Source organism: Thermosyntropha tengcongensis (genome assembly GCF_055381335.1).
The window spans coordinates 2252501-2310171 of record NZ_AP042437.1 but is presented as its reverse complement, the minus strand read 5'-3'; the positions used below and the strand labels follow the sequence as shown (position 1 = coordinate 2310171).

Below are 57671 nucleotides of genomic sequence, written 5' to 3'. Positions count from 1 at the left end.
AAACCCCCGCACCCTAAAACTTCAAAAGTGCGCATACTCATCATGGTAAGGGAATTATCCACCGAATGCAGCCCTACCACGATTTTAGCGCTGGCATAAGCAGAAGGGAGTTCTTCATACGGCATCATTCCCCCATAATATTGGGGAGGTATATAATAGGGCCGGCTGGTATCCAGCCACCACTCATTGCCGTATATCTTTATATCATAGTTGTTGTCTACCAGGGCCCTTATAATATCATTTATTCCCTTTAATCGGGCAGGATGGTAATCATAGTTGTTGCCCACAAAAATAATGTCGTGGCTGAATCTCTCTTTTTTCTCACCCCGGTAGTGAAAGCGGGGATGGCAGCCAAACATCAGGAGATAGGCGTTTATGCCTTTTTTTCTGTATTCTTCTATGCTTTCCAGACAGGGGGTAAAAACATGAGAAGACCTTTTAGCATAAGGCAGGGATAAGTGGTCAAAAGCTACCGGATCTTCGATAGCCCAGTACATATGGGGAATTTTCATCTCTTCCAGGAGGGGAAAAATTTTGGACATGCGGTTAATCCCACCGTCATTAAAAACATAGTCAGGCTTGAATTCTTTAAGATAGGGATAAAGAGAGTCTTCTCCATCTAAAAAAATCCACTTCACTTCATGTCCCAGATCCGAAAAAGCAGCCCCTATTCCATATTTAATAATAGGGGCGGTATTAACAAAAAGTATACGCAAAAAAATTCCCTCGCCCAAAAATATTTATCCTACTATATGCAAAATGCGGATGAAGATTTCTACAAATAATTCATTCACCTCTAAACATCTTTTTTATTCTGCGTCCTAAAGCAATTTCTCCCGGCATCATAGAAGCCTTTTTAGCAGGCCAAAAAATATCTCTGTTTTCCATTCGGCCATTATCCTGTTTTTCGGTCATCTTTTTATAATTATTTAGCTGTTCCTTAAGCTCGATATTACGCCGTTCCGCTTTTTTTATCCCCTGTTTAAGGCTTTTTATATCCTGTTCATACATAAAAAGCCTTTGTTTTAAATGATAGTTTTCCGCGCTCAGACGCTCTATTTTCCCCGCCATATCAGGATAAAAACACTCTTCCTGCCAATCATCCCCGTTTTCTTCCCCTGCTTCTGCAATCCTAACCTCCCGATAGGAAGTTATAAAAACAGTATATATAATGTGAATCCCGACATGGATTTCACCGCTTATTTCCTCACCCCGCACGGAAAAATCCAATATCTTTATATGAGCCTGTATCTCTTCTTCTTTTTTGCCCTCATAAGCGAAAGCACCCAAAGCTATATTATCATTGATAACCTCCTGCCAGGTTTTAAGCTGAATTCCATTTCCTCTTTCTACCAGGCATAAAATATCGGCTTTCATTTTTACCGCTATACTGGTACCATAAACACCTGCTTCATATTCCCTGAGCTTTATTTTTAAATCTTCTATCCTGTTTAATCCTTCTCCCAGCGGATAGGATTTGTCCAGGTTTATAACCCGGGGTTCATAAAGTTTTCCCATAATAACCGGAGCCCATATATACAGTTCTCCCTTCATCGTCATCCCTCAAAAACAGATTTTGCTACCATATTTATATTTAAAAACCTGCAGGCCTATGATTGCCAATAAAAAAGGCTGCCTTACAAAGCAGCCATTATTATATTTCCCGGTTATTCTATTTATTCATTCACCGCCGCTATCTTTATTTCCTCATTCTGCTTGCCGTAAACAAAAAGTTCAACAGTGGAAGTAAGGACATCTGCATAGCTGTACGATACCCTTCTTTCCACTTTTCGTTCACTGATTTTTACTACAAATATATTAGGGTATATGGATTCTAAAACTCCCTCTCGTTCTACAATGCGGTTTCTTCCCTTATTGGCCTTTAACTTCACCCTGCTTCCCACAAAAGACTCCAGGTCTTTCCTTATATCTGCCAAAGCCCTGGGAGAACTCACATTATCACCTTCTTTTATTTTTTTAATCGTAATAATTGTACCCTAAACCCCATTTAAAGTCAAGTTTTAAACTAAATAGTATATTAAAATTTTTCATATATGTCAACAACGTTTAATTACAAAAATAAAACAATTTTTTAACATGGGCTTAACATTTCGATAAAAAATCTCATATTACTTCGTATATTTATCGGCTACCTTGCTTGCAGCACAGGCATCCGGCTTTATCCTGGCAGCAAAGCCGCTGCCGATAATCATGCCAGTAATTTCCTTGACCAGTTCGCGAGTATCCCCTTCAGTTCCCACATCCAGGTGAATTTCCACCGGCAGGTTATCTTTTCCCTTTTCTTTTAAAAGGCGGGAAAGTTCATCAGCCAGGGACAGGCTTAAAGAAGCTTCATAAAAAATGCGCTGGCGCATACTCCTTATTCTCGGTTCCACTTCCTTATAATAGTAGTAGCGGGCTCCTTTTCCTATGCGGTGTACGATTACCGCACTTACAAAACAGGTTTCCCTTCCCCAGGCCTTGGAATCACTGCCCACTATTATCTTGTAAGAACGTTTGGTGTCCTCGCTTATGTAGCCAACAATATCTTCGACTACCTCATCAATAGTCATTTCTCCCCGTGAGGGACTTCTAAATTTCACAATTATTTGCCTCCTGTTCTCCCAAAAGATCCGCAATAAGCGCAAATTGTTCAATAGTCAAATCTTCCGGCCTGCTGTCAGGCATAACTCCTGCCTGTTCCAGCTTTCTTCTTATATCCTGTTTATCCAGACGGTAAAAAGCGCTGCAGACATTAAGAATAGTCTTGCGCCTCATCTGAAATGCTTTCTTCACCAGGTTTTTAAACCTTGTTTCATCTTTTACCTGTACCCTCTTTTCCTTTAAAGGGGTTATCCTGATTACTCTGGAATCAACTTCCGGTTTGGGATAAAAACAGTTGCGGGAAACATCAAGCAAAAAATCTGTTTGCGCATTATATGCTGTCATAACTGTTAAAAGACCATAATCTTTATTTCCAGGAAGTGCCAGAATCCTTTCGGCCACTTCTTTCTGCATCATAAGAGTAGCACTTGTAAGGTTAGGACACTCTTCCAGGAGTTTAAAAATTATAGGGGTGGTTATATTATAGGGAATATTGGCACATACTTTATACTCCGGAACCTTCTCCAGATTAAAAACTTCCTTAAGTTTTTCTTCTATGTCTAATTCCATAATATCGGCAAAAATTATCCTTGTATTGTCAAATCCCTCCAATATTTTTTTAAGAGGTTCCTTAAGGCTGGTATCTATGTCAACGGCCATAACCCCCCGGCTGTTTAAAGCTAATTCCCTGGTCAAGGCTCCCAGGCCTGGCCCTATTTCCACTATATAATCATCTTTTTCAATTGGAGACAGCTTTACAATTTTTCTTACTATATTGGCATCAACCAGGAAATTTTGCCCCCACTTTTTGCGGGGCATAAGGTTATATTCCTTCATTAATCTGTTTACTACCGCTATAGAAGTCGTATTCTCCATCTTTACTCCTCTTCTTGCCAATTCTTTATTTATTACCCTACAAAAATAAAATTCCCAACTCAATAGGGACATTTTCTTTTTATTATAATAATGTACCTTATAAATTTTGTTTATATTATATGAATATATTGTAAATCATTTTATTTTGCAATCCATAATAAAAATTAAAACCTATTTCTAACGCAATAAACTTTTCTACAACAACTGGTCAATTTGTTTTCCTTCAAGTTTCACCTAATTTAAAGCCAAAATATACCGTAAAAAATTGAGCACTTCTGACAAAATTCAGTCACTATATAAAAACATATAAAAATACAGCAGTTTTTTTATGCCTGAAAAAATAATAATTTATTCCTTTTTATTTAAATCGCTATTAAAAGGAATAGTTCTTGCATTACAATTATTTTGTGACAAGTAAAAATTTCTTTCTTGAGAAGCTGAACATCTAAATGCTTCCCGGAAATAAAACTTTAAAAAGGAGAGCCAGAAGATGAAAAAAGAAGAGCTTAAAGCTGATTTTCTCTTGTTGCTTACCGCTGCCATATGGGGATTCGCGTTTGTAGCTCAAAGAATGGGGGCACAGTATATAGGGGCTTTTACTTTTAACGGTATCAGATTCGCACTAGGTGCTTTCTCGCTACTTCCCTTAATCGCTATATTCGCGCGCCAAAGAAACAATAACCATATCCCTGCATCAAAAAGTCAAGACAAAAAAGCTGTTATATATGGCGGCCTTTTAGCTGGAATCATTCTTTTCAGCGGTGCCTCCCTTCAGCAGATTGGCATCGCAAGCACTGAAGCTGGCAAAACTGCTTTTATAACCGGCTTATATATAGTGCTTGTACCTCTATTCGCAAGCTTCATCGGCCACCGCATCCAGTTCAACCACTGGCTGGGTGCTTTTTTAGCCATAATAGGATTATTCCTTTTAAGCGTAAACAGCGATTTTTCTATCGCCCGCGGAGATTTCCTCATATTGATAGGCGCCTTCTTTTGGAGTACCCATATTCTAGTCATCGATTATTTAACTAAAAAAACTGACCCTCTGCAGCTCTCTGTAGCGCAGTTTTTAACGTGTTCAGCACTAAGTTTGATATGTGCTCTGATATTTGAAGATATCCAATGGGCAGCCATAAAAATGGCGCTTATACCTATATTGTATGGAGGCTTGTGCTCAGTAGGCATTGCCTATACCCTGCAAGTGGTAGGCCAAAAACACGCACATCCAACTCATGCCGCTATTATTTTAAGCTTAGAAGCAGTTTTCGGAGCTATAGGGGGGATATGGGTATTAGGAGAAGTGATAACCTCCAGGGGCTATATAGGCTGTGCCCTGATGTTAGCGGGAATGGTAATATCTCAGTTTAAATCCAGTTAAAAATACCTCACTCTAAAACCCCTGACACCAAGCGGAAGGCTAAAACTGTTAAAGCTATAATTATTCTGCTTAGCCTGATAATTTAAAATTCTAAGCTTGATCTAAAAAATGCTCAACTTTAAATTTTTCCTATATCTGTAACCAGCCCTTGCGCTAATTTTTGGGCAAAAAATATAAAAACACTAATCAATTTAATATAAAGAAATTTGCCAAAAATCCGAATACAATCTCAAAATACTATTTTTAGGCATAAAAATTGCATTATCTAAAAAACAAAATCTCCTTTTACTCTGATGGGAGGTAAGGTTTAAATGAAATTGCGAACAAAGCTGATGGTGGCTATTTTAGGGGTAACAATTTTTTCTCTTTTCGTAATATCTGGATTAGGCTATAACAATGCTAAAAAACAGCTGGATGAAAACTTGCGACGCCAAGCGGGAATAGCAGTAAAAAAAGAGGTAACCCGCATCGATGGGTGGTTAAACGCCAAGGTGCGACTGCTGGAAGGAACGGAAGAAATAATAAAACATTCTACTGATGTGGATAAAGTGCCTGAAACGCTGTTAGCCTCTTACAAAACTGATCCCGAAATAACAGATATATATATCGCTTTTACTGATGGCAGAGTAGTTGCTGGAAGCGGATGGAAGCCCGAACCAGGTTATGATCCCCGCAAACGCGACTGGTATCAAATAGGGATTAATTCTTCCAAGATAACATTCACCAGCCCCTATATAGATCTGGATACTAAAAAATGGATACTGTCCGCTGTAAAAAGCCTGCGCGATAGAAATGGGAACCTTAAAGGAGTAATCGCTGAAGATATACTCCTGGGAGCGGTGGTAGATCAGGTAAAGCACATGAACATAAACGGCATTGGTGAAGGATGGATACTAAGCAATGATGGCACTATTTTGGCTCAAAATAACTCCGACCTTATAGGGAAAAATCTTTTTGAGTTGAAAAAGTTTAGTCAACTAGCAAAATATATATTTTCCAAAAAAGAAGGGATTTATAAATACAAAGACAGCGATTCAGACAAAAAAATAGTATTTTTTGCGCAAGTCCCTTCCACCGGCTGGATTATAATGTTTTCAGCTGATGAAAAAGAAATTTATGCGCCATTAATAAAACTAAAGTACCGTTATCTATTCTTAAACCTGATGGGTATACTCCTTACATCAATCATAGTGATTCGCCTCAGTAAATGGCTTATAGATCCACTAAGCAACCTGGCTGAACAGATGGAAGCCGTTAAAAATGGCGATCTTAGTTCTTCAGCAACTATAAAATACAAAAACGCAAATGATGAAATAGGTGAAATTGCCCTCAGTTTTGAGCATATGCGCACAGTCCTAAAAGACATGATTAAAAAAATAACTGAAAAGGCCTCTTTGCTCTACTCCTCCAGTGAAGAAATGAAAAACCTGACCAGCAAACTAGACAAATTCGGGACAGAAGTAGCTTCTTCAGTTGATGATATAGCTAAAGATATAGAAAGTTTAGCTGGCGTGGCTGAAGAAACCGCCGCTTCTGAAGAAGGCATCGAAAAATTATTGCAAGAAATACAGTTAAAGGCTTATGAAGGCTCAAAATTAGCAGAAGGCATACGAAACGAAGCCTTCAAAGTAAAAAAAGAAACAGCTAAAGCTAAGAGCCGAAATGAAGAAATTTACGATCAGATAAAAGGAGAGCTTACGAAAGCCGTATCTGAGACTAAAGTAGCTGAAGAAATACGCGAATTATCCACTCTTATCGAAGGCATTGCCAGACAAACAAGCTTATTAGCATTAAACGCCGCTATCGAAGCAGCCAGAGCTGGCGAAGTGGGGAAAGGCTTTGCAGTAGTAGCAGATGAAGTCAAGAAATTAGCTGAAGATTCCTCACGCGCTGTGTCCCGCATAAAAGAATTAACACAAAAAATGGAATCTGCTGTCAAAAAGGTCGCAGAAGCTACTCAAAATGTTTTCGATTTTCTCGGGCAAGATCTAGCCAAAGACTATTCCTATATGATGTCTACAGCAGAACATTATTACAACGATGCGGAAGAAATGTTTAACCTGATCAAAGAGACCAGCGAATTGGCGAATCTAATATCTTCCGCGGTACATGACATGAGCAAAACCATAGCTACCGTAACTTCTAATGTAATAGAAAGCTCTACGCGCATAGGCGATATACATCAACAAGTTTACAATACTGCGGATGGGGTAACGCAAATAAATCTTCATGCTCACAGCATCCATGAAATCGCCAGTCATCTAGATGAACTGGTAAAACAATTTAAATGCTAATCTTATGCTTTCAATTTTTGCCTTTTTGCAAAAACTAAATCTAAATATAAGTATTAAAAAACATAAAAAAGATAATTTTTTTAAAATACTTCTATAAACTTACATTATCCATTATCAGTCGTTGGTTTCAGTTTCACATGAACAAATAAAAATTTTCTTCATCCTAAATAAAATCTATAAGGAGGGTTTTATTATGTCCAAAGAAGTAGTGCTGGTAGGGGCTTGTCGTACACCGATAGGAACATTTGGGGGTAGGCTTAAAGATGTAAGCGCAGTTGAATTAGGGGCTTTAGTGATGAGAGAAGCATTAAACCGGGCAGGATTAAAAGGGGAACAGCTGGATGAGGTTATTTTTGGCTGTGTCCTGCAGGGAGGGCAGGGGCAGAATGTAGCAAGACAGGCAGCAATAAAAGCAGGCATACCTGAGACAGTAACTTCTTTTACCATAAACAAGGTATGCGGTTCAGGCCTCAGATCCGTAAGCCTGGCAGCCCAGATTATAAAAGCAGGGGATGCGGATATTATTCTGGCGGGTGGAACTGAGAACATGTCAGCAGCTCCCTATCTTCTGGAAAAGGCCCGTTTTGGCTACCGCATGAACAGCGGTGTGCTGGTGGATATGATGATTAAAGATGGCCTCTGGGACGCTTTTAATGACTATCATATGGGAATAACCGCCGAAAACATCGTGGAACAGTGGGGAATAAGCAGGGAAGAACAGGATGATTTTGGGTATCGGAGCCAGGAACTGGCCAAGAAAGCCATAGAAGAAGGAAGGTTCAAAGATGAGATTGTACCGGTAGTAATTAAAGACAAAAAAGGCGATATAGTTTTTGATACCGATGAACATCCAAGGCTTACTACCCGTGAAAAAATGGCTGAGCTTAAGCCAGCTTTCAAAAAGGATGGTACCGTCACAGCTGGCAACGCTTCCGGCATAAATGACGGAGCAGCGGCTGTAATAGTCATGAGTGCGGAAAAAGCCGAAGAATTAGGGATAAAACCGATGGCCAAGATCGTAAGCTATGCTTCCGGAGGGGTTGATCCCAAAATTATGGGCATAGGGCCGGTTCCAGCGACCCGCAAAGCTTTAGAAAAAGCAGGGCTTACCCTGGATGACATAGACCTGATTGAGGCAAATGAGGCTTTTGCTGCCCAATCCATTGCGGTAGCCAGGGAATTAGGCTTTGACAAATGTATGGAAAAAGTAAATGTAAACGGGGGAGCTATTGCTTTAGGGCATCCTATTGGTGCTTCCGGTGCCAGGATTCTGGTTACCCTGCTTTATGAAATGCAGAGGCGCGATGCCAGGAGAGGACTTGCCACCCTCTGTATAGGAGGAGGACAAGGAGTAGCCATGATAGTTGAAAGATAAAAAACGCTTAAGGAGTGATAAAAGTGAACTTCAAACTTAGTGAAGAACATGAGATGTTTAGAAAAACCTTTCGCGATTTTGCCGAAAAAGAAGTAGCGCCTACCGCTGCGGAGCGGGATGAGGAAGAAAGGTTTGATATGGAACTGTTTTACAAGATGGGGGAACTGGGCATGTGCGGCCTTCCCTGGGAAGAAAAATATGGCGGGGTAGGTGCTGACTTTTTAGCGTATGTTATTGCCGTAGAAGAGCTTTCCCGGGTTTGCGCATCAACTGGGGTAACCTTATCCGCTCATGTTTCCTTATGTTCCTGGCCGATATGGAAATTCGGGACCGAAGAGCAGAAGATGAAATATCTGGTACCTTTGGCAGAAGGCAAAAAATTAGGGGCTTTTGCTATTACCGAGCCAGGAGCGGGGAGTGATGCAGGAGCTACCAGGACTACTGCTGTTTTAGATGGTGATGAATATGTGCTAAATGGGACCAAGGTATTCATAACCAATGCCTATTATGCTGACATTTATGTGGTTATAGCCCGTACCGGGCCTAAAGAACTGAAGCATAAGAGCATAAGCGCGTTTATTGTAGAAAAAGGAACCCCTGGTTTTAGTTTTGGCAAGAAGGAAAAGAAACTGGGCATTCGCTCTTCCGCCACCTATGAACTGATATTTGAAAACTGCCGCATACCGAAAGAAAACCTTTTAGGCAAAGAAGGAGACGGCTTTAAGATAGCCATGATGATACTGGATGGCGGGCGCAATGGCATAGCAGCCCAAGCGGTAGGCATAGCCCAGGGAGCTTATGAATTTGCCTTAAATTATGCCAAAGAAAGGATTCAGTTTGGCAAACCTATTGCGGAACAGCAGGCTATTCAGTTTAAGCTGGCTGATATGGCTACCAGGATAGAAGCGGCCAGGCTTTTGACCTATCAGGCGGCCTGGCTGGAAAGCCATGGTTATCCTTATGGCAAACAGAGTGCTATGGCCAAAGTTTTTGCGGGTGATACAGCCATGTGGGTTACTACCGAAGCAGTGCAGATTTTGGGAGGTTATGGCTATACCAGGGAATATCCGGTAGAGCGTATGATGAGAGATGCGAAAATAACCCAGATTTATGAAGGGACAAACGAAATCCAGAGGATAGTAATAGCCAACCATATTCTAAAATAGCTAAAAGGCGGCAGATGCCGCCTTTTAGCTATTTCACCACTATAAAAATTACAAACACTTCTGGCTTACCCCTGCCTCCTCAAAAGTAGCCATCTCATCTATTATCCTCAAAGCAGCATCTATTATATGCATCATAAGTACCCCACCAGTACCTTCTCCCAGTCTCATATCCATAAAAAGAGCAGGCTTTAACCCTAAGTGCTCAAGCACTATACGATGTCCTGGTTCCATAGAACAATGAGAAGGGAACATGTAATTTACGCTTAAAGGTGCTATCCTAGAAGCAACTAATGCCGCAACGCCTGAAATAAAGCCATCTATGACTACCGGCTTCTTTTGGGCACCTGCGCCTAATATACACCCTGCCATCCCCGCAATCTCTAAGCCTCCGACCTTAGCTAACACATCAATAGGATCATCTGGATCTATAACATTAACTTCCAGGGCTTTCTTTATCACTTCTACTTTCCTTTTCCATGCCTGGTCATCAAGTCCACTTCCCATGCCCGTTACATCTTCAACAGAACACCCTGTCAGTGCTGCTAGCAAAGCAGAACTGGCAGTGGTATTCGCTATCCCCATCTCACCAATTCCAATCAAATCAGCCCCTTTTTGTATTTCATCCCCAGCTATTTCTATACCTACCTCAATCGCCTTGATCGCTTCTTCTCTAGACATAGCAGGCCCTTTAATAAAATTATCAGTTCCTTTTTTTATCTTCCTATCTATAACTCCCGGTGGGACTATATCAGAATTTACCCCTATGTCAACAACTACTACCTTAGCTCCTATATGGCGGCTTAGCACATTGATGGCTGCACCCCCATTTACAAAATTATGTACCATCTGCACAGTAACTTCCTGGGGATAGGCACTCACTTTTTCAGCTGCCACCCCATGGTCTGCTGCCATAACAATGACTACTTTATTCGGCAGCCTTCCTCGCACTATCCCTGTAATTCCTGCCATCTTGGCAGCAATCTCCTCCAGCATGCCTAGGCTTCCGGTAGGTTTAGTAAGATTGTCAAGCCTCTTTTTAGCTTCCAAAACAGCTGCGCGATCTACCTCCTCGATGCTGTTTACTGTCCTTTTCAAAAGTTCCATCGCCAATCCATCCTTTCCCTCTAGTTTTTAAATTTTTATTTTATAATTTGCTTCCCCTGTCTTTAAAATCCTAGATACTAATTTTTCCTCCCACTCCACCACTATCATTTTCCCATTGCCAGGTATACATCTGGAAACTTTTTCCCACTCCATTTTTAATGTCTTCATCAAAATCAGCCCGATTATTCCACCATGAGTAACTACCACATAATTTCTAAAGAACATAGAATCTTCTATTTCTTTTAAAAAATGTTCTACACGCCTATAAACTGACGCTAGATTTTCCCCTCCAGGAGGAGCGACTTTAAAGGGATTGTCAAGCCATGCCTGGTAAGAAGTGCCATCTTTCTGCATAATTTCCTCATAGGTTTTTCCTTCCCAATGACCAAAGTTAATCTCCCTTAGCTGTTTCCTTATTTCTACTTCCAGGCCAACTTTGTCCCCTATTATCAGGGCAGTCTGCAAAGCCCTTTTAAGGTCGCTGGAATAAATTTTGTCAATATTTTCTCCTTCCAGTATAGAAGCTAAAATATTAGCCTCTTTTATCCCATTGTAATTAAGCGGTATATTGCTGTGTCCCTGATAGCGTCTCATCTTGTTCCAGTCAGTTTGTCCATGTCTTACCAAATATAATCTAGCCATAATAAACCTCCATAAAATCCCTTATAAGCTCTAATAAAAAAATATTCTCTTCCTCCCGTTTTACAGCTAGACGCATATATGTGTCATCTAAACCATAAAAATCAGCGCAATTTCTAACTAAAACCCCTTTAGAAGCCAACTGCTTCGACAGGGCAAATATGGCAAATGGCAGTTTTACTAACAAATAGTTGGTATGAGAAGTGAACACTCTTAAGCCTAATTCCGTTAGTTTTTCTTCCATATACTTTCTCTGCTCTTCTATAAACTCCACACTAGCCAACTGGTATTTTTTATCCTTAACAGAAGCAATAGCCGCCGCTTCAGCCATGACATTCACATTCCAGGGAGGCAAAATCTTTTTTACAGAATAACTTAAACACTCATCCGCCACCATAAAACCAATGCGCAACCCTGGCAAAGCGTAAAACTTCGTAAGCGACTTTATGACAATCAAATTTTTGACTTCTCCCGCTTTATCAATGACCGAAATCTCCTGGTTCATGCCAGTAAAATCAGCAAAAGACTCATCCACAATAAGCGTCGCTCCCATTTCTTTTAAATAGTAGGCAAGGTTTAATACCTCCCTTTTTAAAACTACTTTGCCTGTAGGGTTGTTGGGATTGCACAGAAAAACTGCTTTTACCTTTCTATCAATCATATTGGAGCGCAAATAAAGCATTAATTCTTCCACATCCAAACTGAAATCCCCAGCTTCAGAAAGCACATAGTAAAACACGTTTCTGTCAGGGCAAACTCTCACCGCCCTTTCATACTCTGTAAAAGTAGGGCAAATAATAAGGGCAGAAGGATATTTCAAAGCTTTAGAAACTGCATATATCAGCTCAGTAGCCCCATTGCCAACTGATATCAGCTTTTCCTCTATGCCATTAACTTCAGCAATAACTTTAATCAGTTCCCGGTAAAAAATATCCGGATACCAGGTTATTTTTTCAATAGCCCTAATAATAGCTTCTTTAGCCCCTTCAGGAGGCCCTAAGGGATTTATATTTACACTAAAATCAATTACCTTTTCCGGCTTTATACCAAATTCATCCATGAGATACCATCTATTTCCCCCGTGTAAAAAGGCAAAATCACCTTGATGTTTATAAATACCTTGTGTTTTCACAAAAATTTCACCACCACAATAAACAGCACAAGAAATCCCGCAAAAATTATCTCGTTCGTCGCTCCATAACAATCACCTGTAAGCCCCCCCAGCTTATTTTTTAAAAATAAACCCAATCCATAAGCTAACCCTAGCGCCCCAGCTGCTGCCAAAATCGCCTTCCAGGAACCTAAAACAAAAAGCGATATAATTGCGATAACCGTTGCTATTACAAATTCATGCCAGCCCGTATAATCGCTAAACGGCTTCCCTGTTCCCGGTTCTTTCCTGGCATAAGGATAAGCAAATATATTTAAAACCATACTCCACCTTGAGGCTACAGCAGCCATTACAATAGCTGACACTCCTTCCCTATAAGGTATCGCTGCCAGTAAAGCCATTTTCAAAAAAGCAGCGCCTATTCCCGCCATCACCCCCATAGCCCCTACCCGGCTATCTTTCATGATCATAAGCGCCTCTTCAGGCTGCCGGTTGCTGAAAACGCCATCCGCAGTATCCATGAGCCCATCAAAGTGCATGCCCCTGGTAATAAAAAAGTCGGATAATATGACCATAACAGCTGCTATAAGTGGATTTTCAAATATATTCCATGCAATAAGCCAAACCACAGCCATAATAAAACCTATTAGCAAGCCAACCAGGGGGAAAAACATCGTTGCTTTCCCTATTTCTCCTGCTTTAAGGTCTGCTGGCAATTTTACAGGTATACATGTAAGCAGCCCTAGGGTAACTAAAAACCTTGTAATCACAATATATCACTTCTCCAAATGAAAATTATTATTGCGACAGCCACAGATAACAGAGAAGCAAAATGCATAAGACTTACTGCTTTCTTTATATCCTCCACCACAATAGGACGATTCATCTCCCCTATATAAGGCCTAAAGGAAATTTTTCCTCCATAGAAATTATTCCCACCCAGTCTTATTTTTAAGGTTCCCGCCACCGCTGCCTCAGGGAAGCCGCTGTTAGGGCTGGGATGAGCACGAGCGAATTTGCGCACGATTTTCAAAGCATACCAGGCGTCATACCTTAAAAACCAAGCTGCCAAGAGCAAAAACACCGCTGACAAGCGAGCAGGTATAAAATTGGCCAAATCGTCAAGTTTAGCGGAAGCCCAACCAAAATAAAGATATCTCTCGTTCTTGTAGCCTACCATAGAGTCAAGCGTATTTATCGCCTTATAGGCCAGTGCCAAAGGAACTCCTCCTATGGCTGCATAAAATATAGGTGCCACAATTCCATCACAAACATTTTCCGCTACTGTTTCGATGGCTCCTCTTGCTACCTCTGCAGCTGGAAGGTCATAGGTATCACGTCCTACTATTTCAGACAAAGCTTCCCTTGCCCTCACTAAATCCCCTTTATTCAGCTCATAAAAAACCTTCATCCCCGCATTCGCTAACTCCCGCGTACAGATAGCTGTATAAAGAAAGTACACGGATAAAAACCAATTTAGCCATCCATATATCTTATCAGCTATATATAACAATAACCAAACTAAAACATAAGTGCCCCCCGGCAACAATACCGCCAAAACAATGCCTGCATAAATCTGGCGTTTCTTGTTTAAATAAGGCTTATACAAAAAACGCTCCAGCAGTGTGATACATCTGCCCATAAGCCTGACCGGGTGAGGAATAAAATGAGGATCACCAGCAAACAGGTCAAGTATATAAGCCACAAAGATTTTTACTGCCATAGCGTTATTCCCTCATGAAAAAAGAATTTTGTAAATTAATTCCACATTCAAATGTTGTCTAAAAAAAGCTGCCAGTTTCCCATATCTATCTAAATCTAAACAAAAACTTTCTTTCTCTTCCTCAATCCCGCTATAAATATCCGCCTTGCCTCTTTTTCTAACATAGGCCAGCCACTTTTTGCGGATTCCAGCCTCATCAAAAAAGCCGTGCATATAAGTTCCCATAACATTTCCTTGTTCATTAATAGCCCCTTCCACATCCTGCACCTCTTTGCCCATTCTTCTTTCCACCCTCATAAGTGGCATGCCATCCTGCCCCAAGGTAGTCATTCCCATATGTATTTCATATCCTTTGACTTTTTCCCCTCCTAACAAAGGTATATAATCCATAATTTTCCCTTCTGTCTGCACAGTTACCTTATCAGCCCCAAAAGTAGTCTCTACATCTAGCAGGCCTAAACCAGGCAGCAGCTTATATGTTGATTCCTTTTCATCCGGATCATATAGCCAGTTACCTAACATCTGGTATCCACCGCATATTCCCATCACTACCGTTCCTGTTTTCGCTAGCTCTCTTATCCGCTCAGCTAATCCTGATTTCTTTAGATACAATAAATCCTGCATAGAGTTTTTACTCCCAGGAATAATGACAGCATCTGGATTTCCTAACTGTCCTGGATGATTTACCCACCTTATTCTTACACCATCCTCCCTTTTTAAGGGATCAAAATCAGTAAAATTAGATATCCTTGGCAAAACTATTATGCCTATCTCAAGTTTCCCATCATTTTCAGCTTCATAAGCCTTTCTCTTAAGCTCCTGTAGAGCAACAGAATCTTCCTCCCCAATATCTATCTCAGTAAAAGGAATCACTCCTAGCACAGGTTTATTCGTTCTCCGCTCAAGCCACTCAATACCTGGTTTTAAAAGGTTAAAGTCTCCTCGGAATTTATTAATAACAAACCCCGCAATAAGCTTTTTATCTTCAGGTGGCAACAATTCCAACGTGCCAACCAAAGACGCAAAGGCTCCTCCTCTATCTATGTCTGTTACCAAAATCACAGGCGCTTTTGCCATTCTGGCAACCTTCATATTGGCTATGTCAGTTTCCATGAGATTGATTTCCGCTGGGCTGCCTGCCCCTTCTATAACGACTATCTCATATCGGCATGCCAGCTCATGATAACACTCCTTTACAACCTCCCATGCCTTTGGTAAAAACAGCTGCCTATAATCTACCGCTGACATATCGCCTACAGGCTTTCCCTTTACTATAACTTGCGATAAATTATCTCCCTTAGGCTTAAGAAGAATAGGATTCATCAACACACTAGGCTCTACTCCAGCTGCTAATGCTTGACTCCACTGCGCCCATCCCATTTCTCCCCCTTCATGAGTTACCCGTGCATTTAAAGCCATATTCTGGGATTTAAAAGGAGCCACTTTATACCCATCTTCCCTGAAAATACGGCACAAAGCTGTGGTCAAAACACTTTTTCCCACATGGGAAGAAGTCCCCTGTATCATAATCGCCCGGGCTTTATCAGTTCTCATAAGCCTTTTTCCCATTTTCCAGCACTCCTATACTTTTCAGCTCTACAGGTATACCTGCCACTACCAGATAAACCTCATCAGCATAAACTGCTACTCTCTGGTTTACCCGTCCCAATATATCGCGATAACTCCTTCCCAAAGGATACTCAGGAACTATTCCCCATCCCACCTCATTAGTGACAAATATAACCTGTGCTGGCAACTTAACAGCAGTATCTATAACTTCATCTGTTTCTTTCAATATATCTTCTTCTATCCCTGATAAATCACAGCTGTATAACCCGCCTTCCATATTTTCCAAGCTCGTTTTTTCCAAAAGTATGTTGGCTACCCAAAGAGAAAGGCAGTCTACCAAAACTACCTGGGTTAACTTCCCGGCCTCTTTTAGCGCCCAGGCCAATTTATATGGCTCTTCAATGGTAATCCAATGCTTTGGCCGCCTTTCTTTATGCCTTTTTATGCGTTCCTCCATCTCTTCGTCACAAGGCACACCAGTAGCTACATAAGCTACCTTTTCTTTCCTGGCTTTAGCCAGCTTTTCTGCCCATAAACTTTTGCCACTCCTGCTCCCCCCTGTCACCAAGATTAACTCAGCCATCAGCTATTTCCCCCTTCACCACACCTATAATCGCCGCCAGATTTGCAATGCGACAAAAAAACATCCATCACATTCGGGTAAGCGGCTAAATCAACATGCAAATAAGTAGCCAGCAGATTACCTTCCGCAAAACCTTCCTGCCCTTGAAATCTGTTGTCAGCAGACCACAGTTCATAAGCGAAAGAAGTTTTATGGTACTCAGTATAAGAATAATGGAATTCATGCCCTTTTATGACTTGCCCAGGCCCGCCAAAGACACAAGGCCTTAACAGCCTTCCATACCTATAGCCCATGCCTGCCAGTCGCCCTGTCATATAACAGTCAGCTGGCACAATCCCCACACCAGGATAGGAGCCCCCATCAGTTTTGACAATCTTTTCACATAAATACATCAAGCCACCGCACTCCGCATAAATCAATCCTCCACTCTGTCTTAACCTCCTAATCTCTTCACGCAAAGAATGATTCTGAGCAAGAACATCAACATACTCTTCCGGATAACCTCCACCCAAATAAAGCCCATCTACTGGGCTAGGCAAATATTGGTCGCGAAGCGGGCTAAAAAACTTAAGTTTTACCCCTTTTTTTCTCAAAATATCAAACGTGCTTGTATAGTAAAAACAAAAGGCCTCATCATACGCTACCGCCAATGTTACATCATGGAAATCTTTTTCTGGATTAAAAACTCTTGCATTATCCGTTTCCAACATCCCCGCATCAAGGGCAATATTAATCAACTGGTCTATATCAACAGAATCTAAAACTATTTTCTCCACCTGTTCTATATATCTTTTCACATAAGAAACAGCATCCCCGTAATTAATATTGATTACAGGGATTAACCCCAGATGCCGCGCTGGCAGCTCATTCCCCGCCAGCTCCTGAATCACGCCTAACACCTTAATCCCGCTTTCTTCTTCAATTGCCCTCCTAGCCTCTTCGCCACGGCGAGCTCGGTTTATTATCACTCCTGCCAGCTTTATGTCCTTTTCAAAATTGGCAAAGCCATATACGACCGCTGCCAGGCTTCTAGCAGACATGCGACCATCCACAACTAGCACAACTGGCATCCCTAAAATTCTAGCGATATCAGCTGAGCTTCCCAGACCCCTGGTTCCTCTTATACCGTCAAATAATCCCATAGCTCCTTCCACAACTGCCACATCCGCACCTTCACTAGCCATCAAAAAAGTTTCTACCAGCTTTTTCTTGTCAACCATCCATACATCGAGATTCCAGGAAGGTCGTCCGGTAACTAAAACATGGTAGGTAGGATCTATATAATCAGGGCCTACTTTAAATCCCTGCACCTGCCATCCTTTGCGCTTTAATGCCATCATAAGGGCAGCAGACAAGCTAGTTTTCCCTACTCCACTTGCCGTTCCTCCAATCAATACCCGTGGAATTATTTTCATAGCTTTTTATCCCTCTTGCCTATAAAATATTCTGTGGGAAAGATACCAACCCAATTAGCCATTGTCAGCTATATAGAGCAAAGCATTTACAATCGCTGCAGCTATATTGCTCCCTCCCCGTGTCCCCGTCAAAGTTATAAAGGGTACCCCAGCCTCCTTAACCATATCTTTAACTTCAGCTGCTCCCACAAAGCCCACAGGAACCCCTATGATGAACCTTGGGACTACGCCTTTTTTTATCAAACACAAAACTTCGTACATAGCGGTAGGTGAATTTCCTATTGCGACAATATTGCCATCAATCCAGCCGCTAAAAAGCCTCATCGCCAGCATAGCCCTTGTCTGGTGCAGATAAGAAGACATCCTTTCCACAATCTTTTCATCCACAAAACATTTAACAGTTCCTCCCCATTGGGAAAGCTTTTTGCTGTTAATTCCCACCATAACCATTTTTACATCCGTGATTATAGAACAGCCTTCCCGTATAGCCCTAACTGCTTCTTCAGCAGCATTTTCACTCCAGCAAATCATATCAGCTAAGGAAAGGTCACCTGCAGCGTGCACCACCCTTTTTACTATCTCCCGTTCATACAAAGGAAATGGCCGTTCCCCCAAAAGCTCGTCTATCATCTTTAAGCTTTTATTCGCTATACTTTGCGGATCAGTAATTATTTCCGGGTGATTCATCTATTCAGCCTCCATAGCTTCCTTAATTCTATCCCAGGCAATCTTGGCCAATTCTATATCCGCCCCCAAAGGCCTAGCCAATTTAACGCTCATTTCAGGCAGATCGCTTTTTATCTTCGCTATCATTTCAGGTATATCCCTAGTAACGTGTACGCCGCTAAAGAGAAACAGAGGCATTATTATCACATCACTTACTTTTTTATCCCTTAGTTTCGTTAAAACTTCCTCCAGGCTGGGATCGCTAAAACCCATAAAAGCGGTTTCCACTGTATCAAAACCTGAAATATCCTTTATATATTCCCCTAATTTGCGCATCTCCTCATTAGCCTCTCCTAGCCTGCTCCCATGTCCTAATACAACTATAGCCCTGCTCATTTTTCAAATACCTCCTTAACATATTCGATAACTTCATGTATCTCAGTAAATACACCTTCCTCATCCTCATCTGGCCGCTCCACAACTACGCACGGAATACCTGCGTCCAAAGCTGCCTGTATCTTTTCAGATACCCCGCCAGCAAATCCGCTCTCTTTAGTCACCAGCACCTCCGCATCAGTTTCCTTTAACAAGGCCTTTATAAGCTCACATGAATTAGGCCCCATCATGGCTATAATGTCCCGCATAGGTATATTGTTCTCCCTGCAAATATCAATAGCTTCAGACGTTGGCAAAACCTTTGCTATAATCCTCTGATAAGGCTTTTTTTCTTTTACAAACCATTCCAAATTCTTAGTCCCTATGGTTAAAAAGACAATATTCCCTAAAGAAAAAGCCAGCTTAGCCGCATCCTGCCATGACCTGGCCACCCTTATGAGAGAACTTTGGGGAAAATCTGTTTTTTTACGATAAAACCGCACATATTCTAATCCCATTAATCTGGCCTCATTCCTGGCCATCCTGGTTATCTCTGTCGCGAAAGGATGACTCGCATCTATTATCATATCAACACCATATTGCTCTATTATCTGCCTTAAGCGGGAAGGAGTAAGTTTCCCCCATACAGCGCGCACGTCCTTCCCTTCATCAACCATCTTTGCCCCATAAGGAGTTGCGTAGGAAACTACAACCCCATATCCAAGTGCTGCCAGTTTAGTAGCTAATTCCCTGGCCTCCCTTGTGCCTCCAATAACAAATATCATAGCCTATAACCCCTTGCATTAACCATGCGGTTGCCAATTATCTTCGTCTGGGAGTTACCCACAATGACAGTTGTATTCATGTCTATTTCTTCATTGGTAAAATCCTCAAGGGTGCTGATAGTGACTGCAAAATCGCTACCGCGCAGAGCGTTTCTGGCTATACCAACGGGAGTATCAGCTTTCCTGTGGCGTAAAAGCAATTCCCTCGCTCTGCCTATCTGCCAATTTCTTCCCCGGCTCTTTGGATTATAAAAAACGATAACCAAATCAGCCATAGCGGCAAAAACAATCTTTTTCTCGATCTCCTCCCAAGGAGTTAGCCTATCACTTAGGCTTATGGAAACATAATCATTCATAAGGGGTGCTCCCAAGAGGGAAGCAGCAGCCTGAGCAGCAGATACCCCGCAGACAATCTCTATCTCTAAATCCTCAGTTTCCCCAAGAAGCTCAAAAATAAGGCCTGCCATGCCGTAAATGCCAGGATCCCCACTGCTAACAACCGCCACATTGTAGCCTTGTTTTGCCCATCTAATCGCTTCCCAGCATCTTTCCTTCTCCTCTGTCATATTTCCCCTTATACAAATCTTATCTTTTATCATTTCCCCTATAAGATCCAAATACAATTTATATCCCACAACTACCTCGGACTTCTTCAATACCTCCACCGCTTTTAAAGTCATGTGTTCCCTATCTCCTGGTCCTATTCCCACCACCCATAACTTACCTCTCCTAAAGCTACGGTTATCCCTTTCAACTTCAGCTTGGGCAATATCAGCCTGCAATGTTTTGAAACCAAAAGACATGCTGGTTCGCAAACCCCATCCACTCCAATCTTATCCTTGACTACATCTGACTTTGCCAAACCAGGGTAATCCTCAAAAGCTTTCTTTATATCATTTAGAGATTGGCCAACAAGAGGTATGCCAAAAAAGGCTGCCGCCTCTATGAGAGCTGGCTCCTCTAGCTTAAAATCTATGGTAGCTAGGCAGCGCAAACTCTTTTCACTGCGCTTTACTAGGTTTAAAGCTTCCTTTAGCCCTATTATGACCTCCTGCGTCGCCACCCCTTTCCGGCAACCAATCCCCGCAACCAGCGAGCGCGGCCTTATGAATATATACTCATCTATTTCCAAGTCTTCCAAAACCCTGCTGGTTAATAAAACTAAAGGCCCTTTCCCTAACTTCACGCCATCAGCCAGCCTTTGTACCTTATATCCTTTTTGAGCCCAGCTGCTTGGTATATCAGGCAATTCCACATCATGTAAAAAGAGCACCTCTCCTTCATTCACAAGGCCCGCATTTATAGCCGCCAAGTTAGGCAAAGGCTCCAGCCAGGCTTTCCATTTCTTAGCCAGCACATCCACAGCTACTATTCCTTTCACATCCGTAGCGGTAGTGATAACCGGCATAAGCTTAAGCTTTTCCGCTATATTCCTCGCCAATTCATTCCCTCCGCCCAGATGGCCAGATATCAAGCTTATGGCATATTGTCCCCCTTCATCAACTACCACCACCGGCGGATCTTCAGCTTTACTCCTCAAGCAGCTTCCAAGTGCCCTAACCACAATGCCTGTCGCCATGACACATATTAAACCATCATAATGACGGTAGATCGAAGGTAAAAAGCTCATCACGCTTTCCCCAAACTGGACACAAAAATCTAATAGGGTTCCTTTTTTGGAAACTATTTTCGCAGGTACGAATATAACCGCTTCATCTTCCCTCAATACCTCTTTAATGCGAAGCGCCATTTCAAAGCCACCCTGCGTGATAGCTACTATAGCAATTTTCACTGTTTCCTTCCTCCATGGGAAAAGTCGGGATGGTACAATTTCGATCTGGTAAAACTTTCCCGCAAAAATGGACCTACCAAAATAAGGGCCTGGCTTTTTATGCCTTTATCCTTTACCTTTCCTGCTATGTTCCGCAAATCTCCCCAGATTATTTCCTGATCTTCCCAGCTGGCTTTTTTCACTACTGCTACAGGAGTGTCAACTGGATACCCAGATTTTAACCTTTCAGCAACCTCCTCGATATAATCCGTGCTTAAAAATAAGCACATACTTGCTCCATGCGCCGCTAGCTTATCCAGTGCTTCAGACTCTGGAACTGGGGTTCTGCCCGCAATCCTTGTGAGAATGATGGTTTGCGATACCTCCGGAACTGTATATTCCAGTTTGAGTGCAGCTGCAGCCGCTTGAAAAGAACTTACCCCAGGCACAATTTCACATGGTATCCCTTTAGCTTCCAAAGCTATAATCTGCTCCTTTATCGCCCCGTAGATGCTAGGATCGCCCGAATGCAGTCTAACCACTTTCTTCCCTGCTTTCGCTTTCGCTGTTATTATATGAACTATTTCCTCAAGTGTTAAATGCTGGCTGTCATACAATTCCGCATCTTCCCTGCAATATTCCAATACCTTCCTATTGATCAGCGAACCCGCATAAAAAACAACTTCTGCTCTTTTCAAAAAATTTAGCCCCTTAACAGTAATGAGCTCCGGATCTCCTGGCCCTGCCCCTATGAATACTACCGGTTCCATATTTTTATCACCATCCCAGTTCAAACTAATACAATCACTTTTTAGCTAGGATTAAAGTCAAATAATCAGCATCCCCGTCTATTTCCAATTCATGCAAAGCAGCGACCTTTTCATCCTTTAGCCCCAAATTCGATACCATATACCCTTTAGTAAAGCCATTTTCCTCCAGTATCACTTTCAATTCCCGGGAATAGCGTCCAGCTTTCAGCACCGCCACGCTTTCAGAACTGTTCAGCAAATGCTGCCTGCCTTTTATAGAAAGAGCAGGAGCTATTAATAGCGCTTCACTGCCGGAAGCCAGCACTTCATTTACACGCGCCGCAGCTGCTGAAACTGAACTTATGCCTGGTACTGTGCATACCTTTAAATCAGGATACCAGCTGCGCAGTTTATCCTTCACATAGCCATATGTGCTATAAAGCGCGGGATCTCCCAGGGTAAGGTAGGCCACATCTATTCCTAAAGCTAACCTATCCGCAATAGTGTTAGCAGCTTCTTCCCAGCATTTTTGCAGTATGTCATGATCACAGGTCATAGGAAAATTAAGAAAAACAATTTCAACTCCCTCTGGGAGGTACGCCCTGGCGATGTCAAGGGCCAAGCTTTTTCCTTTTCGGTCTTTTTCCGGCACACATACTACATTAACCTTTTTTAATATATTTATCGCCTTTACTGTAATGAGCTCAGGATCGCCAGGCCCAACCCCAATACCATAAAAAGTCCCCATTTTCATAAGCATATTCTCCTTATTTTCATAAATTAAGGAATCTAACCTTACTTTTTAGTTGCGGCTATCACATAAACCGGGTTAAGCGGGCGCGGCAAATGAAAATCTCCAACATTTTCCCAGCGGGTAACGGTTAGCGACACTATCTCCACATCTGCCAGTCTCGGCTCATCTTTCAGCCTTGCCCAAGCCTTCATAAAAGTTTCCAAAGTGACAGCATTTATAACCAACCTTCCCGCTTCTTTTAACGTTTCCAGCGCCCAGTCCAATATTTCACCAAACTTTCCCCCGCTTCCCCCTATGATAATCGCGTCGGCACTTTCAAAACCCTTTACGCACTCCGGGGCTTCGCCTTCCACAATTATCAAATTATCATTTGCCCAGCGCGAAACATTATGTTTAAGCACTCCCAGATGTTCTGGATCTTTTTCCACCGCATATACGCGCCCCATAAAAGCCATCCTGGAAGCTTGAATCGCTATCGATCCTGTGCCTGCACCCACATCATATACTACTGCATCAGCTGCCAATCTTGCCTTAGCTATGACTACTGCCCTAATCTCTTCTTTAGTCATGGGAACCCCAGCTTTTTTCAAAGCCTCATCAGGCAAACTATATGTATCAGTCAAAATTCTTTTCCTGCCGTCATCTTTGATGATCATAGTACAGGGCCCAAATTCAGTTTGCTCCTGCGCCAACTTTTTCAAGCTTGTCCTGGTTATCTTTTCCTTACAGGTGCCAAGCTCTTCAGCGACTACCGCTTCCGCATCCGGATAGCCTAGTGATAACAAATATTCAGCTATGCGCGCGGGGGAGTTATTAAAATCTGTCAAAATAACCTGTTTTTTCCCGGGACTAAATGCCCCCCTATGCAGCGGCCGACCATGCAGGCTAGTAAAGACTGCATCATCCCATTCCTCAGCTAACCGGCAAAACGCCAGCTGAAAAGAACTGATCCCCGGCACAACTTCAATTTCATATTTATAAAACCAATGCCTGATATTCTTAAGCAAGCTATAAAAACAAGGATCGCCGCCAAGCAGTACAGCAACCTTCTTGCCAAGCTCCAGCTGTTTCTCTATTAAACCGCGCAAGCTATCTATATCGCCACTTATCTCATATTTATTTCCCTGATGCTCTGGAAACATCTCCAGTACTTTCTTGGCCCCAAATAATACTTCTGCTTCATTTATCTTTTTTTCCGCAACAGGCAACAAATATTCCTTGCCTCCAGGCCCTGTCCCGACTACATAAAGCTTAGTTGGCACCCGTTTTTAATCCCCCAATCCTCAGCATACTTGTCTTTGCCAGCTATACTGCCATCCCTGTAAAGCATAATCATCCCTACCTCTAATCGATTTTCAGCGTATTCCCTGGCTTTTCTGCTAGCTATTTCTGCTATCTCATTTAACAAAAAGCCCATCCCCTCTTTTTCTATAATCCCACAGGCTGCCTCGACGGTAGGGGAAGCCAAAATTTCCCTTATCTTTTCCGCTTTAAGCCCCGCAGCCCCCGCATAAGCAGCCAGCACTTCCAATCTGGCATCAGCTACCTTGCTGTGGGTATTAAATATACCTCCCGCCAGTTTTATGAGCTTGCCTATATGTCCCACAAAAATCACTTCACTCATACCTAAGCGTGCGGACTCCAAAAGCATAAAGCCTACATAATTACTGCAAACAATAACCCTGGCTTCATTTATTCCCAGCTTTTCCTGCGCCCATCTGCTGCCCTGCCTGCCTGGAACCATTACTATACTTTCATATCCTTCATCTGCGGCCTGAACAAGGGGTATAACAAGCGCTTTCTTAAACGCATCGTCTGACATCGGTTCCACAATCCCTGTTGTCCCCAGTATAGAAATCCCCCCCACCACCCCTACCTTGGGATTCATTGTTTTCTGGGCAATTTTATCCCCTCCAGGCACAGATATTACCACCTTAAAATTTACCTTGTTTCCAGCGATTTCCCTAACTGATTCCTCTATCATCAGCCTGGGGACCTTATTGATAGCTGCTTCTCCGACTTTCAGCCCCAGGCCAGGTTTAGTTACCTTTCCTACTCCTTCCCCTCCTTCGATTACAAAGCCCTCCTCATTCGGACAGACAGCAGCCCATATCGTTATGCCATCTGTTACATCCGGGTCATCCCCCGCATCCTTGACTACTGCACAGGCTGCAACATCTTTTTTGACCCATCCTTCCTTAACTGTTACCGTAACCTTTTGCCCTCCTGGCAGCTGCACAGTCACTTTTTCGGGAACCTCTCCGGTAATAAAAGCTTTTGTCGCTGCCTTTGCTGCAGCTGCTGCACAGGTTCCAGTTGTCAACCCTCTTTTCCATAATCTTCCATCATGGGCTTTAAACCAAAATTCACGCCCATCCAAAACTTTTAAAACACCTCTCTTTCGAAACTTCACTTATACCCATCATAGAAGCGAGCTCTTCCATATTTCTTGGCACTCTCATGCTTTCCAAAAAAAGGCCTTTTTCTTTAAGCAGCAAAAAAAATCTGACCACATGCGGGAAACCTAGCTCAGCCTTAGCAAGCAACTCAGGATATTTGGAAAGTTCTGCAAAGTCGCCTTCCCATATTTTTTCGCCTTTATTGATCAATATAAAATAGTCAGCCCATGACCAAGCCAAATCTATATCATGAGTAGACATAACAATCGTAGTACCTTCAGCTACCAGGCATTCTAAAGCCTCAAAAAAAGAAGTGGCTCCTTTGTGATCAAGGCCTGCTGTAGGCTCATCCAGCAAAATCACTTCCGGCTTCATCGCCAGCACCCCCGCTAAAGCCACCCGCTGTTTTTGGCCAAAACTAAGCTCATGAACTACTTGTTCTCGCATTCCCAGCATGCCTACTGCTGACAAAGCCTCCTCCACCCTCTCCCTTACCTTACCCGGCGAAAATCCTAAATTAGTTGGCCCATAAGCTACATCCTGGGCAACCAGCGGACATATGAGATTAACATCCGGATTCTGCATAACTATTCCCACTTTTGTTCTGAACTCTTTTAGCTCATTGCGGGAAAAGCCAATTTTCTTCCCTTTAAAAAATACTTCCCCTTCCTGCGGTTTTAGCAAACCACACATGACATAGAGCAAAGTTGTCTTACCCGCCCCATTGGGCCCCAGTATGACAATCTTCTTGCCTTTTGGAAGGTCAAGAGTAATTTTTGAGATCACATATTCCCTGTCATATTTAAAGCCTACTCCTCTTAAACCCATTATTGCCCAATCATTATTCATCGATATCCTTCCCCTATAACATGTAAAAATCAATTTGGTACAAGCTATTACACGCCTCCTAACACCTTGCTGAGCACAACAACAAGAGCCCCTGACCCCCATATGGCTGCCAAGCGAAAAAAATTCAACGGTTGATAAAGCTCAACCACAGGTATCTTGGCCTCTACCCCCCGAGCCTCAACTACTGTCTTCATTTCCTGATAGCGCGCCATACTGGCCCTAAACAGCCCAAAAACAAGCAAAACTACTGACCTTAAGGACTGCCTAAAGCCCACATATCCTAAACGAAGGTACTCAGCCCTAACTATCCTTTCTCCCACTTCCAACAAAATCGCGATAATTCTATAGCTAATGTAAATTATTTCGCAAAGTATCCCTTTAGCACCTATCCCTTGAAAAGCAGAAACTAATTCTAAAACAGGCGTGCTGAGTGCCAAAAAAGTTAACGCTCCTATCATTATCATTGTTCTAATCCCTACTTCTGAGGCAGCACGCAGGCTGTAAGATGTTATCCCCCAATTTGTCATGCCTATTTTAAAGCTTAACAAACAAGTATCAGCGGGATTAAAAACAAGCGCGATGCCTACCAGGCTAAAAACCAAAAACCCTGCTGGCAGTATGTAAATTTTCAGGTAATCAGATAACCTCACCCCTCCTTTTATCGTCAGGAAAAATACTATAAGCCACAGCACAAACTGCAGAATAAGCTGAGATAAATAAAAGCACAAGATCATAACAACCAATGCCAGGCTTAATTTTTCTAAGGGATGATAGTCCCGCCAGTAACTTTTCCAGGCATAGCTTTCAATCAGCATCTCTATTTCCTCTCACCTTATATCCCACATAATAGCCAATCACGCCTGCTCCTAAAGCTGCCTGCAGAGCAAACAAAAGGCTCTCAATTTCCCCGCTGGGAGGCTCAAACAGCGGTTCAAACCAGACCTCATAATTAGGCGCTACTTCTCCCACTACCTCTTCAGCCTTAGAATCAGCGCCTCCAAAAACTTCCTCCCCATTGCTATTAACTAGCCATAAAGGCACAATACATATTAAAACTATCAGCACCAAAATCAATGCTTTCGTTTTAAGCGACAACATCACCCTTTTCCCCCTCTGCCAGTACTCCAATCAAAGAAAGCTCCTCACGGCCATATTTAATCAGCATATCAAAAACTAAAACACTTACAAACCCTTCCACCACCGCTAACGGGATCTGAGTCACGGCAAATATCGAGCCAAATTTAGCAAATGAAGCCCATAAACCTCCTACTGGATCAGGGAAAGCCAAGGCCAGCTGCATAGAAGTGACAACATAGGTAAACAAATCTCCCAAGCATGCTGCTAAAAACACATTTACTGTCCAGGGCAAGCGCAATTTCTGCCCCGCCTTGTAAACAAGATAAGCCACCACAGGCCCAGCAATCGCCATAGAAAAGGTGTTAGCCCCCAAAGTAGTCAACCCCCCATGCGCTAGCAGCAAAGCCTGAAAAACAAGAACTATCAATCCTAGTACCGCGACAACTGAAGGCCCAAATAGTATAGTAGCCAGCCCAGTGCCTGTAGGATGCGAGCAGCTCCCTGTTACAGAAGGCAATTTAAGGGCAGAAAGCACAAAGATAAAAGCTGCCCCAAAACCCACTAACATCTTAGTTTCTGGATATTCCTGAACCATCTTTTTTATCTTGCTCGCTCCATAAGCCACGACGGGCGCAGCTGCTGCAGCCCATAAGGCACAATGTTCAGAAGGCAAAAAACCTTCCATAATATGCATGATAAACAACCTCCCCTATATTTTTAAAACTCGCGAAAAATAATATGCCTCCGACTCAGCCAGCGAGACGGAGGCACCTTACAGGCACAAATATCCCCACCTCCCTTTTACCCGTCCTCGCAGGCCTTAAAGGGTACAGCAACTGGCAGGTCTCCTGGCTCGGGTTCATCGAATCACGCACCTTCCCAGGAATCCCCAGTGGCATTCTACGCAATCCATCCCCCTCACAGTGGCGGGACCGCACCGGATTTTCACCGGTTTCCCTTTTAAGCCCAGCACAAAACTGGGCACCAGTTGCCTTACTCAATTAAAATCAAACTATATTTTACAACCTAAAAATTTTTTATACAAAAATATTATACCTAATTATTGAGCAAGAGTAAAAAATTATGATGCATAAAATTAAAATCTTATCAATATTCTATACCTGGTTGAGAAGTTATCCCCTGTTTATAATGATGTTTTACCTCCATAACTTCACTTACCATATCCGCCCTTTCAATAATCCCAGGCGGAGCGTAACGTCCTGTTAGAACCATTGTAACATGTTCAGGTTTTAGGTCTATAAGCTCCAGGACATCACTTTCTTTTAAAAGACCAAAACTTACAGCCACATTTATTTCATCTAAAATAACTAGTTCATAGCTGCCATCTTTTAAAATCTCTCTAGCCAGTTCCAAGCCTTTTTCCGCCAACTCCACATCTTCACGACGCGGTGTCCCTTTTCTCACAAAAGAAGACATCCCTCTCTGAACCAATGTAAAATTGGGAAAAAAACGAGCAGCTTGAATCTCTCCGTACTCCCCTCCACCTTTCATAAACTGAATCATGTACACTTTTTTACCATGCCCCAAACACCTAAAAGCCAGCCCTAACGCCGCAGTAGTTTTGCCCTTCCCATTTCCTGTATATACCATCACCAACCCTTTTTTCACCCAGGTTCCTCCTTCTTGGTCTTTATTTATACCTTTATGCAAAATCCATACCACCTTTCAGACCAAGAAGCAGCTTTATTTTTCCCACCTGCTCTTCGATATTTTGCCCGATTATAGTCACCACCTGCTAATTTTTTAGCATTTCTTGCGACATATCCTCCATTTCAATCCCTAGTATTTTCATTTTATATTGGAGAGTCTGCCGTGGTATGCCTAGCATTTTGGCAGCTTTGCTCACAGTGCCATGCGCTTTTTTCAACGCCCTGCGTATAAGCTCTGCTTCCATAGCCTGCAAAAAACTTCGCAAATCCTGATCCCAATCTATCTCTTCAAGATTTATTTCTTTATCGCTTATTTCGTAAGCATTCTTTAGAATATATTCTGGCAAATCTTGCAGCTGAATAAATTTTCCGTCGCAGAAATTAGCCGCGTATTCTATGACTCCCCGCAGCTCCCTTATATTCCCCGGCCACTGATAATTCATCAATACTCCCTCAACCTCACGGCTTATCCCTTGGATATCCTTGCCCAGCTGACGATTAAACTGGCTAATAAAAGACTTTACCAAAAGCGGTATGTCCTCCATCCTTTCCCGGAGAGGGGGCAACCTCAAGCTCATAACATTAAGCCGATAAAATAGATCCGGCCTTAGCAGCTTTTTCTCCAGCGCTTCCTGAGGTTCCACATTGGTAGCGCTCATAACACGCACATCCACCTTTCTCACCTTATTATCACCTATGCGCCGCACATAGCCTTCCTGCAAAAAACGTAACAGTTTAGCCTGCAGATCAAAGCGCAGACAAGTAATCTCATCTAAAAACAACGTCCCGCCATCAGCCAATTCAACAAGGCCTGGCCTATTTTCCGCTCCTGTAAAACTTCCTTTCACCGTGCCAAACAAAATAGCTTCCATGAGATTTTCTGGCAAAGCGGCACAATTTTGAGCAATAAAAGGTCCTTTCCGTCGTGGGCTAGCATTGTGGATTGCCTGGACTAACAACTCTTTTCCCGTTCCAGTTTCCCCATAGACAAAAATAGGGAAATTGCCGCGCGCCGCTTTTAGCATCTTTTCTTTTATTTCTTTTATCGTCATTGATTCGCCTATAATATCATCAAAAGTATAATATGCCTCTTCATTTACGGATAAATTTTTATCCAGTTTTCGATATGCTTTAACTTCCTCACGAAGGCCAATGACTTTTTCCATCAAATCTTTTATTTCCGAAAGATCTTTTGATATATCAACAGCCCCCCGTATTTCCCCATCAATAATTACGGGAATGGTGCTGGTATAGAGATAAAACTTGCGCCCATGCAAATTCATTATCTCCTGTTCCTGCTTAAGGCTAGGCTTACCAGTACGCAAAACTTTCAATATGGTGCTTCCTTCTTCTGACAACGAGGGGAACATCTCTAGAACATGCTTGCCAATGGCATCCTCCTGCGCTATCCCATCAATGCGCGAAGCTGCTTCATTATAGTATATGGTGTACCCATCACGATCTGTAACCTGAATCCCCCAGTCCAGGTTCTCTAAAATAATTTCAAGCACTTTGCGGTAAAACGCTTCTGTCGGCTGGCCTGCATCCCCTTTTTGATCTTCTCTAGACATTAAGACACCCCCATAGTTTAAAACAGTTATGCCACTGTGACTGTTTATAAAAACTCACAGGAGCTCTGCTGTTTGTAAGTTTAAAAAACGTTTTCCCTCCATAAACAGCAGAACCTATGAAAACATTTTTGTCACTTTTAACTTTTCCTCTCTCCACCACAATTCCTCAGCAAATTATCCTAAAAAGATTCAAAAAAGCCCATTCGAGATTTTACCAAAACCATATAAATCCTTGCATTTAAAACTGAAATAAAGAATTAAGCTATTTAATTTAATAATATAATCGTTTAAATACTTAGATTTTTATAGCAAATTGTTATATAAAAGCCCCTATAAACTTCCTAAAAACACCGGCAATTAATAAAAATAACTACCTTTTAAATTCACCTAGCCTACTAGTGGGAACAACCTTAGCACCACAGGAATAAACAAAAAGCCAGAAATGCTTATATCAAATGATATGATTACCTGCCACACACAAAAATGCACCATTTTACATAGTTACATAAGCCTATGTATTTTTTCATCTATTTAAAACTACTCAATATATCTTTTTTATTCAAAACAACTTACCTAAATAGAGCAAATATTTGTAATTTTATCCATTTTTGTACAAAAATTTACATCTCAGACGCAAAAACCGACAATCCTTTTATTAATATATTTTATCACATAACTCATAAGACTAAATAACCAAGCATAAAAAAATAAAACTTTTTAAAAAATTTTGACTTTAAGGCAAATAGTCACCATGCACATCTCCTTTTCACAATCCCTGTAATCAACTATAAAAAACCTGAAAATCCTCTTAAACTTGAGCAAAAACAACTTCCACACAACCTATGACAAGTCATGTGGAAGCCTCCAATCTAAAAATAATTATATAAGCTCATTTCCCAGCAGTTTTTTGTTAAAAAGCTGGTTATGGAATCAACCCTTTGCCTGTTCCGCAGCCGCTTCATTCACAATAGGCACCAGCCTCGTTTTATACTTGACTTTATAGATAATAAACAGTAAGACGAACAAAGGCAGCCCAAGATAAAGGCTCAAACGTGCGGCTGGATCAAAATACTGTCCAATCATTACAAAAACAATTACAATTATGGATATAATAGGTCCAGCTGGATAAAAGCGAGCCCTGTACTTCAGGTCTTCCAAACGATACCCCTGAGCTTTGTACCACTTGCGGAACCGGTAATGGCTTACTGCAATACCCAACCATGCGATCAAACCAGCCAGACCAGAAGCGGAAAGCAGAGCTACATAAACAGTATCTTCAGCATACAAACCTGAAAATAGGCTAAAAGCTGCAATTATCATTGTAAACAATACCGCTATTACCGGAACCCCGCGGCTGTTAGTTTTGCCCAAACTCTTAGGTGCCTTACCTTCTTTAGACATTGCCCACAGCATACGGCTAGCAGCATACAATCCCGAATTGCCACATGACAAGGCCGAGGTAAGTATTACAAAATTGACGATGTCATCTGCATAAGGGATGCCTGCCTTTTTAAATATAAGCGTAAACAAACTTACTTCTACCCCTGCCTGATTCCAGGGAATAATAGCCGCCATCACAAAGAGCGATCCCATATAAAACAGCAATATTCGGTAAAATACGGTATTAATAGCTTTGGGTACATTCTTTTCCGGCTCTTCGCATTCACCTGCCGCTATACCTATCAGCTCAGTTCCCTGAAACGAAAAGGCTGCCACAAAGACAATCAGTGCTATGGCCCATCCTCCCTTGGGGAATAACCCTCCATAATCCACATAGTTTTTCACCCCATAGGTATGTCCGCCTACTAATCCTAAAATCATAGCCAAGCCTACTAATATAAAAGTTATGATTAGCACTACCTTAAGTCCAGCAAACCAGTATTCAGCTTCACCATAAGCCCTTGCTGATAACAGATTAAGGCCTAAGAGCAAAGCTCCGAAAACAAAACACCACACAACTACAGGGACATCCGGATACCAATATTTCATTAAAATCCCGGCAGCTACCAACTCTACTCCCACCGTTATCGCCCAGTTAAACCAGTAATTCCATCCCAAAGCAAAACCAAACGCCGGATCCACAAATTTAGTCGCGTAGGTTTCAAAAGAACCAGATACTGGCATATAGGTGCTCATTTCCCCTAACCCTGTCATCAAAAAATAAATCATTATGCCCAGTACACCATACGCAACTAGAACTCCTCCTGGGCCAGCCTGTTCTAACGAGTAGCCAGTAGCCAGGAACAACCCTGTCCCAATCGCCCCGCCTATTGCTATCATGTTAAGGTGGCGGGTTTTCATACTCCTTTTTAGTTCTCCTTCATGATTTAAAGCCATCTTATAATTCCTCCCCCTGATATTCTTGCTCACAAAAATGCTTTGCTGTAAAATACTAGGTGGTGGGCACCGCATTTTAGAAAATGCAGACTTCAGTTCCAGCGTAAATGACTAATTACGCCATTTATACACCCCCTTTCGGTAGTTACAGCTTATTAAAAAGATTACAAAAACTGGTTTTGCTAAAACTGACTTAAGGTCTTCCTCATGTAGACAAAGTTTCCAACCAGTGACTTTTGTTTTCTTTCCTTTTGAACTTCCTTAAAATTCCTTATTGGCATTCTTTTTATTTTAAATCAATGGTTAAACTAGCCTCTGTCTTGTCCAAAACTTCTTCAAGTGAACTATGCGGTGCCACCTCTTTTAAGAACAGCTTCCCCGCACGCACTTCTATTACCGCTAGCTCTGTAACTATTAAATCTACCACTTTTCTTTCTGTTAATGGATAGCTGCATTTCTTTACTATCTTGGCCTTTCCATCTTTAGTGGTATGTTCCATGGCCACTATAAGCCTCTTGGCTCCAGTCGCCAAATCCATAGCTCCACCCATTCCTGCGATCATTTTCCCCGGAACCATCCAGTTAGCCAGGTTACCTTCCTCATCTACCTGCAAGCCTCCCAGTACGGTAACGTCAAGATGTCCCCCGCGCACGATGGAAAAAGAAAGGGAAGAATCAATAGTAGCTGCTCCTGGCACCAAACTTATCGGCTCTACTCCCGCATTCACTATGTCCGGATCTTCTGCCCCGCTAGCTGGCCTTGGCCCTGCACCAACAAAGCCATTCTCCACATGGAATATTACTTCCACATCAGCAGGGATATAATTCGCAACCAACGTTGGCAGGCCGATCCCCAAATTCACCAGCATACCAGGTTTTAACTCTTTGGCCACCCTTGCTGCGATATACTCTTTAGCATTCATCATTTATCCCCCCTTTTGGCCAGCACCATATAGTCCACAAAAATCCCTGGTGTATGAACATAATCGGGATTAATTTCCCCTGCTGGCACAATCTCATCGACTTCTACGATCACAGTCTCTGCTGCCATTGCCATTATGGGATTAAAATTACGCGCTGCATATCTGTAGATAAGATTACCTTTTTCATCCGCCTTATGAGCTTTAAGCAAAGCTACATCAGCACGCAAAGGCTTTTCCAACAGATAAAGCTGCCCGTCTATTTCTATGCGCGGTTTGCCTTCTTCCACAACTGTTCCCAACCCCGTCTTTACTAAAACGCCTCCTAAACCTGCTCCACCAGCCCTAATCCTTTCTGCCAACGTTCCCTGGGGCACAAATTCAGCCTCCATTTCCCCTGCCAACATCTGCTGTTGAGCTTCCGGATTAGTCCCACAATGGGAAAATATAGCTTTTTTAACCATACGATGATGTACTAGGCGACCTACTCCCTCATCAGGCCGACCCATGTCATTACATATTACAGTCAGATCTTTGACCCCTTTATCTACCAAAGCATCCATCAGTCCAGGAGGAGTCCCTACACATATAAATCCACCTACCATTATCTGCATCCCATCTTTTACTAAATCCGCAGCTTCTTTGAAGCCAATCACCTTGCAGCCCATAGCCATTCACCTCACTTCTTAAGTCGCAAAATCTCTCTTGCTTCATCAGGAGTCGCTATTTCCCTTCCATACTCTTTAGCAATTTTCCTTATCCTTTCTACTAATTCCCAACTGCCTTTAGCCAATACCCCTTTTGAGAAATAGATATTGTCTTCCAGCCCCGTACGCACATGCCCTCCTAATACAATCCCCAACATGTTCATCATGAGCTGATACCTTCCTACCCCAGCTACAGACCAGGTGCTGCCTTGAGGTATGCTTTCCACCAGGAAAAGGAGGCTTTTAGCGGTAGCAGGCATTCCTCCTGGCACTCCTAGCACAAAATCAAAGTGTAAAGGCTCATCAAGTAGACCTTTTTTTACCAGAGCTACAGCATTATATACCATCCCACTGTCAAAAACCTCGATTTCAGGCTTAACCCCATTTTCCTTCATTTTTTTGGCAAAAATCTCAATATCGCGCGGGTGATTAAAAAATACATCATCTCCAAAATTCACTGTTCCCGTGCTAAGTGAGGCCATTTCAGGAGCCAGGTCAACAGGCTGTAACCTCTCCTCAGGGGTCATCCCTACTGCTCCCCCCGTTGAGACCTGTATTATGACATCAGGCACTTTATCCTTTATCGCTTCTATAGCTTTCTTAAAATATTCGCGATTTTGAGTTGGCCGCCCCTGTTCATCACGCACATGCAGATGGATTATGGAAGCCCCATTTTCCCTGCATCTCGCTGCTTCATCAGCAATTTCCTGCGGCGTAATCGGCAAATAAGGGGTTTGTTCCCTAGTTACCTCTGCCCCTACAATAGCTGCTGTTATTATCAAAGGAGTCATAACTAACCCTCCTCTCTCTTAAAGCGCTGGCATTCCTTAGGAGTCACGCAGGTGCCAACTGCTCGACACACTATAATAGGTTCAGCTAAAATCTCGCACGCGGAGGGCTGTTCCGGCAAATTCATATTCTGGATAACCTTGCGCGCTAAAAATTCCATCTTCCGGGATGTATTGCCAACTTTTGTTATGCGTCCCAAAGCTTCTATATAATCACCTGCGCGCACTGGATTTACAAACTCAATCTGTTCATAAGCCTTGAACAAGCCTTCATCACCATCATGCTGTATCAACAATTCTGTGGCCACATCGCCAAACAACTTAAGCACAAAAGCTCCGTCTACTAAACCTCCTGCATAATGTACATTTTCTTCGGATACCCTGATTCTTATCATGGCATCCCATTCACCATACCACTTAATGGCTCTTCAACCTCCTTTTTCTTTAATAACTCATCAACAATAAATGAGGCGACATCTTCCGCGTAAGTCCCTGGTCCAAAACCTGCGTCATATCCTAATTCTTTAGCCAATTCATGACTGATCCTAGGGCCTCCAACCGCCAGAATAAACCTGTCTCTAAGTCCTTCTGCCTCCAGAAGGTCTATAAGCTTAGTTAACTGCTGTATATGGATATTTTTTTGAGTAACTACCTGCGATACTAAAATAGCGTCAGCATTAACCTCTACCGCTTTTCTTATCAGCTCTTCACACGGCACCTGGGCTCCCATGTTATAAACCCTGAATCCGTGATAGCTTTCAAGGCCTTTATGCCCGTTGTATCCCTTCATGTTCAAAATCGCATCTATCCCTACTGTATGGGCGTCTGACTCTATGCAAGCCCCTACCACAACTACTTCCCTTCCCAGCTGTTCTTCAACCATCTTAACAATCTCTTGTTTTGAATAAACTGTGACATCAACTTTGGGAACTACTATTTTGGTAAAGTCAACGGTATGATTTACTGCTCCATAAACTACAAAAAAGCTAAAACCTTCTCCCAAATCTTTCATGTATACTACCTGGGGATCCTCCATACCCATTTTCTCACAAAGGAGCCTTGCCGCTTCCTGCGCCTCATCTGAGGCAGGCACTGGCAAGGTAAATGATACCTGTACCTTGCCATCTCCCAGAGTATCACCATAAGGCTTTATCCTTGTCAGATCAACCTCTATCAACATCCTCACTCCCTTCCCTGAAAAATATCTATAAATGGATTGAGGTAGTCAGGTTCTTTAGCTACCACTCCATCCAAACCTTTGCCTCCATCCGGGCTGCGCGCAATGTCAGCAAACATGCCGCGGGCAATAGCTTCCATAAGGCCAATCTCCAGAACCTCTTCCAGCATCTGAACAGCCTTATCCAATACCTCGTCAGCCCTTTTCTGCAATCTTCCATTAGGCTTAAATAGGAGCTCTTCACTCAAATGCCTCATGGCTGTGAAAATCATTCTATAAGACTCAAGGCTCAAGTAGCGATCCTGAATAAAAGGGGTGTGGATAGCTTCTGTAAGCATCCCCAGCAGATGAATACTCTGGTTGGTCATCATAGAAACCACATTAAACATCGCATCCTGTACATGGCCGCGGAATATATTCCCGGTCATGTATTTGGTAGGCGGCATATATTTTATAGGCGCCCTGGGGAATAACTGCCTTACCAGTTGGGCTTGAGCAAGTTCCCATAAAAAGCTGTCTTCTATTTCGGGATTAATTTCCATAGCATGGCCAAGGCCCATCAATTCTTCCTTAAGTCCGGATAAAAATGCGAATTGCTCATTTATGAATTGCGAAACTATTACTGTGTGGGCTGCTTCGTATGCGTCAGCGGTTGTAAGATAGTTGTCTTCCCCGGTGTTTATGATGATCCCAGCATATGCATTTATCATGCGGGAAAAATATTGATCCACAAAGGTACGCTTCATGTTTATATCGCGGAAGATGATGCCATACATGGAATCATTGAGCATGACATCTAAGCGTTCCAAAGCTCCCATAGCGGCAATTTCTGGCATACATAAACCTGAGGCATAATTGGTCAGCCTTATATAGCGCCCTACTTCTTCTGCCACTTCATCCAGCGCTTGCCGCATTACGCGGAAATTGGCCTGTGTGGCATAAGTTCCTCCGAATCCCTCAGTAGTTATGCCATAAGGAACATAATCAAGGAGGCTCTGTCCAGTAGTGCGGATAACCGCTATTATATCCGCCCCTTGCCGCACAGCTGAACGTGCCTGAACAGTATCCTCATAGATATTACCACTCGCAACAATTACATAAGCATAAGGCTGAGGCGGGTCTCCAAGCCTCGCAATCATCTCTTCTCTCTTTTTCCTGCTGGCATCTATCTTCTTAGCCCCTTCCTGGCATATCTCAAACGCCTTTTCTATAATGGCCCCTTCATCTTTAGGCGGCAAACTAGCGATATTAAGAGTACCTTCTGCCAATTTTTCCGCTATTTCCTGGGGAGTAAGCCCAGTATGAAGCGCGGCATTCGCTATATGATAGGCAACTCCCTTGCCTAAGACCTTCTCTTCTTTTAAATGATCCACTATTACATTAGGCAGAGGGATACCATCTTCATTTACTCCATCTACTCCCATAAGCCTTGCAACACTTCTCTCCACAGTAGTGGTAGTGTTAATAGCAATCAAATCTGTATAAACCCGGGATACTATTTCCCTGGCCAGCTCCCGTGCCTTTTTTACCTTTTCCTGATCAACCTGAAGTTTGTCCATAACCAGACACCTCTTTCACAGCTGTATTCTTGCCAAAACATCAATTACTGGTATTTCAGGAATGCGCTCTTTAACAGCGCAAGCTAATTGCTCAGGTTTTGCTACTTTAGCAGAGCTCCAGGGATTAACAGTTACTGCTAATAGCCTAAAATGTTTGCGCACATAAATCCCCCCGCTCCGCCGCTGATAATTCCTCATCAAAACCTTATCCACAAAAATTGAAAATGGCGAATCTACAACAATGGTCGGGAAACATTTATTTTTATTTAAAGCCCTGATTAACCTGTCTGTAACAGCGCCTTTCAAATATAATGCCTCTGTCCCCGGGGGGAGGGAGGCTACAAAGCCTTCTTCCTCCCCTATAACCAAATCCTCTCCTGTTTCCTGCCACCTACCCTCTTTTAGGTAAGCAACTTTTTCCGGTACTTCATCCCTCCATAAAGGAAGTCTCAGCAGGTTTACATAGTGATAAGTCATCTCCACAACTTCCTCTATTTGAGGAGCCAGTGCCATACCTGTAGACAAAATAAGCCCTTCTATGTGCTCAGGATCTACTGCGCCCCTTCTGTCTAAAGCTCCATCCACTAATACCAAATCGCTTCCATGCCCTATTAATCTCTTAACACCGTATCCTACCGCACTTTTTTTTGAAGGCCCTGCTACTTGAAGCCTTACATCTTCCATAGCTTCCACTATAGCCAGAGTTCCATACTGCAAATGGCTTTTAATCACAACTTCCCTTATTTCCAGCTGAGGGAGAGCCTCTTTCGCAAATCCCAAGTAAGTAAGGACCAAGCTCCCTTTAGGGGCTATAATAGGCGGCTTAGGGTTTAAAAAAACCGCATCTTTTTCTTCACCATCCCTGCCAATTGACGTGATTCCTAGTTTTATGCCTTCTTGAGCCGCTTCAGCTATAATGTGAGTCAAAACCTCTGTTTTCCCCGCATTCTTAACGGTTCCCAATACCGCCACAGTCCTTAAGCCTGCATCCTTAATTAAAGGGAGAAAATGTACATCTTCGCTTGTAATTTTTTTAAGTCTAGGCATAGAGCTGGCTGAACATTTCATAAAGTTTGGCACTCTCCCTCAGAAGACTCAGCGATATTTCTGCATGCCCTTTTGTATAGCCATTTCCAATTATCATGATTACATCTTTGCCTATACCTTCAGCACCTAAAGCTGCTCTGGTAAAACTAGTCGCCATACTGAAGAAATAGATAACCCCTTCGTCACGGGTGGCTAAAATAGATGCCAGTTCAGTACCTTCAATATTTACAGTATTAATTACTACATCACATAATTTCCCATCAGTTACTTTTTCTACTTCCTTAAGCACAAATACCGCATCACGCGCATCGCCCTGGATTATATGATCACACACTCCTAACTCTTTAGCCCTTGCTACCCCTTCATCAGAATATTCGAGGGCGATAACCTTGCCTGTTATCCCAGCTCTTCGCCTTGCCTCATACAAGCATAAGAGGCCAGATTTTCCTCCTCCTCCGATAACCATAACTGTATCGCCAGGCTTTACTAATTTAGCAGTCTGCGCTGGCGCTCCCGCCACATCCAAAACAGCCAAAGCCAATTTTTGCGGCATATCATCAGGCAATTTTGCGTAAATCCCACTTTCAAAAAGTATGGCCTTTCCTTCAATTTCTACCTGATCCGTCTCCAGATGTACCTTCTTGATTTTTTCAATATAGAGCGGTGTGAGGGACAAAGAAACTAAGCTCGCAATCTTGTCTCCTTCTTTAAGAGGAATTTTCTTGACATCTTTCAAATAACTCCCTATTTTGGCTACTGTACCTATGAACATCCCACCTGAGCCAGTAACCGGATTGTGCTGCTTTCCTCTCTCTCCTACAGTTTTCAAAATAATCTGGGCTATTTTTTCCGGATCTCCATCTGCTTCTTCTTTAATCTGAGTGAAAGAAGCTGAATCGATATTCAACACTTCAACATTAACCAAAATCTCATTATCATACACAACATCCATCCGGTTATCAACCTTCCATGCTGGCTGCGGCAAAGCTCCTTTCGGCTCAATTACACGGTGTGTACCATAGGGGCATCCCATCGTCATACAAACCTCTCCTTTCATGCATTATTTTTATTTGGTCTTTAATTGTGCCGCCTGTTCAACCTGTCTAAATCCGCTGGTTCCAGATGATGAATCCCATCTTGAGCTATAATCACATATACACCAGTTTGTCCTTGTTCTTGGGCTTCTTGGCAATACTGGCAGTTGCACTTTTCCCTCTCATATTGAGGCTCTTCATAAACCGTTATAACTCCTTCATAGTTGCGCAAAACCACCCTGTTTTTAGCGTAAGTAATCAGATACTGAGGCATGACAGGAATTTTGCCTCCCCCTCCGGGAGCGTCTACTACGAAAGTAGGTACCGCATATCCACTAGTATGCCCTCGGAGAGCTTCAATAATCTCAATACCTGTGGAAACAGTGGTACGGAAATGCTCAATCCCCTGAGACAAATCACACTGATATATATAGTAGGGGCGCACTCTGTTTTTAACCAATTCATGCATCAGCTTTTTCATAACATTCGGACAATCATTTATGCCCCTTAAAAGAACCGTTTGATTACCGAGGGGTATCCCCGCATCAGCTAAGAGAGCCAAGGCTTTCCTTGACTCGTCAGTAACCTCTTTTGGGTGATTAAAATGAGTATTTAACCAAATAGGATGATATTTTCTCAGCATATTTACCAATGAATTAGTTATCCGCTGCGGCAGTACTACCGGCATCCGCGTGCCTATGCGCACAATTTCCACATGAGGGATCTCTCTGAGCCTAGCAATTATCTCCTCCAACCTCTCATCACCAAGGGTAAGCGGGTCTCCACCCGAAATAAGAACATCTCGCACCTTTTTATTGCCTTTTATATAATCTATGCCAGCTTCAATCTGTTCCATAGGAGCTGCTTTATCTGTCTGTCCTGCCATCCTTCTTCTTGTACAATGCCGGCAGTACATCGAACACTGGTCAGTTACCAAAAACAGAACACGATCTGGATAACGGTGAGTAAGCCCTTTTACTGGCGAATCTATATCTTCATGTAAGGGATCCAAAAGATCACTAGGAGCAATCCTCAGCTCCAAAGAAGTTGGAACTGCTTGTCTTCTTACTGGACAATTTGGATCATCCGGATCCATGAGGGCAGCATAATAAGGAGTAATAGACATGCGAAATACCTTAAGACACTCCCTTACTCCCTCTTCTTCTTCTGGAGTTAAGTTTATAACCTGCTTCAACTCCTCAAGTGTCGTTATACAGTTTCTAAGCTGCCAGTGCCAATCACCCCATTCCTCTTCAGAAACACCTTTAAAAAGAGGAACCTCATAATAGGGCCTTCGATAAAAACCATTTTTTTCTCTGGTAATAATAACCATCAGCTCCTCCCAATAAATCTCTGACCTACTTTTTAGCAAAATGCGTGCCATATCTCAAAAGCCATTAAAATCGCTAATATTGTCTAATAACCGATTCTTATTTTGCTTGAATTTTGTCTTGTCCGCTTAAATTTAAGCATAACCACACATATAATTACTTGTTCGACATGGTCTTATTATGTTTAGATGCCCAAAAATCGCATTTCTTTTTGGTATAAAATTATAAAATATTGAATCTTCTAAACATTGACAAAATCTGATTTAAACATTTATTATCAAAATACCGATGCCTAAATGTCCTTCATATAAAACCGAAAAGGGGATCAGGATATGAAAGAAAAAATAAAAGATTTCCTACTGCTCAACTTAGGCGCTTTATTAGATGCCTTGGGCTTTTACTTTTTCTTAGCCCCTAATCATATAGCTGCTGGGGGGATAAACGGCCTCTCGCTCGTTATAAACAAATTTATCCCTTCCCTGCCTTTAGGAAGTATAATCCTTTTCTTGAGCATAACCCTGCTCATACTCGGATTCTTAACCATAGGCCCTGTGTATGGCTTTAAAACTGTATACTGCAGCATACTAATCCCGAGCATTATACTAGTATTAGAAAAGATATATCCTTTATCTTCACCCCTGCTTAACGACCTTTTAATCCAGCTCTTTTTCGGGGTAATGATATCCAGTATAGGCATAGCCATACTCTTTAACCAGAATGCTTCCAGCGGCGGGACCGACATAATAGCACGCATAATATACCAATTCTATCATCTTGATATAGGCAAAGGCGTACTTTTAGTAGATTTTATAATCACCATCATAGCCACCAGTGTATTCGGTCTTCAAAAAGGGCTTTATGCCCTCTTAGGGGTTATACTGTATGGTTTCTTTATAGACTATGTCGTAGAGGGCATAACTATAAGCAAACAAGTGCTAATAATAACATCTCAAAGCGAAAAAATTAAATATTTTATAACCCAGGACCTAAGAAGAGGAGCTACTATATATAAAGCGGAAGGAGCCTTTACTGGTGAAACAAGAGAGGTGATAATGACTATTTTAAAACGGCAAGAATTTGTAAGACTGCGCAATTTCATAAAAAAAGCCGATCCTAATGCTTTTATAGCCGTTCAAAACATCCATGAAGTATTGGGAGAAGGTTTCAAGCCATTATAATATAAAAATTTATCTTTTATAAGCCAAAAAACTTTTGGTAATAAAAAAAGCCCGCTTCCAAAAAATTCATCTTGAAAGCGGGCTTCTTCTATTTTTCTCAAACAACCAAAAATTTAAAATGCCGAACTCTCACCTTTCATCCGATCCATAAGATTGTTCAAATCACTTCTCATCCTGGATAAAGGCTTGCCTTTTACCATATCATCCGCTGCATTAGAAATTCTTTTTACTAACTCCGGATCACTGGTAACATATACCCTTGATATTCTATTATCTGCCGCTAAAAGCTTGTTGGCAACTTTAGTTTTCAGCCGTTCCATTTCTGCTGTATTGTTAATCATACTCCGGTCAACATCTAAACCTACCATAACCACTATTCCTCTAACATACGTCCCATCCGGTCCGGTAACGGTTCTTCCCCCAGGGGTAGTGGCAGTATTGGTCATGCCGTTAAACCGATCATTATTAATAGTAGTAACACCTGTCCGTACCCGGTTAGTAGAAGGAGTAGTAGCCGTTCCCTCTGTTACCACCACCGTTGCTTTCTGGACTCCACTCACATTATCAGCCATTTTGGCCAGCTTCTTGGCCAGCGCTTTAGCTTCCGCATCCGTTAAATTAGCAGCAGGAGCAGTACTTAAATTTTGGCTCCTGGGAACGGTTCCCTGATTGCTCTGCGGACTCATGGGCTTTTTAGCAGTTGTCTGACAGCCAGCAACAGAAATTATGGAGAATAGCAGTAAACTTAAAATTACCAGCCAATTTTTCCTTATCCTAATCACCTCCTTTGCTTATTTTAAGTTTGCCGCATTTTTTCATTTTAAATCATGGCAAAAAATAACAAAAGCAGTAAAGCTTTGCGCTCTACTGCTTTTGTGCCCTGCTTTTTCTTTTTTTAATCAAGAATATATACCTTTACTGTACGCCTTCCCCAATTTAAACACTGTTCCCTGGTTTCCATAAATATATCCAGCTCGTTTCCCCTGACAGCTCCACCTGTATCGGCTGCTACCGCATAACCATAGCCTTCAACATAAAGCCTGGTTCCTAAAGGTATTACTGACGGATCAACGGCTACCATTCCTACCTCCGGATATTTTCCGGTAGCTGTCCGCCTTCCGGTATAAGTATAGGCGGAAGCTTGCATATAGCGGGCTTCCCTGAAATTAAGCCGCAAACTACCACGGGACACAGAAGTTATGGTTCCTAATGCCACTATTTTATTCTGGGGAGGGACAAGCGTTTTGCTCTCTATAACTTCCCTTTTTACTTCCTGTCCGTTGTGATAAGTAATCCTCACTACATTAAGTGCCAGCCCTTCCTTACCCTGCGCCAGGGTTTTGGTAAGGCCTTTTTCCAGGGTGTTGTCGTAAGTCTTTTCCACTTCAAAAGGTATAGGCTCTTTCAGCTCAACCTCCTTTTCCGTTACCCTTATAACCTCAATCTCCTGTCCCGGTACTGTATACTGGGTAGGATTAGTTTTTACTATGTCTTTTGCTCCCAGCTCTACTCCAGCTAGTTCTATGGCCTGGCTTATAGTAACAGGTGTAGTTATTATCTCTTTTCTTTCTCCATCTGCTATTACAACTACTTTAAAAGCTCTGGTTACTACGATTCTGGTATTTTTCTTGACCCGGGTATCCAGATCCGGCTCCACCTTATCTTTTTCGCCTAAAACTATTCCCTTCTTCTGCAGAACATCTCCTACGGTACCTGAGAAAAATACACAGGTCTTTATTACCTTCCCATCAACTTCAACAGTAACCGGTTTTTGCAGGGCAAAGAACAGACTTACCATCAAAAGCAAACTGCCTAAAACTGCAGCTGCCAGGTAAGTGCTCTTCTTAGACCATACAATACCCATTTCTCTCCTCCTTTTTTTAGGAACCAGGGAATGATTCCTTCGTTTCATTTTAGACAAAAACAGGTCTAAAAGTCAAATCTTATTCCATATAATTACTCGTATGCTTTTATTTTCCACAGGGTGCATCCCTTTCTTTAAATTATTATCCTTATAAACTTATTTTATTCCTGGAAATAAAAATAAATTGTCTAAAAAAATTTTTTTAATAAAAAAGAAAGAGTGCTTTTTACACACTCTTTCCCTTATCATTTCAGATTAAACACTTTTTCGGCATTCAGGCTCGTAATATAAGCTATCTCTTCTTCGCTTTTTTTTCTTATTTCCGCAATCCTGCGCGCTACATAACCTACATAAGACGGCTCATTGCGTTTTCCCCGCAGCGGCTCAGGAGCCAGATAAGGACAGTCAGTTTCAACAAGTATGCGCTCCAGGGGAATATTGGCTGCCACTTCCTGGGTTTTGCGGGCATTACCAAAAGTTACCGGCCCGGCAAAAGATATATAAAACCCTTCTTTCATAAGTTCAATAGCCATAGGCAGATGACCGGAATAACAGTGCATTATCCCGCCGTTTTCCCCGGCCTTTTCTTTTTTTATTATATCCAGCACATCCTGATGGGCATCCCGATCATGTATAACCACAGGCTTTCCGAGCTCCCTGGCCAGCTTTATCTGCGCCATGAAAGCTTCTTTCTGCTTTTCTTTAGGGGACAGGTTGCGGTAGTAGTCAAGGCCTGTTTCTCCTACCGCAACCACTTTTTCTTCCCTGGCCAGCTTATAAAGCTTATCAAGCATCTCTTCGTCCAGTTCCTTGGCATCATGGGGATGTACCCCCACCACAGCATATATTCCTTCATATTTGCTGGCTAAGGCAACAGCTTCCACAGAACTCTGATAATCATAGCCGATACATATTATCTTTTCTACTCCCGCCTCTTTTGCCCTCTTTAATACTTCCTCCAGGTCATTTTTAAATGCTTTATCCTGCAGATGAGCATGCGTATCTATAAGCATAACGATTTCCCCTTTATCTTACCTGTGTTCCAGAAGGTACTTTGCTTACCGTCAAAACTTCCAGAAGATTTTCTTCTTTATCAGAAGCAGCCAAAATCATGCCTTCCGACAAAACCCCGCGCAGTTTAGTCGGTTTAAGGTTAGCAACCAGTATAACCTTTTTGCCTACCAGCTCCTCCGGCTGATAATACTGGGCAATCCCTGAAACTACAGTCCTTTCTTCTTCCCCTACTCTAACCTTCAGGATTAAAAGCTTATCGGCATTGGGCATTTTTTCACAGGCAACAACTTCCGCTACCCTCAGGTCAAGTTTGGCAAAATCATCAATAGTTATATACTGTTTTTCCTTGTTTTCTTCTTCTTTTACCTGTTCTCTTACCTGCTCTTCCTGCACCTTGTTGTCCTCCTTCAAGCTTTTTACATCAATCCTGGGGAAAAGGGCTCCCCCTTTCTTAACCCTGCTTCCTGCCTTCGTAAGCCCAAATACGCCAGCATCTTCCCATTTAAGATTTAAAGGATCAGCAAAAACCGCAATCTGCTCATTTACTCTGGCAGGCAGGGTAGGCATGGCCGGAGCCAGCATTATAACCGATGCCCTGATGACCTCAGCCAGATTATATAACACAGTGGCCAGCCGCCCTTTTTTGCTCTCATCTTTTCCCAAAACCCAGGGTTCGGTCTCATCGATATATTTGTTAGCCCTGGCTACCAGTCTCATAACCGCCATAATGTAGCCGGCAAAATCAAGTTTCTCCAGTTTGGCAGTTGCTTCAGCATAAGCCTCCTCAAATACACCTATCAAATCACTGTCTACATCCTCTTTATCCAGAGGAGGCGGAACCTCTCCGGCAAAATATTTGTCAATCATAGCCGCGGTACGGCTTATAAGGTTCCCCAGGTCGTTGGCCAGATCACTGTTTATGCGATTTATAAGCATTTCTTCGGAATAGACTCCATCCTGCCCAAAATTAAGCTCTTTTAAAAGGTAATAACGGACTGCATCTACGCCATATTTTTCAACCAGAATCAGAGGATCAACTACATTTCCTTTGGATTTAGACATTTTGCCCCCTTCCAGCATAATCCAGCCGTGGGCAAAAACTTTTTTAGGAAGCGGCAAATCCATGGCCATAAGCATAGTAGGCCAGATAATCGCGTGAAAGCGCAGTATATCCTTGGCCATAAGGTGTACATCTGCTGGCCAGTAGCGGTTAAATTTCTCCGGATCCTCTGCATATCCTATGCCGCTCAAATAATTTATCAGGGCATCAAACCACACATAAATTACATGGTCTTCCTTAAAAGGAACCGGAATCCCCCACTTGAAGGTTGTACGGGAAACACATAAATCCTCCAGTCCGCCTTTTATGAAGTTTATAACTTCATTGCGCCTGGATTCCGGCTGAATAAAATCAGGATTATTGTATATATGTTCCAGCAGCCTGTCTGCATATTTGGACATGCGGAAAAAGTAGCTTTCTTCTTTCAGCAGTTCTACTTCTCTTCCACAGTCAGGACATTTGCCATCTACCAGCTGCCTTTCCGTAAAAAAGGTTTCACAGGGGGTACAGTACCATCCTTCATACTGGGATATATAAATATCCCCTTTATCATAAACCTTTTTAAAAAGCTCCTGCACTACCTTTTCATGCCTGGGCTCGGTCGTGCGTATAAAATCATCATTGGAAATAAGCATTACCTTCCATAAATGTTTTATATTTTCGACAATCCGGTCTACATGTTCTTTAGGCTCCAGGCCTCTGGAGCGGGCAATTCTTTCAATCTTCTGTCCGTGTTCATCAGTTCCCGTAAGGTAAAATACATCATATCCGGACATCCTTTTAAAACGGGCCACACAATCAGCAGCTACCGTAGAATAAGCATGGCCGATATGTAAATTGTCACTCGGATAATAAATAGGAGTAGTTATATAAAAAGTACCCTTTTTATCCACAAATTTCCCTCCTATAACCTTTATTCCGTTTCTAATCCTCTGGCAAAACAATAAAAACCTACCATTTATATACTAAGCCAAAAATACTCATTTTACAAATAATTTTCCTTATTCAACAGGTAATTTGGGGGAACCCTCTGTAAAATCATGGCTTTTTTTAGATTATTCCCCAGAAAATAGAGAACAAAAATTGTCAAAAAAATTTTTTCCTGTCCATTTATGTTGAAAAATACCTTGACTTTTTCTGCCATTGCTGGTACACTTTGTTGTGAAAACTAGTATAAAACGACAGGGGGTTTACAAGTATCATGATGAAATCAACGGGCGTTGTAAGAAAAGTGGACGAGCTGGGACGCATTGTCATTCCTATCGAACTGAGGCGCACCATGGGCATTGAAGAAAAAGACGCCCTGGAAATCTATGTCGACAGCGACAAGATTATCCTCAGAAAATATGAACCGGCCTGCATCTTCTGCGGCAATGCTGAAGAAGTAATCAACTATAAAGGCAAAAACCTGTGCCGCAGCTGCCTTACCGAACTCAGCAAACAGGTGGGATAAAACAGTACATAACTTATTCTTCATATTCTTCCAGAAAGGACTTATAAAGTACGGATTTTTTTATTTTGTACTCCCGGGCCTTCATCTTGAGGGCCTCTTTTTTATCTATCCCTCCCTTGATAAGCTGCTTAACCTCTTCTAAAACCTGTTTTATATCCCCTTCCTTTTCTTCCCTGTTCCCTTCCACTATCAGAGTAAACTCCCCTTTAGGAGGGATTTCAGCAAAATACCCGGCTATTTCTCCCAGCTTTCCCCTTTTTACCTCTTCATAGACCTTGGTAATTTCCCGGGCAACTGCTATTTTCCTGTTTTCTCCCAGTATTTTGGCCATAGACTGCAGGGTCTTTGCCAAACGGTGCGGGGATTCATAAAAAACCAGGGTCCTTTTTTCTTCTTTTAATTCCTGCAGTATTTCTTCGCGAGCTCCCTCTTTGGAAGGCAAAAAACCGATAAACACAAAAGAAGAAGTGTCCATTCCCGATAAGGCAAGAGCTGCAATAGCGGCACTGGGACCCGGAATAACCTCCAGGGGGATATTTTCCTCAATAGCCCTTTTTATCAAGCCTTCTCCCGGATCAGATATTCCTGGCATGCCGGCATCAGAAACTAGAGCAATGGTTTTTCCTTCCAAAAGCAGTTTTAAAATATAGTCTTCCCTTTCCCGGCTGGAATGCTCGTGATAGCTTATGAGCGGCTTTTTTATCTTATAGCGGGACAAAAGCCTTATTGTATGGCGCGTGTCTTCACAGGCAATAAGGTCTACCCTGCGCAAAGTCTTCAAAAGCCTTATGCTCACATCTTCCAGATTACCTATTGGTGTGCCACATATAAACAATTTCCCCATATTATCTCCCATATATCTCCTTTAACTCCTGGCAGTAATCTCCATGGTCTTCATAAATAATAAGAGGCGGCAATATCTTGAGGTTAGGAGGTTTATTTTTAATCCCTTCTACCAGAACCAGTTTGGCCGTCTGGTCCTTTCTGGAATGTACCCACCTTACCCGGCTAATCCCTATATTATTCTTTTCCAGAAGCTTAAAGCCTTCTAAAAAACGATCTGCTCGCTGTATAAAAGCAAACTTTCCCCGGGAAGGCAAGAGATAATAAGCAGCCTTAACAATATATGCAAAATCAACTTCCAGTTCATGTCTGGCTACTGCTTCCTCCCGGTTCTGGCTTACCCACCCCTCATTCTTTCTCCAGAAAGGAGGGTTGCATACTACCAGTTCAGCTGATTCGGGAGGCAAAACATCCCCTATCTTTTTTATATCTCCATGTATTATCTGAATCCTTTCTTCCAGATGGTTAATCTGTATGCTTCTTTTAGCTCTATCTACCATGGATTCCTGGATTTCTACCCCTTTTATTATTATCCCCTTATCCCGCTGGCTTAATATAAGGGGGATAACGCCACTTCCACTCCCCAGGTCGACAACCGTTTTCACTCCTTCCAAAAGGCAAAAGTGGGCAATAAGGACAGCATCTATGGAAAAACGGTAGCCTTTTGTCGGCTGAACAATTTTTAAATTGCCAATAATCAAATCATCCAGAGTTTCATCTTCTTTTAAAAACAACCAGACTCCTCCTATTCTTTTTCCATAAACGCTATGCAAAAAAGGCACTCTCCCTGCCGCACCTGGCCAAAAGAGGCTGGACATACATGGTAGCCTTCTTTATAGAGCTTGCCCAGCTTTTCGTAGCTCTCTCCCTGTAAAAACAGATTTTCCGTCACTTCCGGCAGCCTGGCCTCTTCATATAAAGCCATGTTCTTTTCCAGATTAGCTATCCTCTCTTTCAGTTCCCCCACTTCCAGGATAAGTTCCCGGATTATCATCTTGAGCTCCTGGACACTCTTTTCCATTACGGTCCTCCTCAATTAACTTTTCACAATCTTCGCCTATATCGCATGCTTCCAGCAAATCACTGTCATCCTGCAGGTTGTCATCATAAAGTTCTGATTCATACTTAAGACAGCACATCAGCCGGCCACAACTGCCTGATATTTTGGTAGGGTTCAGGGAGAGATTTTGTTCTTTGGCCATGCGGATAGATACGGGTTGAAACTCGCCCAAAAAGGTATGACAGCATAAAACCCTGCCACAGGTTCCTATGCCTCCTACCATTTTGGCTTCATCCCTTACCCCTATCTGCCTCAATTCAATCCTGGTTTTAAAAATAGCTGCCAGGTCTTTTACCAGTTCCCTGAAATCGACCCGCCCCTCTGCCGTAAAATAAAATATTATCTTTCCCATATCAAATGTATATTCTACATCTATAAGGTGCATGGGAAGCCCATGTTCCTTAACCTTTTCCTTGCATATCTCCAGGGCATCCTTCTCCTTAGCCTTGTTGCTGAGGTATTTGGCCGTATCTTCTTTAGTAGCCTTGCGCAAAACCTTTTTAAGCGGCAAAACCAGTTTTTCTTCTTCTATATTCCTTTTTCCTATAACTACGGTACCGTATTCTATTCCCCTTATCGTTTCGACAATAACCGGGTCTCCTACCTCAACATCTATATCTTCACCATCAAAATAATATATCTTTCCTGCCGGTTTAAACCTTACGCCTACTACCCAAGGCATAAAACCAAAACCCCTTTCTTAAATCTCTTTATTTGGGGACAAAACTTATAAGGCCCTTTTAAAGCAAAGCATTTTTTATTGCATAACATACATTTATGTTAATCAGCAAGGAATTTACATTCCTCCGGTAATAGCCTTTAAGCAAGCCTATCTTGTCTATAGCTTGTCTCAATTTATCTTCATTTAACCTTTTGCTGAACCATACAGCTATATCCTTATTTTCCCTGGCCAGCAGCAATCCTTCTTCTCCCGTTTTATTATATATCAATATATCCCTTAAGATAGTTTCCAGCATACGGATCATAAGCTGGGGATTAGCCTCCATCCTTTCAGCAGCTTCCCATACCGCAGCTTCCCCTTCCAAAGCAAGCATCTTTATCAGGCTATAAGACAGCTGCCAGTTCCGGTTAAGCTCTTCTTCCACAAAATGCAGCGCATAGGCAGCACTTCCCTGCCCTAAATAGGCTGCCTCCTTGGCCTTTTCTTCACTTACTCCCTTCTTAAGCAGTATCCCTTCAATTACATAAGGAGGCAGAGAAGAAAACCTCACGACCTGGCAGCGGGATACTACCGTTTCCAAAAGGGTATTTTCATCGGCTACCAGGATTATCAGCGCATAAAAAGGCGGTTCCTCCAGGGTTTTTAAAAGCGCATTGGCTCCTTCCATACTTAAAAGATGGGCATCTCTTATTATCGCTATGCGGTGTTTGGCACGATAAGGTTTTAAAGCCAGCCAGGGCTCCAAATCCTTTACTATTTTATCCCTGCCTATTAAAGACTTGTTTTCCTCTTTTTCAATAATCAAAAGATCAGGATGCATGCCTTCCCGCAAATATACCAAAGCCGCCTCATCTTCCTCAGCTAACAAAGAATAAGCCCACATCCTGGCCGTCAACATCTTGCCTACCCCTTCCGGCCCTGTAAAGAGGTAGGCATGGCTTATATGGCCTCCCTCGGCTGCCTTTTTCAGCATATTTAAAACCTTATCCTGCCCTTTAACCTCTGAAAGAAACTGCATAGCCTGTTCACCTTTAATAAAAAATTTGCCATCTTAAAATTATATCATTAAATCTACCAGCATGCCCCGTATCTTATCCAGTTTATCCAGAATAACCACCGGTTCTGCCCTATTCAGCATAAATTCATTTATAAGCTCTTCTATCTCCCGGTCAATAGTTTCTACGGTAATCAAAATCGTACGTCCCCGCCGGCTTCTGCTTCTCTCCTGTTTTAAAATATAAGCCCTGGCTACAGCTTCTTTCAAAAATGATTTCACCAGCTTTTTGTAAAGCATAAGATCCTGCACATTTAAATGTTCCTTCAAACGGCGCGCCGTCTTATCAATCTGGTCTAAAATCTCCTGCATCTTGAAATTAAGTTCGCTTTCCCTTTTGGAAAGAAGCTCCTGTTCAAAGCTCGCGCTAGCTCCCCTTTCTATTCCCCTGGCCTCCGGGGAACGGGAAACATTAAATTTTAGCAAATCTTTCTTATCCCGATCTATCTTCAATTAAACCACTTCCCTTTAAAAAAAGGCCCACTTTCTCCAGCGCCTCATTTAAAACTTCTTCCAAGCTGCGCCCGGCATCGATAACTTTTATCCTTTCCGGCTCTTTTCTGGCCAGCTCCAAATATCCCTCGCGCACCCTTTTTTGAAACATGATCCCTTCCTTCTCCAAACGGTCAATCTCTCTTCCCTGCCTTCTCTTTACTCCTACTTCCGGATCAACATCCAGAAGGAGAGTCAAATCCGGTTTTAATCCCCCGGTACAAAGCTTATTAAGCATTTCCAGAAATCCCAAATCCAGCCCTCGCCCATAACCCTGATAAGCCAGGGTTGAATCGGTATAACGGTCAGCAACCACTATTTTCCCTTCATTCAAAGCTGGCCTTATCACTTCATCTACCAGCTGGCTGCGGGAAGAAGCGTATAGAAAAGCCTCCGTACGCGGAGTAATGCTGCTGTTTTTAAAATCAAGGAGTATCTCCCGGATCTTTTCAGAAATAACCGTTCCTCCCGGTTCCCTTACGCTTACTGGATCATACGCTTTTAAAAAAGACAAAATACCCTCTTTGATGCTGGTTTTTCCACTGCCATCAATACCTTCAATACTTATAAAAACCCCCATCTTATTAGCTCCTCTTTAAATTTTTACATTTCAATTATATCAATAAAGCGAAGCTCCTGGTCCTTGATTCCTACCAATCTGGCCCCGCTCCCTTTAAGATACATAATATAATCATATACCTCATCATTTATAACTTCGCCCGGCAAAAGACAGGGAATACCAGGCGGATAGGCAGCTACCATTTCCCCAGCTATCAACCCTCTGCTCTCCTCAAGCCTTACCCTCCTTTTACCGGCAAAAAAAGCCTCCCGGGGAGTTAAAACCACTTCTGGCATCAGTACTGAAAAAGAAGGTACCTTCTTTCTCCTCCCATTATAATATTTTTCTGCTATAATAGCTAAGCTTTTATACAATTTTTCCCAGTCATTTCGGTCATGAAAAACCGACATCATAGCCAGCACCAGATAAGGCTGACTCATCTCCACCTGAATACCGTAATCCTTACGCAATATATAATCCAGCCTATAACCATCTATTTCTAAATCATCGCAAAAAACGGCTACTTTTAAAGGATCCCAGCCAGCAACCCCTTTAGCCTGCAAAAACTCGTCCCCGCACCGCAAGCCTTTTATCCCATTAATCTTTTTTTTATATTCCTCTGCCAGCCCTAAAGCCTTATCCAAAAGTTCATAGCCCTTTTCTTCCATAATTGCCCGCGCTATTTCGATGGAGGCCAATATAGGATAAGAAGGGCTGGTAGTAGTTAAAAGGGTATAGGACATAAATATTTTATCTTTATCTTTGAGCGAAGAAGAAAGATGCAGACACGCCCCCTGATTAAAAACAGGCAGAGTCTTGTGCATTCCATTTACTGCTGCATCTGCCCCTGAAGCAAGGGCAGAAGGGGGGTAAGAATCATGAAAACAAAAATGTCCGCCATGTGCCTCATCCACCGCCAAAAAAACATCATATCTTCGTGCCAGATGCGCCATAGCTGCTAAATCAGAAGCAGTCCCATAATAAGTAGGACTTGTAACAAAAATAACCCTGGCATCAGGGTTACCTTTAAGGGCCTCTTCTACATCCGCTTGTGAAACAGCCAAAGGCAAACCATATTTCCCATCAGTCTTATAAGGTATATATACTGGTGTGCAGCCGGAGAGCACCATAGCGCCAAAAAAAGATTTATGCAGGTGGCGATTGACTAAAACCTTATCACCTTCCGAAGTCAAACCCAAAAATAAAGCCTGAATACCTGAAGTAGCCCCGTTTACCAGAAAAAAGCTGGTATGTGCCCCATAGGCCCTGGCCAGCATTCGCCTGCTCTCTTCTATTATTCCGGAAGGCAAGTGCAGATTATCAAAGGGAGGCACTTCCGTAACATCAAAAAAACCCAGCTCTCTAAAAACAGGATGGTTAAAGCCCCTCCCTCCTGCATGTCCTGGCATATGAAGGCGCAGGCAGTCTTCGTCTATATATTTAAGCAGGGCAGAATAAATAGGAGTCTTACCTTGCAAAAAGGTCACCTCACCAACCAGGAGAACACTTTTTATAAAACTTTCTTTCTTATTCTAATGTTTATAAAATTCCCCAGCAAGTAAAAAAAGGGGATATCATCCCCTCACCAGCAAAACAAAATTTATCCACTTAACTGTTACCTCAAGATTTTTTTAATTTTTTCCTTAACTGCTTCATATTGAACAGAATCTATGCTCAGACTAACAATCTCCTCCTCGCACTTTTCACATATAAAAGCTTTCTTAAGCTTCAAACCCCCTCTAATCCCTGCCTCAGGCACCTTTTCACATATATAACAGCATGGCAGTATTTTACATTTTTCATTTTTCGGCAAAGGCAAAACCTGATACATATAAATTATACACTGAAACAGGGGACGGTTCTCTGTTTCACTAAAGTGAAACAGAGAACCGTCCCCTGTTTCAGACTGTTTCAGAAAAAAATAAATCCTGGCAACGACCTACTCTCCCACAGCTTCAGCTGCAGTACCATCGGCGCTGGAGGGCTTAACTTCCGTGTTCGGGATGGGTACGGGTGTTTCCCCTCCGCTATCGTCACCAGGAATTCTTCTTCCCTGAATCCCTCAAAACTGCAGATAGCGCTTCCTTCACCTCAAGGCTCCTAGGTCAAGACCTCGATCTATTAGTACCGGTCGGCTTAATACATCGCTGTACTTACACCCCCGGCCTATCTACCACCTAGACTCGATGGGATCTTACCTCCTTACCGGAGTGGGAGAACTCATCTTGGGGTTGGCTTCGCGCTTAGATGCTTTCAGCGCTTATCCATTCCAGACATAGCTACCCAGCTGTGCCCCTGGCGAGACAACTGGTACACCAGCGGTCTGTCCATCCCGGTCCTCTCGTACTAGGGACAGCTCCCCTCAATTCTCCTGCGCCTGCGATGGATAGGGACCGAACTGTCTCACGACGTTCTGAACCCAGCTCACGTACCACTTTAATGGGCGAACAGCCCAACCCTTGGGACCTTCTCCAGCCCCAGGATGTGATGAGCCGACATCGAGGTGCCAAACCTCCCCGTCGATGTGAACTCTTGGGGGAGATAAGCCTGTTATCCCCGGGGTAGCTTTTATCCGATGAGCGACGGCCCTTCCACTCGGTACCGCCGGATCACTAAGCCCGACTTTCGTCCCTGCTCGAAATGTCTCTCTCGCAGTCAAGCTCCCTTCTGCCTTTACACTCTTCGCGCGATTTCCATCCGCGCTGAGGGAACCTTTGGGCGCCTCCGTTACCCTTTAGGAGGCGACCGCCCCAGTCAAACTGCCCACCTGACACTGTCCCTGCACCAGCTTATGGTGCCAGGTTAGAACCCCAGTAATCCAAGAGTGGTATCCCACCAGCGGCTCCAGCAGACCTGGCGACCTGCTTTCTCTGCCTCCCACCTATCCTGTACATGGACTACCAAGATCCAATGTCAAGCTACAGTAAAGCTCCACGGGGTCTTTCTGTCCTATCGCAGGTAATCGGCATCTTCACCGATACTACAATTTCACCGAGCCCCTCGTCGAGACAGTGCCCAGATCGTTACGCCTTTCGTGCGGGTCTGAACTTACCAGACAAGGAATTTCGCTACCTTAGGACCGTTATAGTTACGGCCGCCGTTCACTGGGGCTTCGGTTCAGAGCTTCGCGTTTCCGCTAACCCTTCCCCTTAACCTTCCAGCACCGGGCAGGCGTCAGCCTCTATACTTCATCTTTCGATTTCGCAGAGACCTGTGTTTTTGGTAAACAGTCGCCTGGGCCTATTCTCTGCGGCTCTCTCACGCTCGCTAACGTCTGCTAGCTCACGCTACCAGAGCACCCCTTCTCCCGAAGTTACGGGGTCATTTTGCCGAGTTCCTTAACGAGGGTTCTCTCGCGCGCCTTAGGATTCTCTCCTCGCCTACCTGTGTCGGTTTGCGGTACGGGCACCCTGCTTCTCGCTAGAGGCTTTTCTCGGCAGTATGGATTCAGTGACTTCGGTACTTCCTTTCCCTCCCCTTCACACCTCAGGATTTCGTGAGGCGGATTTGCCTACCTCACTCCCTACGTGCTTGGACGCACTCTTCCATCCGTGCGCTTCACCTATCCTCCTGCGTCACCCCTTCGCTCAAACGAAGCTCGGGTGGCACTGGAATCTCAACCAGTTGTCCATCCCCTACGCCCTTAGGCCTCGGGTTAGGTCCCGGCTTACCCTGGGCGGACGAGCCTTCCCCAGGAATCCTTAGGCTTTCGGCGGGCAGGATTCTCACCTGCCTTCTCGCTTACTCATGCCAGCATTCTCTCTTCCTGTAAGTCCACCACTCCTTTCGGTATGGCTTCTGCCCTACAGGAATGCTCCCCTACCAATTACCTTAAACCGGTAATTCCGTAGCTTCGGTACTATGCTTAGCCCCGTTATATTTTCGGCGCAGTGCCACTTGACCAGTGAGCTGTTACGCACTCTTTAAATGATGGCTGCTTCTAAGCCAACATCCTGGCTGTCTTCGTAGCACTACCTCCTTTCCCACTTAGCATAGATTTCGGGACCTTAGCTGACGGTCTGGGCTCTTTCCCTCTCGTCCATGAACCTTATCACCCATGGACTGACTGCCAGTCACCACCTTATGGTATTCGCAGTTTGGGAAGGTTCGGTAACCCGGTAAGGCCCCTAGCCTAACCAGTGCTCTACCCCCATAAGGCTCCTAACTGACGCTAGCCCTAAAGCTATTTCGGGGAGAACCAGCTATATCCGAGTTCGATTGGCATTTCACCCCTATCCACAGCTCATCCACGTACTTTTCAACGTACTCTGGTTCGGGCCTCCACGATGTGCTACCATCGCTTCACCCTGGCCATGGATAGATCACCCGGTTTCGGGTCTACGGCAACAAACTTAGCGCCCTCTTCAGACTCGCTTTCGCTCCGGCTCCGCCCTTCTCAGGCTTAACCTCGCTTGCTACCGTAACTCGCTGGCCCATTCTGCAAAAGGTACGCAGTCACACGCTCTCAATCGTGCTCCTACCGCTTGTAGGCATACGGTTTCAGGTACTATTTCACTCCCCTCCCGGGGTGCTTTTCACCTTTCCCTCACGGTACTCTCCACTATCGGTCGCCAGGTAGTATTTAGCCTTGGAGGGTGGTCCCCCCTGCTTCCCACCAGATTCCACGTGTCCAGTGGTACTCGGGATTGCCGCCTAACTGCTGCGCAAATTTCGGGTACGAGGCTTTCACTCCCTGTGGCCCAGCTTTCCAGCTGCGTTCCCCTATTCGCTCCGCAGTTACGTATAGTCTGCAACCTATACCCGCGACATCCCTCAACCCCTGTTAAGCAACGCTTGCAGGCTTCTGCACTTAACAGGTTTGGGCTCCTCCCCGTTCGCTCGCCGCTACTTGGGGAATCTCTCTTGATTTCTTCTCCTCCGGTTACTAAGATGTTTCAGTTCACCGGGTATCGCCCCTCATGCCCTATGTGTTCAGGCATGGGTGACAGAGGTTCTCCTCTGCCGGGTTCCCCCATTCGGACATCCACGGATCTACGCTCGCTTGCAGCT

Annotated in this window: 57 protein-coding genes, 2 rRNA genes and 1 riboswitch (2 of these 60 running past the window's edge); of the genes, 6 read left to right on the top strand and 53 right to left on the bottom strand. The window is 43.0% G+C overall.

Annotation, left to right across the window (positions count from 1 at the left end; genetic code table 11):
• The 5 genes from ACZ42E_RS11305 to rsmA form a co-directional block, all read right to left on the bottom strand.
• A protein-coding gene (locus ACZ42E_RS11305; RefSeq protein WP_464892407.1) for a CgeB family protein crosses the window boundary here: on the bottom strand, positions 1–716 show its 5' portion. 220 nt of this gene lie to the left of the window's left edge; 716 of the gene's 936 nt are visible here — the first part of the coding sequence; the start codon lies at positions 714–716; its stop codon lies beyond the left edge, outside the window.
• 70 nt (positions 717–786) lie between these two features.
• Complete coding sequence (locus ACZ42E_RS11300; RefSeq protein WP_464892406.1) at positions 787–1554, bottom strand: hypothetical protein; 768 nt, start codon at positions 1552–1554, stop codon at positions 787–789.
• 122 nt (positions 1555–1676) lie between these two features.
• Positions 1677–1955, bottom strand: coding sequence for a Veg family protein (locus ACZ42E_RS11295; protein WP_464892405.1), 279 nt, complete (start codon positions 1953–1955; stop codon positions 1677–1679).
• A 174-nt stretch (positions 1956–2129) separates the two neighbouring features.
• Positions 2130–2603, bottom strand: a complete 474-nt coding sequence (locus ACZ42E_RS11290; RefSeq protein WP_464892404.1) for a ribonuclease H-like YkuK family protein — start codon at positions 2601–2603, stop codon at positions 2130–2132.
• Positions 2593–3480 (bottom strand): 16S rRNA (adenine(1518)-N(6)/adenine(1519)-N(6))-dimethyltransferase RsmA, encoded by an 888-nt coding sequence (gene rsmA, locus ACZ42E_RS11285; RefSeq protein WP_464892403.1) that lies wholly within the window; start codon positions 3478–3480, stop codon positions 2593–2595. Before rsmA ends, ACZ42E_RS11290 begins: the two co-directional genes overlap by 11 nt.
• A 490-nt stretch (positions 3481–3970) precedes the next feature.
• Between rsmA and ACZ42E_RS11280 the strand changes: the two genes are divergently transcribed.
• The 4 genes from ACZ42E_RS11280 to ACZ42E_RS11265 all read left to right on the top strand — a co-directional run bounded on the left by ACZ42E_RS11280 (position 3971) and on the right by ACZ42E_RS11265 (position 9693).
• Complete coding sequence (locus ACZ42E_RS11280; protein ID WP_464892402.1) at positions 3971–4858, top strand: DMT family transporter; 888 nt, start codon at positions 3971–3973, stop codon at positions 4856–4858.
• 311 nt (positions 4859–5169) lie between these two features.
• Complete coding sequence (locus tag ACZ42E_RS11275) at positions 5170–7152, top strand: methyl-accepting chemotaxis protein (RefSeq protein ID WP_464892401.1); 1983 nt, start codon at positions 5170–5172, stop codon at positions 7150–7152.
• A 193-nt stretch (positions 7153–7345) separates the two neighbouring features.
• Positions 7346–8527 (top strand): acetyl-CoA C-acetyltransferase, encoded by a 1182-nt coding sequence (locus ACZ42E_RS11270; RefSeq protein ID WP_464892400.1) that lies wholly within the window; start codon positions 7346–7348, stop codon positions 8525–8527.
• 23 nt (positions 8528–8550) lie between these two features.
• Complete coding sequence (locus tag ACZ42E_RS11265; RefSeq protein ID WP_464892399.1) at positions 8551–9693, top strand: acyl-CoA dehydrogenase; 1143 nt, start codon at positions 8551–8553, stop codon at positions 9691–9693.
• 48 nt (positions 9694–9741) lie between these two features.
• Here ACZ42E_RS11265 and cobT read toward each other — a convergent pair whose 3' ends face one another.
• The 33 genes from cobT to kamA all read right to left on the bottom strand — a co-directional run bounded on the left by cobT (position 9742) and on the right by kamA (position 41404).
• The gene (cobT, locus tag ACZ42E_RS11260; RefSeq protein ID WP_464892398.1) at positions 9742–10797 is read right to left on the bottom strand and encodes a nicotinate-nucleotide--dimethylbenzimidazole phosphoribosyltransferase; all 1056 of its coding nucleotides are present in this window, start codon (positions 10795–10797) and stop codon (positions 9742–9744) included.
• A 27-nt stretch (positions 10798–10824) separates the two neighbouring features.
• A complete protein-coding gene (gene cobC, locus ACZ42E_RS11255; RefSeq protein ID WP_464892397.1) occupies positions 10825–11439 on the bottom strand; it encodes an alpha-ribazole phosphatase in 615 nt (204 codons plus the stop codon).
• Positions 11432–12568: a threonine-phosphate decarboxylase CobD gene (gene cobD / locus ACZ42E_RS11250; RefSeq protein ID WP_464892396.1), complete on the bottom strand. Its 1137-nt coding sequence runs from the start codon at positions 12566–12568 to the stop codon at positions 11432–11434. The genes cobC and cobD overlap by 8 nt, the downstream gene beginning before the upstream one ends.
• Positions 12565–13317 (bottom strand): adenosylcobinamide-GDP ribazoletransferase, encoded by a 753-nt coding sequence (gene cobS / locus ACZ42E_RS11245; protein WP_464892395.1) that lies wholly within the window; start codon positions 13315–13317, stop codon positions 12565–12567. Before cobS ends, cobD begins: the two co-directional genes overlap by 4 nt.
• The gene (cbiB, locus tag ACZ42E_RS11240; RefSeq protein WP_464892394.1) at positions 13314–14270 is read right to left on the bottom strand and encodes an adenosylcobinamide-phosphate synthase CbiB; all 957 of its coding nucleotides are present in this window, start codon (positions 14268–14270) and stop codon (positions 13314–13316) included. Before cbiB ends, cobS begins: the two co-directional genes overlap by 4 nt.
• Before the next feature lie 12 nt (positions 14271–14282).
• Positions 14283–15839: a cobyric acid synthase gene (locus tag ACZ42E_RS11235; protein ID WP_464892393.1), complete on the bottom strand. Its 1557-nt coding sequence runs from the start codon at positions 15837–15839 to the stop codon at positions 14283–14285.
• A complete protein-coding gene (gene cobU / locus ACZ42E_RS11230; protein ID WP_464892392.1) occupies positions 15814–16422 on the bottom strand; it encodes a bifunctional adenosylcobinamide kinase/adenosylcobinamide-phosphate guanylyltransferase in 609 nt (202 codons plus the stop codon). The genes ACZ42E_RS11235 and cobU overlap by 26 nt, the downstream gene beginning before the upstream one ends.
• Positions 16422–17837, bottom strand: coding sequence for a cobyrinate a,c-diamide synthase (locus tag ACZ42E_RS11225; protein WP_464892391.1), 1416 nt, complete (start codon positions 17835–17837; stop codon positions 16422–16424). Before ACZ42E_RS11225 ends, cobU begins: the two co-directional genes overlap by 1 nt.
• A 54-nt stretch (positions 17838–17891) precedes the next feature.
• Positions 17892–18524: a precorrin-8X methylmutase gene (locus ACZ42E_RS11220; RefSeq protein ID WP_464892390.1), complete on the bottom strand. Its 633-nt coding sequence runs from the start codon at positions 18522–18524 to the stop codon at positions 17892–17894.
• Complete coding sequence (locus ACZ42E_RS11215) at positions 18525–18899, bottom strand: sirohydrochlorin chelatase (protein WP_464892389.1); 375 nt, start codon at positions 18897–18899, stop codon at positions 18525–18527.
• Positions 18896–19663, bottom strand: a complete 768-nt coding sequence (cobK, locus tag ACZ42E_RS11210) for a precorrin-6A reductase (protein ID WP_464892388.1) — start codon at positions 19661–19663, stop codon at positions 18896–18898. Before cobK ends, ACZ42E_RS11215 begins: the two co-directional genes overlap by 4 nt.
• Positions 19660–20373, bottom strand: coding sequence for a precorrin-3B C(17)-methyltransferase (gene cobJ, locus ACZ42E_RS11205; RefSeq protein ID WP_464892387.1), 714 nt, complete (start codon positions 20371–20373; stop codon positions 19660–19662). The genes cobK and cobJ overlap by 4 nt, the downstream gene beginning before the upstream one ends.
• The gene (locus tag ACZ42E_RS11200) at positions 20364–21455 is read right to left on the bottom strand and encodes a cobalt-precorrin 5A hydrolase (RefSeq protein ID WP_464892386.1); all 1092 of its coding nucleotides are present in this window, start codon (positions 21453–21455) and stop codon (positions 20364–20366) included. Before ACZ42E_RS11200 ends, cobJ begins: the two co-directional genes overlap by 10 nt.
• Complete coding sequence (gene cobM, locus ACZ42E_RS11195) at positions 21452–22204, bottom strand: precorrin-4 C(11)-methyltransferase (protein WP_464893538.1); 753 nt, start codon at positions 22202–22204, stop codon at positions 21452–21454. Before cobM ends, ACZ42E_RS11200 begins: the two co-directional genes overlap by 4 nt.
• A gap of 34 nt (positions 22205–22238) precedes the next feature.
• Positions 22239–22937, bottom strand: coding sequence for a precorrin-2 C(20)-methyltransferase (cobI, locus tag ACZ42E_RS11190; RefSeq protein WP_464892385.1), 699 nt, complete (start codon positions 22935–22937; stop codon positions 22239–22241).
• Between the two features lie 41 nt (positions 22938–22978).
• Positions 22979–24199, bottom strand: coding sequence for a precorrin-6y C5,15-methyltransferase (decarboxylating) subunit CbiE (cbiE, locus tag ACZ42E_RS11185; protein ID WP_464892384.1), 1221 nt, complete (start codon positions 24197–24199; stop codon positions 22979–22981).
• Complete coding sequence (gene cbiD, locus ACZ42E_RS11180) at positions 24178–25317, bottom strand: cobalt-precorrin-5B (C(1))-methyltransferase CbiD (protein ID WP_464892383.1); 1140 nt, start codon at positions 25315–25317, stop codon at positions 24178–24180. Before cbiD ends, cbiE begins: the two co-directional genes overlap by 22 nt.
• Positions 25304–26185 carry an energy-coupling factor ABC transporter ATP-binding protein gene (locus tag ACZ42E_RS11175; RefSeq protein ID WP_464892382.1) on the bottom strand — a complete coding sequence of 294 codons (882 nt, stop codon included), beginning with the start codon at positions 26183–26185 and terminating at the stop codon, positions 25304–25306. The genes cbiD and ACZ42E_RS11175 overlap by 14 nt, the downstream gene beginning before the upstream one ends.
• Before the next feature lie 47 nt (positions 26186–26232).
• Positions 26233–27000, bottom strand: coding sequence for a cobalt ECF transporter T component CbiQ (cbiQ, locus tag ACZ42E_RS11170; protein ID WP_464892381.1), 768 nt, complete (start codon positions 26998–27000; stop codon positions 26233–26235).
• A complete protein-coding gene (locus tag ACZ42E_RS11165; protein WP_464892380.1) occupies positions 26990–27283 on the bottom strand; it encodes an energy-coupling factor ABC transporter substrate-binding protein in 294 nt (97 codons plus the stop codon). Before ACZ42E_RS11165 ends, cbiQ begins: the two co-directional genes overlap by 11 nt.
• Positions 27270–27956 (bottom strand): energy-coupling factor ABC transporter permease, encoded by a 687-nt coding sequence (locus ACZ42E_RS11160; protein WP_464892379.1) that lies wholly within the window; start codon positions 27954–27956, stop codon positions 27270–27272. Before ACZ42E_RS11160 ends, ACZ42E_RS11165 begins: the two co-directional genes overlap by 14 nt.
• Positions 27957–28083: 127 nt before the next feature.
• A riboswitch (cobalamin riboswitch) is annotated at positions 28084–28266 on the bottom strand.
• Positions 28267–28369: 103 nt separating this feature from the next.
• Positions 28370–28891, bottom strand: coding sequence for a cob(I)yrinic acid a,c-diamide adenosyltransferase (gene cobO / locus ACZ42E_RS11155; RefSeq protein WP_464892378.1), 522 nt, complete (start codon positions 28889–28891; stop codon positions 28370–28372).
• 127 nt (positions 28892–29018) lie between these two features.
• The gene (locus tag ACZ42E_RS11150; RefSeq protein ID WP_464892377.1) at positions 29019–30503 is read right to left on the bottom strand and encodes a sigma-54 interaction domain-containing protein; all 1485 of its coding nucleotides are present in this window, start codon (positions 30501–30503) and stop codon (positions 29019–29021) included.
• 930 nt (positions 30504–31433) lie between these two features.
• Positions 31434–32840, bottom strand: coding sequence for an amino acid permease (locus tag ACZ42E_RS11145; RefSeq protein WP_464892376.1), 1407 nt, complete (start codon positions 32838–32840; stop codon positions 31434–31436).
• A 286-nt stretch (positions 32841–33126) separates the two neighbouring features.
• The gene (locus tag ACZ42E_RS11140) at positions 33127–33762 is read right to left on the bottom strand and encodes a 3-oxoacid CoA-transferase subunit B (protein ID WP_464893537.1); all 636 of its coding nucleotides are present in this window, start codon (positions 33760–33762) and stop codon (positions 33127–33129) included.
• Complete coding sequence (locus tag ACZ42E_RS11135) at positions 33762–34433, bottom strand: CoA transferase subunit A (protein ID WP_464892375.1); 672 nt, start codon at positions 34431–34433, stop codon at positions 33762–33764. The genes ACZ42E_RS11140 and ACZ42E_RS11135 overlap by 1 nt, the downstream gene beginning before the upstream one ends.
• 5 nt (positions 34434–34438) lie before the next feature.
• Positions 34439–35257: a 3-keto-5-aminohexanoate cleavage enzyme gene (gene kce, locus ACZ42E_RS11130; RefSeq protein WP_464892374.1), complete on the bottom strand. Its 819-nt coding sequence runs from the start codon at positions 35255–35257 to the stop codon at positions 34439–34441.
• Between the two features lie 2 nt (positions 35258–35259).
• On the bottom strand, positions 35260–35649 hold the full coding sequence (kal, locus tag ACZ42E_RS11125) for a 3-aminobutyryl-CoA ammonia lyase (protein WP_464892373.1): 390 nt from the start codon (positions 35647–35649) through the stop codon (positions 35260–35262).
• Positions 35646–36434, bottom strand: a complete 789-nt coding sequence (kamE, locus tag ACZ42E_RS11120) for a lysine 5,6-aminomutase subunit beta (RefSeq protein WP_464892372.1) — start codon at positions 36432–36434, stop codon at positions 35646–35648. The genes kal and kamE overlap by 4 nt, the downstream gene beginning before the upstream one ends.
• A gap of 2 nt (positions 36435–36436) precedes the next feature.
• The gene (gene kamD, locus ACZ42E_RS11115; protein ID WP_464892371.1) at positions 36437–37990 is read right to left on the bottom strand and encodes a lysine 5,6-aminomutase subunit alpha; all 1554 of its coding nucleotides are present in this window, start codon (positions 37988–37990) and stop codon (positions 36437–36439) included.
• A gap of 15 nt (positions 37991–38005) precedes the next feature.
• A complete protein-coding gene (gene kamB / locus ACZ42E_RS11110) occupies positions 38006–39037 on the bottom strand; it encodes a lysine 5,6-aminomutase reactivase subunit KamB (RefSeq protein ID WP_464892370.1) in 1032 nt (343 codons plus the stop codon).
• Positions 39030–40076 (bottom strand): L-erythro-3,5-diaminohexanoate dehydrogenase, encoded by a 1047-nt coding sequence (gene kdd / locus ACZ42E_RS11105; protein WP_464892369.1) that lies wholly within the window; start codon positions 40074–40076, stop codon positions 39030–39032. The genes kamB and kdd overlap by 8 nt, the downstream gene beginning before the upstream one ends.
• 38 nt (positions 40077–40114) lie before the next feature.
• A complete protein-coding gene (kamA, locus tag ACZ42E_RS11100; RefSeq protein ID WP_464892368.1) occupies positions 40115–41404 on the bottom strand; it encodes a lysine 2,3-aminomutase in 1290 nt (429 codons plus the stop codon).
• 330 nt (positions 41405–41734) lie between these two features.
• Between kamA and ACZ42E_RS11095 the strand changes: the two genes are divergently transcribed.
• Positions 41735–42580 (top strand): YitT family protein, encoded by an 846-nt coding sequence (locus ACZ42E_RS11095; RefSeq protein WP_464892367.1) that lies wholly within the window; start codon positions 41735–41737, stop codon positions 42578–42580.
• Positions 42581–42693: 113 nt separating this feature from the next.
• Here the strand turns inward: ACZ42E_RS11095 and ACZ42E_RS11090 are convergent, their stop codons facing one another.
• The 4 genes from ACZ42E_RS11090 to metG all read right to left on the bottom strand — a co-directional run bounded on the left by ACZ42E_RS11090 (position 42694) and on the right by metG (position 47411).
• Complete coding sequence (locus ACZ42E_RS11090; protein ID WP_464892366.1) at positions 42694–43362, bottom strand: YhcN/YlaJ family sporulation lipoprotein; 669 nt, start codon at positions 43360–43362, stop codon at positions 42694–42696.
• A gap of 113 nt (positions 43363–43475) precedes the next feature.
• Complete coding sequence (locus tag ACZ42E_RS11085; protein WP_464892365.1) at positions 43476–44444, bottom strand: 3D domain-containing protein; 969 nt, start codon at positions 44442–44444, stop codon at positions 43476–43478.
• A 245-nt stretch (positions 44445–44689) separates the two neighbouring features.
• The gene (locus tag ACZ42E_RS11080; protein WP_464892364.1) at positions 44690–45457 is read right to left on the bottom strand and encodes a TatD family hydrolase; all 768 of its coding nucleotides are present in this window, start codon (positions 45455–45457) and stop codon (positions 44690–44692) included.
• Positions 45458–45470: 13 nt separating this feature from the next.
• A complete protein-coding gene (gene metG, locus ACZ42E_RS11075) occupies positions 45471–47411 on the bottom strand; it encodes a methionine--tRNA ligase (RefSeq protein ID WP_464892363.1) in 1941 nt (646 codons plus the stop codon).
• A gap of 311 nt (positions 47412–47722) precedes the next feature.
• Here metG and ACZ42E_RS11070 point away from each other — a divergent pair, with 311 nt between their 5' ends.
• Positions 47723–47971 (top strand): AbrB/MazE/SpoVT family DNA-binding domain-containing protein, encoded by a 249-nt coding sequence (locus ACZ42E_RS11070; protein WP_464893536.1) that lies wholly within the window; start codon positions 47723–47725, stop codon positions 47969–47971.
• A gap of 13 nt (positions 47972–47984) precedes the next feature.
• On the opposite strand, the gene rsmI is transcribed toward ACZ42E_RS11070, so the two are convergent.
• From rsmI to ACZ42E_RS11015, 11 genes are all read right to left on the bottom strand, one after another.
• Positions 47985–48815 carry a 16S rRNA (cytidine(1402)-2'-O)-methyltransferase gene (rsmI, locus tag ACZ42E_RS11065; protein ID WP_464892362.1) on the bottom strand — a complete coding sequence of 277 codons (831 nt, stop codon included), beginning with the start codon at positions 48813–48815 and terminating at the stop codon, positions 47985–47987.
• Between the two features lies 1 nt (position 48816).
• Positions 48817–49548 (bottom strand): tRNA1(Val) (adenine(37)-N6)-methyltransferase, encoded by a 732-nt coding sequence (locus ACZ42E_RS11060; protein ID WP_464892361.1) that lies wholly within the window; start codon positions 49546–49548, stop codon positions 48817–48819.
• A gap of 11 nt (positions 49549–49559) precedes the next feature.
• Positions 49560–49835, bottom strand: a complete 276-nt coding sequence (locus ACZ42E_RS11055) for an initiation control protein YabA (RefSeq protein WP_464892360.1) — start codon at positions 49833–49835, stop codon at positions 49560–49562.
• On the bottom strand, positions 49753–50556 hold the full coding sequence (locus ACZ42E_RS11050; protein WP_464892359.1) for a PSP1 domain-containing protein: 804 nt from the start codon (positions 50554–50556) through the stop codon (positions 49753–49755). The genes ACZ42E_RS11055 and ACZ42E_RS11050 overlap by 83 nt, the downstream gene beginning before the upstream one ends.
• Positions 50557–50614: 58 nt before the next feature.
• Positions 50615–51574 (bottom strand): DNA polymerase III subunit, encoded by a 960-nt coding sequence (locus tag ACZ42E_RS11045; protein WP_464892358.1) that lies wholly within the window; start codon positions 51572–51574, stop codon positions 50615–50617.
• A gap of 39 nt (positions 51575–51613) precedes the next feature.
• Positions 51614–52063 carry a YaaR family protein gene (locus ACZ42E_RS11040; protein WP_464892357.1) on the bottom strand — a complete coding sequence of 150 codons (450 nt, stop codon included), beginning with the start codon at positions 52061–52063 and terminating at the stop codon, positions 51614–51616.
• A complete protein-coding gene (gene tmk / locus ACZ42E_RS11035) occupies positions 52044–52682 on the bottom strand; it encodes a dTMP kinase (protein WP_464892356.1) in 639 nt (212 codons plus the stop codon). The genes ACZ42E_RS11040 and tmk overlap by 20 nt, the downstream gene beginning before the upstream one ends.
• A 23-nt stretch (positions 52683–52705) precedes the next feature.
• A complete protein-coding gene (locus ACZ42E_RS11030) occupies positions 52706–54139 on the bottom strand; it encodes an aminotransferase class I/II-fold pyridoxal phosphate-dependent enzyme (RefSeq protein ID WP_464892355.1) in 1434 nt (477 codons plus the stop codon).
• A gap of 137 nt (positions 54140–54276) precedes the next feature.
• A complete protein-coding gene (locus ACZ42E_RS11025; RefSeq protein ID WP_464892354.1) occupies positions 54277–54492 on the bottom strand; it encodes a sigma factor G inhibitor Gin in 216 nt (71 codons plus the stop codon).
• 95 nt (positions 54493–54587) lie between these two features.
• Positions 54588–54702 (bottom strand): 5S ribosomal RNA (gene rrf, locus ACZ42E_RS11020).
• Between the two features lie 60 nt (positions 54703–54762).
• Positions 54763–57671 (bottom strand): 23S ribosomal RNA (locus ACZ42E_RS11015) (it continues 83 nt past the right edge of the window).

Excerpts from the sequence above, each read along its gene's own strand:
- ACZ42E_RS11300 (WP_464892406.1), bottom strand. The coding sequence starts at position 1,554 with ATGAAGGGAGAACTGTATATATGGGCTCCGGTTATTATGGGAAAACTT.
- rsmA (WP_464892403.1), bottom strand. The coding sequence starts at position 3,480 with ATGGAGAATACGACTTCTATAGCGGTAGTAAACAGATTAATGAAGGAA.
- ACZ42E_RS11280 (WP_464892402.1), top strand. The coding sequence starts at position 3,971 with ATGAAAAAAGAAGAGCTTAAAGCTGATTTTCTCTTGTTGCTTACCGCT.
- ACZ42E_RS11275 (WP_464892401.1), top strand. The coding sequence starts at position 5,170 with ATGAAATTGCGAACAAAGCTGATGGTGGCTATTTTAGGGGTAACAATT.
- ACZ42E_RS11270 (WP_464892400.1), top strand. The coding sequence starts at position 7,346 with ATGTCCAAAGAAGTAGTGCTGGTAGGGGCTTGTCGTACACCGATAGGA.
- cobT (WP_464892398.1), bottom strand. The coding sequence starts at position 10,797 with ATGGAACTTTTGAAAAGGACAGTAAACAGCATCGAGGAGGTAGATCGC.
- cobC (WP_464892397.1), bottom strand. The coding sequence starts at position 11,439 with ATGGCTAGATTATATTTGGTAAGACATGGACAAACTGACTGGAACAAG.
- cbiB (WP_464892394.1), bottom strand. The coding sequence starts at position 14,270 with ATGGCAGTAAAAATCTTTGTGGCTTATATACTTGACCTGTTTGCTGGT.
- ACZ42E_RS11235 (WP_464892393.1), bottom strand. The coding sequence starts at position 15,839 with ATGGGAAAAAGGCTTATGAGAACTGATAAAGCCCGGGCGATTATGATA.
- cobU (WP_464892392.1), bottom strand. The coding sequence starts at position 16,422 with ATGGCTGAGTTAATCTTGGTGACAGGGGGGAGCAGGAGTGGCAAAAGT.
- ACZ42E_RS11225 (WP_464892391.1), bottom strand. The coding sequence starts at position 17,837 with ATGAAAATAATTCCACGGGTATTGATTGGAGGAACGGCAAGTGGAGTA.
- ACZ42E_RS11220 (WP_464892390.1), bottom strand. The coding sequence starts at position 18,524 with ATGAATCACCCGGAAATAATTACTGATCCGCAAAGTATAGCGAATAAA.
- ACZ42E_RS11215 (WP_464892389.1), bottom strand. The coding sequence starts at position 18,899 with ATGAGCAGGGCTATAGTTGTATTAGGACATGGGAGCAGGCTAGGAGAG.
- cobK (WP_464892388.1), bottom strand. The coding sequence starts at position 19,663 with ATGATATTTGTTATTGGAGGCACAAGGGAGGCCAGGGAATTAGCTACT.
- cobM (WP_464893538.1), bottom strand. The coding sequence starts at position 22,204 with ATGGAACCGGTAGTATTCATAGGGGCAGGGCCAGGAGATCCGGAGCTC.
- cobI (WP_464892385.1), bottom strand. The coding sequence starts at position 22,937 with ATGAAAATGGGGACTTTTTATGGTATTGGGGTTGGGCCTGGCGATCCT.
- ACZ42E_RS11175 (WP_464892382.1), bottom strand. The coding sequence starts at position 26,185 with ATGAATAATGATTGGGCAATAATGGGTTTAAGAGGAGTAGGCTTTAAA.
- cbiQ (WP_464892381.1), bottom strand. The coding sequence starts at position 27,000 with ATGCTGATTGAAAGCTATGCCTGGAAAAGTTACTGGCGGGACTATCAT.
- ACZ42E_RS11165 (WP_464892380.1), bottom strand. The coding sequence starts at position 27,283 with ATGTTGTCGCTTAAAACGAAAGCATTGATTTTGGTGCTGATAGTTTTA.
- ACZ42E_RS11160 (WP_464892379.1), bottom strand. The coding sequence starts at position 27,956 with ATGCATATTATGGAAGGTTTTTTGCCTTCTGAACATTGTGCCTTATGG.
- ACZ42E_RS11150 (WP_464892377.1), bottom strand. The coding sequence starts at position 30,503 with ATGTCTAGAGAAGATCAAAAAGGGGATGCAGGCCAGCCGACAGAAGCG.
- ACZ42E_RS11145 (WP_464892376.1), bottom strand. The coding sequence starts at position 32,840 with ATGGCTTTAAATCATGAAGGAGAACTAAAAAGGAGTATGAAAACCCGC.
- ACZ42E_RS11140 (WP_464893537.1), bottom strand. The coding sequence starts at position 33,762 with ATGAATGCTAAAGAGTATATCGCAGCAAGGGTGGCCAAAGAGTTAAAA.
- ACZ42E_RS11135 (WP_464892375.1), bottom strand. The coding sequence starts at position 34,433 with ATGGCTATGGGCTGCAAGGTGATTGGCTTCAAAGAAGCTGCGGATTTA.
- kce (WP_464892374.1), bottom strand. The coding sequence starts at position 35,257 with ATGACTCCTTTGATAATAACAGCAGCTATTGTAGGGGCAGAGGTAACT.
- kal (WP_464892373.1), bottom strand. The coding sequence starts at position 35,649 with ATGATAAGAATCAGGGTATCCGAAGAAAATGTACATTATGCAGGAGGT.
- kamE (WP_464892372.1), bottom strand. The coding sequence starts at position 36,434 with ATGTTGATAGAGGTTGATCTGACAAGGATAAAGCCTTATGGTGATACT.
- kamD (WP_464892371.1), bottom strand. The coding sequence starts at position 37,990 with ATGGACAAACTTCAGGTTGATCAGGAAAAGGTAAAAAAGGCACGGGAG.
- kamB (WP_464892370.1), bottom strand. The coding sequence starts at position 39,037 with ATGCCTAGACTTAAAAAAATTACAAGCGAAGATGTACATTTTCTCCCT.
- kdd (WP_464892369.1), bottom strand. The coding sequence starts at position 40,076 with ATGACGATGGGATGCCCCTATGGTACACACCGTGTAATTGAGCCGAAA.
- kamA (WP_464892368.1), bottom strand. The coding sequence starts at position 41,404 with ATGGTTATTATTACCAGAGAAAAAAATGGTTTTTATCGAAGGCCCTAT.
- ACZ42E_RS11095 (WP_464892367.1), top strand. The coding sequence starts at position 41,735 with ATGAAAGAAAAAATAAAAGATTTCCTACTGCTCAACTTAGGCGCTTTA.
- ACZ42E_RS11085 (WP_464892365.1), bottom strand. The coding sequence starts at position 44,444 with ATGGGTATTGTATGGTCTAAGAAGAGCACTTACCTGGCAGCTGCAGTT.
- ACZ42E_RS11080 (WP_464892364.1), bottom strand. The coding sequence starts at position 45,457 with ATGCTTATAGATACGCATGCTCATCTGCAGGATAAAGCATTTAAAAAT.
- ACZ42E_RS11070 (WP_464893536.1), top strand. The coding sequence starts at position 47,723 with ATGAAATCAACGGGCGTTGTAAGAAAAGTGGACGAGCTGGGACGCATT.
- rsmI (WP_464892362.1), bottom strand. The coding sequence starts at position 48,815 with ATGGGGAAATTGTTTATATGTGGCACACCAATAGGTAATCTGGAAGAT.
- ACZ42E_RS11055 (WP_464892360.1), bottom strand. The coding sequence starts at position 49,835 with ATGGAAAAGAGTGTCCAGGAGCTCAAGATGATAATCCGGGAACTTATC.
- ACZ42E_RS11050 (WP_464892359.1), bottom strand. The coding sequence starts at position 50,556 with ATGCCTTGGGTAGTAGGCGTAAGGTTTAAACCGGCAGGAAAGATATAT.
- ACZ42E_RS11045 (WP_464892358.1), bottom strand. The coding sequence starts at position 51,574 with ATGCAGTTTCTTTCAGAGGTTAAAGGGCAGGATAAGGTTTTAAATATG.
- tmk (WP_464892356.1), bottom strand. The coding sequence starts at position 52,682 with ATGGGGGTTTTTATAAGTATTGAAGGTATTGATGGCAGTGGAAAAACC.
- ACZ42E_RS11025 (WP_464892354.1), bottom strand. The coding sequence starts at position 54,492 with ATGTATCAGGTTTTGCCTTTGCCGAAAAATGAAAAATGTAAAATACTG.